The 57,671-nt window shown below is 59.0% G+C and carries 47 protein-coding genes and 1 pseudogene (2 of these 48 running past the window's edge); 22 read left to right on the forward strand and 26 right to left on the reverse strand.

What is annotated here, in order from left to right; all coding sequences use genetic code 11:
* Both GF1_RS12545 and acs read right to left on the reverse strand, forming a co-directional pair.
* Window positions 1-328: pseudogene (locus GF1_RS12545) on the reverse strand (Crp/Fnr family transcriptional regulator) (its annotated part extends 5 nt beyond the left edge of the window); the annotation flags it as partial.
* Window positions 329-438: 110 nt separating this feature from the next.
* Complete coding sequence (acs, locus tag GF1_RS12550) at window positions 439-2,424, reverse strand: acetate--CoA ligase (RefSeq protein ID WP_267926890.1); 1,986 nt, start codon at window positions 2,422-2,424, stop codon at window positions 439-441.
* A 244-nt stretch (window positions 2,425-2,668) separates the two neighbouring features.
* Here acs and GF1_RS12555 point away from each other — a divergent pair, with 244 nt between their 5' ends.
* The 7 genes from GF1_RS12555 to GF1_RS12585 all read left to right on the forward strand — a co-directional run bounded on the left by GF1_RS12555 (window position 2,669) and on the right by GF1_RS12585 (window position 12,461).
* Window positions 2,669-3,169, forward strand: a complete 501-nt coding sequence (locus tag GF1_RS12555) for a hypothetical protein (RefSeq protein ID WP_267926891.1) — start codon at window positions 2,669-2,671, stop codon at window positions 3,167-3,169.
* A 277-nt stretch (window positions 3,170-3,446) separates the two neighbouring features.
* A complete protein-coding gene (locus GF1_RS12560) occupies window positions 3,447-3,746 on the forward strand; it encodes an ArsR/SmtB family transcription factor (protein WP_267926892.1) in 300 nt (99 codons plus the stop codon).
* A gap of 253 nt (window positions 3,747-3,999) precedes the next feature.
* Window positions 4,000-6,618: an efflux RND transporter permease subunit gene (locus GF1_RS12565; RefSeq protein WP_267926893.1), complete on the forward strand. Its 2,619-nt coding sequence runs from the start codon at window positions 4,000-4,002 to the stop codon at window positions 6,616-6,618.
* Window positions 6,619-6,647: 29 nt separating this feature from the next.
* On the forward strand, window positions 6,648-7,439 hold the full coding sequence (locus tag GF1_RS12570) for an outer membrane lipoprotein-sorting protein (protein ID WP_267926894.1): 792 nt from the start codon (window positions 6,648-6,650) through the stop codon (window positions 7,437-7,439).
* Window positions 7,440-7,445: 6 nt separating this feature from the next.
* A complete protein-coding gene (locus GF1_RS12575; RefSeq protein WP_267926895.1) occupies window positions 7,446-8,735 on the forward strand; it encodes a hypothetical protein in 1,290 nt (429 codons plus the stop codon).
* 67 nt (window positions 8,736-8,802) lie between these two features.
* Window positions 8,803-9,018, forward strand: a complete 216-nt coding sequence (locus tag GF1_RS12580) for a YgaP family membrane protein (RefSeq protein ID WP_267926896.1) — start codon at window positions 8,803-8,805, stop codon at window positions 9,016-9,018.
* 176 nt (window positions 9,019-9,194) lie between these two features.
* Window positions 9,195-12,461 (forward strand): AfsR/SARP family transcriptional regulator, encoded by a 3,267-nt coding sequence (locus tag GF1_RS12585; protein WP_267926897.1) that lies wholly within the window; start codon window positions 9,195-9,197, stop codon window positions 12,459-12,461.
* A 62-nt stretch (window positions 12,462-12,523) separates the two neighbouring features.
* Here GF1_RS12585 and GF1_RS12590 read toward each other — a convergent pair whose 3' ends face one another.
* From GF1_RS12590 to GF1_RS12655, 14 genes are all read right to left on the reverse strand, one after another.
* Window positions 12,524-15,493, reverse strand: a complete 2,970-nt coding sequence (locus GF1_RS12590; protein WP_267926898.1) for a heavy metal translocating P-type ATPase — start codon at window positions 15,491-15,493, stop codon at window positions 12,524-12,526.
* A gap of 250 nt (window positions 15,494-15,743) precedes the next feature.
* Complete coding sequence (locus GF1_RS12595; RefSeq protein ID WP_267926899.1) at window positions 15,744-20,003, reverse strand: PEP/pyruvate-binding domain-containing protein; 4,260 nt, start codon at window positions 20,001-20,003, stop codon at window positions 15,744-15,746.
* A gap of 126 nt (window positions 20,004-20,129) precedes the next feature.
* A complete protein-coding gene (locus GF1_RS12600) occupies window positions 20,130-20,594 on the reverse strand; it encodes an Lcl domain-containing protein (protein WP_267926900.1) in 465 nt (154 codons plus the stop codon).
* Between the two features lie 83 nt (window positions 20,595-20,677).
* On the reverse strand, window positions 20,678-21,271 hold the full coding sequence (locus GF1_RS12605) for a TetR/AcrR family transcriptional regulator (protein WP_267926901.1): 594 nt from the start codon (window positions 21,269-21,271) through the stop codon (window positions 20,678-20,680).
* Between the two features lie 142 nt (window positions 21,272-21,413).
* Entirely contained in the window at window positions 21,414-21,602 is a 189-nt protein-coding gene (locus tag GF1_RS12610; protein ID WP_267926902.1) for a response regulator, read from the reverse strand.
* Window positions 21,599-24,298, reverse strand: coding sequence for a PAS domain-containing protein (locus tag GF1_RS12615; protein ID WP_267926903.1), 2,700 nt, complete (start codon window positions 24,296-24,298; stop codon window positions 21,599-21,601). The genes GF1_RS12610 and GF1_RS12615 overlap by 4 nt, the downstream gene beginning before the upstream one ends.
* Before the next feature lie 617 nt (window positions 24,299-24,915).
* Complete coding sequence (locus GF1_RS12620; protein ID WP_267926904.1) at window positions 24,916-25,809, reverse strand: PAS domain-containing protein; 894 nt, start codon at window positions 25,807-25,809, stop codon at window positions 24,916-24,918.
* A gap of 1,014 nt (window positions 25,810-26,823) precedes the next feature.
* Window positions 26,824-28,536: a DEAD/DEAH box helicase gene (locus GF1_RS12625; RefSeq protein WP_267926905.1), complete on the reverse strand. Its 1,713-nt coding sequence runs from the start codon at window positions 28,534-28,536 to the stop codon at window positions 26,824-26,826.
* A gap of 560 nt (window positions 28,537-29,096) precedes the next feature.
* Entirely contained in the window at window positions 29,097-29,849 is a 753-nt protein-coding gene (locus GF1_RS12630; protein ID WP_267926906.1) for a carbonic anhydrase, read from the reverse strand.
* 104 nt (window positions 29,850-29,953) lie between these two features.
* On the reverse strand, window positions 29,954-30,958 hold the full coding sequence (gene gap / locus GF1_RS12635; protein ID WP_267926907.1) for a type I glyceraldehyde-3-phosphate dehydrogenase: 1,005 nt from the start codon (window positions 30,956-30,958) through the stop codon (window positions 29,954-29,956).
* 217 nt (window positions 30,959-31,175) lie between these two features.
* Window positions 31,176-32,084, reverse strand: coding sequence for a hypothetical protein (locus tag GF1_RS12640; protein WP_267926908.1), 909 nt, complete (start codon window positions 32,082-32,084; stop codon window positions 31,176-31,178).
* A gap of 41 nt (window positions 32,085-32,125) precedes the next feature.
* Window positions 32,126-33,802 (reverse strand): glycogen synthase, encoded by a 1,677-nt coding sequence (locus tag GF1_RS12645; protein ID WP_267926909.1) that lies wholly within the window; start codon window positions 33,800-33,802, stop codon window positions 32,126-32,128.
* Window positions 33,803-33,822: 20 nt separating this feature from the next.
* Window positions 33,823-34,902, reverse strand: a complete 1,080-nt coding sequence (gene aroC / locus GF1_RS12650) for a chorismate synthase (RefSeq protein WP_267926910.1) — start codon at window positions 34,900-34,902, stop codon at window positions 33,823-33,825.
* A gap of 105 nt (window positions 34,903-35,007) precedes the next feature.
* On the reverse strand, window positions 35,008-35,631 hold the full coding sequence (locus tag GF1_RS12655) for a shikimate kinase (RefSeq protein ID WP_267926911.1): 624 nt from the start codon (window positions 35,629-35,631) through the stop codon (window positions 35,008-35,010).
* Between the two features lie 233 nt (window positions 35,632-35,864).
* Between GF1_RS12655 and GF1_RS12660 the strand changes: the two genes are divergently transcribed.
* From GF1_RS12660 to GF1_RS12700, 9 genes are all read left to right on the forward strand, one after another.
* Entirely contained in the window at window positions 35,865-36,827 is a 963-nt protein-coding gene (locus tag GF1_RS12660) for a DnaJ C-terminal domain-containing protein (RefSeq protein WP_267926912.1), read from the forward strand.
* Window positions 36,828-36,830: 3 nt separating this feature from the next.
* Window positions 36,831-37,133: a chaperone modulator CbpM gene (locus tag GF1_RS12665; RefSeq protein ID WP_267926913.1), complete on the forward strand. Its 303-nt coding sequence runs from the start codon at window positions 36,831-36,833 to the stop codon at window positions 37,131-37,133.
* A 14-nt stretch (window positions 37,134-37,147) separates the two neighbouring features.
* On the forward strand, window positions 37,148-38,494 hold the full coding sequence (locus GF1_RS12670; protein ID WP_267926914.1) for a DNA recombination protein RmuC: 1,347 nt from the start codon (window positions 37,148-37,150) through the stop codon (window positions 38,492-38,494).
* Window positions 38,495-38,529: 35 nt separating this feature from the next.
* Entirely contained in the window at window positions 38,530-38,976 is a 447-nt protein-coding gene (locus GF1_RS12675) for an RT0821/Lpp0805 family surface protein (RefSeq protein ID WP_267926915.1), read from the forward strand.
* A 20-nt stretch (window positions 38,977-38,996) separates the two neighbouring features.
* Entirely contained in the window at window positions 38,997-39,398 is a 402-nt protein-coding gene (locus GF1_RS12680; RefSeq protein ID WP_267926916.1) for a secondary thiamine-phosphate synthase enzyme YjbQ, read from the forward strand.
* A 1-nt stretch (window position 39,399) separates the two neighbouring features.
* A complete protein-coding gene (locus GF1_RS12685) occupies window positions 39,400-39,633 on the forward strand; it encodes a hypothetical protein (protein WP_267926917.1) in 234 nt (77 codons plus the stop codon).
* A gap of 110 nt (window positions 39,634-39,743) precedes the next feature.
* Window positions 39,744-41,516, forward strand: a complete 1,773-nt coding sequence (locus GF1_RS12690) for a UbiD family decarboxylase (protein WP_267926918.1) — start codon at window positions 39,744-39,746, stop codon at window positions 41,514-41,516.
* Window positions 41,517-41,571: 55 nt separating this feature from the next.
* Window positions 41,572-42,318, forward strand: coding sequence for a pseudouridine synthase (locus GF1_RS12695; protein ID WP_267926919.1), 747 nt, complete (start codon window positions 41,572-41,574; stop codon window positions 42,316-42,318).
* A gap of 208 nt (window positions 42,319-42,526) precedes the next feature.
* Window positions 42,527-42,814 carry an HU family DNA-binding protein gene (locus GF1_RS12700; RefSeq protein ID WP_267926920.1) on the forward strand — a complete coding sequence of 96 codons (288 nt, stop codon included), beginning with the start codon at window positions 42,527-42,529 and terminating at the stop codon, window positions 42,812-42,814.
* Between the two features lie 18 nt (window positions 42,815-42,832).
* On the opposite strand, the gene rimO is transcribed toward GF1_RS12700, so the two are convergent.
* From rimO to hemL, 7 genes are all read right to left on the reverse strand, one after another.
* Window positions 42,833-44,182 carry a 30S ribosomal protein S12 methylthiotransferase RimO gene (rimO, locus tag GF1_RS12705; protein ID WP_267926921.1) on the reverse strand — a complete coding sequence of 450 codons (1,350 nt, stop codon included), beginning with the start codon at window positions 44,180-44,182 and terminating at the stop codon, window positions 42,833-42,835.
* A gap of 13 nt (window positions 44,183-44,195) precedes the next feature.
* Entirely contained in the window at window positions 44,196-45,023 is an 828-nt protein-coding gene (locus tag GF1_RS12710; RefSeq protein ID WP_267926922.1) for a nucleoside phosphorylase, read from the reverse strand.
* Between the two features lie 233 nt (window positions 45,024-45,256).
* A complete protein-coding gene (atpE, locus tag GF1_RS12715) occupies window positions 45,257-45,517 on the reverse strand; it encodes an ATP synthase F0 subunit C (protein ID WP_267926923.1) in 261 nt (86 codons plus the stop codon).
* A 94-nt stretch (window positions 45,518-45,611) separates the two neighbouring features.
* Window positions 45,612-46,334 carry a F0F1 ATP synthase subunit A gene (gene atpB, locus GF1_RS12720; protein ID WP_267926924.1) on the reverse strand — a complete coding sequence of 241 codons (723 nt, stop codon included), beginning with the start codon at window positions 46,332-46,334 and terminating at the stop codon, window positions 45,612-45,614.
* Between the two features lie 3 nt (window positions 46,335-46,337).
* Complete coding sequence (locus GF1_RS12725; protein WP_267926925.1) at window positions 46,338-46,802, reverse strand: ATP synthase subunit I; 465 nt, start codon at window positions 46,800-46,802, stop codon at window positions 46,338-46,340.
* Window positions 46,799-47,032 carry an AtpZ/AtpI family protein gene (locus GF1_RS12730; RefSeq protein WP_267926926.1) on the reverse strand — a complete coding sequence of 78 codons (234 nt, stop codon included), beginning with the start codon at window positions 47,030-47,032 and terminating at the stop codon, window positions 46,799-46,801. Before GF1_RS12730 ends, GF1_RS12725 begins: the two co-directional genes overlap by 4 nt.
* Before the next feature lie 164 nt (window positions 47,033-47,196).
* The gene (gene hemL / locus GF1_RS12735; RefSeq protein WP_267926928.1) at window positions 47,197-48,489 is read right to left on the reverse strand and encodes a glutamate-1-semialdehyde 2,1-aminomutase; all 1,293 of its coding nucleotides are present in this window, start codon (window positions 48,487-48,489) and stop codon (window positions 47,197-47,199) included.
* Window positions 48,490-48,873: 384 nt separating this feature from the next.
* On the opposite strand from hemL, the gene trxA reads away from it, so the two are divergent.
* The 3 genes from trxA (at window position 48,874) to GF1_RS12750 (ending at window position 51,308) form a co-directional block, all read left to right on the forward strand.
* Window positions 48,874-49,203: a thioredoxin gene (trxA, locus tag GF1_RS12740; protein ID WP_267926929.1), complete on the forward strand. Its 330-nt coding sequence runs from the start codon at window positions 48,874-48,876 to the stop codon at window positions 49,201-49,203.
* Window positions 49,204-49,496: 293 nt separating this feature from the next.
* Window positions 49,497-50,429: a thioredoxin-disulfide reductase gene (trxB, locus tag GF1_RS12745; protein ID WP_267926930.1), complete on the forward strand. Its 933-nt coding sequence runs from the start codon at window positions 49,497-49,499 to the stop codon at window positions 50,427-50,429.
* Between the two features lie 54 nt (window positions 50,430-50,483).
* Window positions 50,484-51,308, forward strand: a complete 825-nt coding sequence (locus GF1_RS12750) for an outer membrane protein assembly factor BamD (protein ID WP_267926931.1) — start codon at window positions 50,484-50,486, stop codon at window positions 51,306-51,308.
* Window positions 51,309-51,429: 121 nt separating this feature from the next.
* Here GF1_RS12750 and GF1_RS12755 read toward each other — a convergent pair whose 3' ends face one another.
* From GF1_RS12755 to GF1_RS12765, 3 genes are all read right to left on the reverse strand, one after another.
* A complete protein-coding gene (locus GF1_RS12755) occupies window positions 51,430-51,867 on the reverse strand; it encodes an NIL domain-containing protein (protein WP_267926932.1) in 438 nt (145 codons plus the stop codon).
* A 65-nt stretch (window positions 51,868-51,932) separates the two neighbouring features.
* The gene (locus GF1_RS12760; RefSeq protein WP_267926933.1) at window positions 51,933-52,547 is read right to left on the reverse strand and encodes a P-loop nucleotide/nucleoside kinase family protein; all 615 of its coding nucleotides are present in this window, start codon (window positions 52,545-52,547) and stop codon (window positions 51,933-51,935) included.
* A complete protein-coding gene (locus GF1_RS12765) occupies window positions 52,519-53,529 on the reverse strand; it encodes a hypothetical protein (RefSeq protein WP_267926934.1) in 1,011 nt (336 codons plus the stop codon). Before GF1_RS12765 ends, GF1_RS12760 begins: the two co-directional genes overlap by 29 nt.
* A gap of 135 nt (window positions 53,530-53,664) precedes the next feature.
* On the opposite strand from GF1_RS12765, the gene larB reads away from it, so the two are divergent.
* From larB to GF1_RS12780, 3 genes are all read left to right on the forward strand, one after another.
* Entirely contained in the window at window positions 53,665-54,450 is a 786-nt protein-coding gene (larB, locus tag GF1_RS12770; protein WP_267926935.1) for a nickel pincer cofactor biosynthesis protein LarB, read from the forward strand.
* 423 nt (window positions 54,451-54,873) lie between these two features.
* Window positions 54,874-57,438 carry a protein translocase subunit SecD gene (gene secD, locus GF1_RS12775; RefSeq protein ID WP_267926936.1) on the forward strand — a complete coding sequence of 855 codons (2,565 nt, stop codon included), beginning with the start codon at window positions 54,874-54,876 and terminating at the stop codon, window positions 57,436-57,438.
* 3 nt (window positions 57,439-57,441) lie between these two features.
* Window positions 57,442-57,671, forward strand: partial view of a YkgJ family cysteine cluster protein gene (locus GF1_RS12780; RefSeq protein WP_267926937.1) — the start only. The gene runs 499 nt beyond the window's last position; the window shows 230 of its 729 coding nt (coding positions 1-230); it begins with the start codon at window positions 57,442-57,444; the stop codon falls past the right edge of the window.

A 57,671-nucleotide genomic window follows, 5' to 3' on the forward strand; every position in this document is an offset into this window, starting at 1 on the left:
CGATATGGAGGTTGGCCCGGGTGCCACGGATGATGCCCAGGGCACCGATGTAGGAACCCTCGCCCCGGTAATCCTTGAGGGTGACCTCCCCTTCGTCATCGGTGATAAAGGCCTTCACCCCGCCCTTCTGGATGAGATAGAGATGGGTAATTTCGGTTTCCCCGGCCGTAAGCAGCCGGGTTCCCTTGGGATAGAAGTCCACCCGGACATGACGGGCAATATCGCGCTGCGTAGCCTCGTCAAGCTCCTTGAAGGGCATGATCTTCTGAAAAAACTCAACCACCACGTCCGGTGCCACCGCGTGGACATCACTGGAAACTGGAGCCATGAACCTCTCCTGAAAACAGAACAGGCAGGGGACAGCCCCTGCCTGTGTCGTTAAGCCCTGTGCAGGGGGGCATGCCCCCCGGAACGTTTCGGTGGTGGAGCGTCATCGGCTCAACCAAGCTTTTTCTTTCCTTCCACCAGATGGTCGACAACCGATGGGTCGGCCAGGGTGGAGGTGTCACCGAAGTCGCCAAAATCGTTGGCCGCAATCTTGCGCAGGATCCGGCGCATGATCTTGCCTGACCGGGTCTTGGGCAGGCCGGGCGCCCACTGGATGACCTCGGGAGTGGCGATAGGACCGATCTCCTTGCGCACATGCTGCCGGAGTTCGGCCAGCAGTTCGTCGCTCTCCTGGGCCGCCGCGGTCAGGGTCACATAGGCGTAGATGGCCTGGCCCTTGACCGGGTGGGGCATACCGACAACGGCTGCCTCGGCCACGGCCGGATGGGAGACCAGGGCGGATTCGATCTCCGCGGTTCCCAGTCGGTGACCGGAAACATTGATGACGTCATCGAGTCGACCCATTATCCAGAAATAGCCTTCCTCGTCCTTGCGGGCACCGTCTTCGGGATCGTAAATATTCTCGAAACGGCTGAAATAGGTCTTCTTGAACCGCTCAGGATCACCGAACACGCCGCGCAGCATTCCGGGCCAGGGCTTGCGGATAACCAGATGGCCGCCCTCATTGGGAGCCGCTTCCTTACCTTCCTCGGTGTAAATGGCGGCATCCACACCGGGCAGAGGGAAGGTGGCCGAACCGGGCTTGAGCGGGGTGGCGTACGGCAGCGGCGAGATCAGGATTCCGCCGGTTTCAGTCTGCCACCAGGTATCAACGATGGGCAGTTTCGACTTGCCGATATTGACATAGTACCACATCCAGGCCTCGGGATTGATGGGCTCACCCACCGAGCCGAGGATCCGCAGGCTGGAGAGATCCCAGCGCTTGATGGGCTCCTCGCCTTCCCGCATCAGTGCCCGGATAACCGTGGGCGCGGTGTAGAAGATGTTGACCCGGAACTTCTCCACGATTTTCCAGAACCGGTCCGGACCGGGATAGGAGGGCACACCCTCGAACATGAGCGAGGTGGCACCCAGGCCGAGCGGTCCGTAGAGAATATAGGAATGACCGGTGATCCAGCCGATATCGGCCGTACACCAGTAGACATCGTTGTCCTTGAGATCAAAGACCCACTGGCAGGTGTGCATGGCGTAGGTCAGATAGCCGCCGGTGGTGTGGACAACACCCTTGGGCTTACCGGTGGAACCGGAGGTGTAGAGGATGAACAGGGTGTCCTCGGCATCCATGATCTCGGGCTCGCATTCAGAGGTGATATCATCGGCAGCGATCTCCTCGTGCCACCAGCTGTCCCGGCCTTCCTGCATGGAAACCTCGTTGCCGGCCCGCTGGACCACGATACAGCTCTCCACCGACGGTGCATCCTCAAGGGCCTGGTCGGCATTGGGCTTGAGCGGAATGGTCTTGCCGGCCCTGAGCACAGCATCAGCGGTGATTAGGACCTTGGCCTGGCAGTCCTGGATACGGCTCTGGAGTGCCACGGCGGAAAAACCGGCAAACACCACCGAATGCATGGCCCCGATACGGGCGCAGGCCAGAAGAGCGATGGCCAGTTCCGGAATCATGGGCAGGTAGATGGAGACCCGGTCCCCTTTCTTGACGCCTTTTTTCTTGAGGACATTGGCAAAGCGGCAGACCTCGGTGTGCAGCATCTGATAGGTGTAGACCTTGACATCTTCCTCGGGCTCACCCTGCCAGATGATGGCGGCCTTGTTACGACGCCCGTCGGTGAGGTGACGGTCGAGGCAGTTGTAGGAGACATTGAGTTTGCCGCCTTCAAACCACTTGATTTCCGGTTTGGTGAAATCCCACTCCAGAACCTTGTCCCATTTTCTGTCCCAGGTTACCAGCTCTTCGGCGCGCTCGGCCCAGAATCCTTCCGGATCATCCATGGACCGCTGATAGAGTTCCCGATACTGATCCATGGATTTAATCCACGCCTGATCCCGACCTTCTTCCGGGGGATCAAACACCCGGCCTTCGCTGAGCAAGCTGGTGATCTTGTCTTCACTACCACTCATAACGCTCTCCTTGTATGCTTGTTCCACGTTGTAGGACTGATAACCTTTTGCCCCAATGCGATAATTTCATTACCATTCGCCGTAATATTATCCTACCAATTTGTCAAGCGCTAAGTGGTCATAGTCGCATTGAAGCGACAGGCACGAAATGATTGCAGAGCGGTTCCCCATGCGGTATGGAAGAGGTCCGGGACTGGAAAAAGATCGGGTGCCGGCGACCATTCAAGAAAAAAAGGAATGAATTATGGCAGAGTTACTTGAAGAGCAGGTGCGAGAGGAACTGAGAAAGGGACAGAAAAAGGAAACCATCCTCGCCCGCCTGGCCACTCCGGAAAACCGGGATAATCTGATCTACATCCTCAACAACCTGCCCCTGGAATCCAGACGACTCCAGGGACGATGGCTCAACTACCTGCTGGTGATCCTGGTCCTGACCGTGACCGCGAAAAAGATCTACCTGATCGCCGTGTTGCTCCTGGCCGCGGTTAAACTCAACCAGTTCACTCCCCTGCTCCTCCTCGACCTCATCGTCCCGGCCATCAACTTCTACGTTATGCGCGAACTGCTCCGTTTCCACCGCCAGGGGTACCAGTTCATGACCGTACTCGGTGCCCTGGCCCTGCTGCGAGGCGAAAACCGTATTTTCCCGGACCTCTACCTCTACCTGGCCATCATAGCCCTGTCGCTCTTTCTCCTCTGGAAGATGTTTCCAGCCGGAGACAGGCTTCAGCCATCCGGTGAATAACACCCATGCGGACTCCCTCAGCCGACACAACGAAACATGAAAGCTGTTGTCCCTCTGGAAGGCGGGACGAGACTTTCATATAAAACCTACCGCTCCCGGGTCGGTCGTTGCCCGACCCCATCTCTTGGCTCCCGTCGTCCAGGGAAGAATCTGCGTCCGATGCCGCCGACCCGACCTTTCGGCAAGGAACAAAATCGGCCGAAACTCTTGACAACAGATCGTTAAGAGTTTAATTAAATTCTTTAATACTAAAGTAGCAGCCAACTCAGGAGGTATTATGGTTTATGGTCAGGTGGAAGACCTTTCCCGTCTTCTCAAATCCATATCCCATCCCATCCGGCTCAAGATCCTGTGCCTGCTCCAGGACCGGGAACTGACCGTGAGCGAGATCCGGGAGGCGGTGGAAACCACAGGGGCCAACATAACCCAGCATCTCAATATACTGCGTAACCAGGGCGTGATCTCGTACCGCAAGGACGCCAATTTCATCTACAACAAGATTTCGGACGAGCGGATCACCGAACTGATCAAGACCCTGCAGCAACTGTTCTGTGACAGCCAGGACAAGGAAACCTGAGGCAGGAGAAGAATTACGGAGAATCGAGACCAAGCCCGGCAGGAGCGGCAACACTCCATGCGTCCGGCAGGCAGGCTCCAGCCAGAAATCAAAAGAATAACCAGCATGGCTGGAGCATATTTCGGCACTGTCCAGCCACAACAGATAGCGAAGACTTCGAACCATGAAAATCACCCTGGCAACACCACGCTCTGGGGCGGTTTTCATTTAAACAACAAACATATAAATAACAAACAAGAGGCAGTAGCGATTCATGCATATCGGCAAACGGATGATACAGTTTTCCCTGGACAGACCCCGGGTGGTAACCGCCATCATGGTGCTCATGACCCTGGTACTCGGCGCCCTCATTGTCCGCGTTCATGTGGACACGGATCCGGAGAACATGCTCTCCAAGGACGAGTTTGTCCGTGTTTTCCATGACCGTACCAAAAAGGAGTTCAACCTCTATGACGTGGTCGTGCTCGGCATGGTCAATGAAAAGGATCCGGACGGCGTCTTCAATCCCGACAGCCTGAATAAGATCTATACCCTGAGCAAGTTTGCCGCGACCCTGGCCGATCCGAAAAATTCCCAGCGCCGGGTCGTGGCCCGGGACATCATTGCCCCGGACAACGTGGACAACATCGTCCAGGCAGGCCTTGGCCAAGTTCGCTTCGAATGGCTGATGCCCCAGCCGCCGGCCACCCGGGAAGAGGCCCGCAAAATCCGCGACGCCGCCCTGGACAACCCGCTCCTCAGGGGAACCCTGGTTTCAGAAGACGGCAAGGCCATCGCCATCTACCTGCCCATCACCCAGAAAGATTTCGCCCACAAGGTCCGCAAGGAGCTGCTGAAAAAAATCGCTGCGTTTGACCAGGGGGACGACCGGTTCTACATCACCGGGTTGCCGGTGGCCGAGGACACCTTTGGCAAGGAAATGTTTATCCAGATGGCCATTTCCGCGCCGCTGGCCATGGTGATGATCTTCCTGCTCATGTTTGTCTTCTTCCGCAAGCTGCAGCTCATCGTCTCGCCCATGATCATCGCCATGTGCACGGTGATTTCCACCATGGGGCTCCTGATCGGCACCGGTAACACCCTGCACATCATGAGCTCGATGATCCCGATCTTCATCATGCCCATTGCGGTGGTTGATTCCATCCATATCCTTTCTGAGTTCTTCGACGAATACCAGAACCAGAAGGACCGGCGCAGGACCATCGAACACGTGATGGACCACCTGTTCTCGCCCATGCTCTACACTTCGCTGACCTCGGCCGCAGGTTTCGCCTCCCTGGCCTTCACCCCCATACCGCCGGTCCAGGCCTTCGGCATCTTCGTCGCCATCGGCATCATGCTGGCCTGGCTCCTGACCATCCTCTTCATCCCGGCCTATGTGATGATGATGAAGGAGGAGAGCCTGGAGAACTTCGGGGTCACCGAACCGGTGGACCCGGCCAGCGACCGGTCGCTCATCAACCGTCACCTGCGCTGGATCGGTCGGATGGCCTCGGGCAAACCCTGGCTGGTCATCGGCTTCAATATCGCGGTCATGCTGGTGGGCGTGATCGGCATCACCATGATCCAGGTCAACGACAACCCGGTCAAATGGTTCAAGAAGACCCACGACATCCGGGTGGCCGACAAGGTGCTGAACTCCCATTTCGCCGGCACCTACGAAGCCTACCTGGTGCTCTCCGGCAAGGACCGGGAACTCTCTGTGGCCGACGCGGCCTCCTGGCTCACCACCCACCTCCGGCCTAAACTTGCCGGGATTCCGGACGTCGAGGGCCGGGCCCTGGAGCAGATAGCCCGGAGCGCGGAAGAGGTACAGACCGCCGCCGAACTGGCCGACCGCCTCAGCGACCTGTGGGAGGATGAACTGGACCGGGTGGCTGCGGACGACGACGCGGGCTATGACGCATGGTCCGCCGCCCTGGACAGCCTGGACGCCCTGCGCAACCGGGACCAGATATTCAAACGTCCGGATGTGCTCAACTATATTGCAGCACTCCAGCAGTACCTGGTGGACCAGGGCAATGTAGGCAAATCCAATTCCGTGACCGATGTAGTCAAAAAGGTCCACAAGGAGCTCTTCGAGGGGGATCCGGGCCATTACACTGTTCCCGACACGGTCAACGGCGTGGCCCAGGCCCTGATCTCGTTCCAGAACAGTCACAAGCCCGATGATCTCTGGCACCTGGTGACCCCGGACTACAAACGGGCCAACATCTGGATCCAGCTCCGTTCCGGAGACAACAAGGACATGGAAAAGGTGCTGGTGGACGTGGAGGACTACTTCAAAACCAATCCCCCGCCCCTGGAACTGGAACATAACTGGGCCGGTCTGACCTATATCAACGTGGTCTGGCAGGACAAGATGGTCACCGGCATGCTCAAGTCGTTCCTGTCGAGTTTCGCCGTGGTCTTCATCATGATGACCATCCTGTTCCGTTCCGCGGCCTGGGGGCTTTTGGCCATGATTCCCCTGACCTTTACCATCGGGGTCATCTACGGGGTCATCGGCCTTATCGGCAAGGATTATGACATGCCGGTGGCGGTGCTTTCGTCCCTGACCCTGGGACTGGCGGTGGACTTCGCCATTCACTTCCTCCAGCGGTCCAGGATGACCATGGCGCGGCTGCATGACTGGAAGAAGACGGTTCAGGAGATGTTCGAGGAACCGGCCCGGGCCATCACCCGGAACACCATCGTCATTTCCGTGGGCTTCACGCCGCTGCTGTTCGCGCCCCTGGTCCCGTACCAGACAGTGGGCATCTTCCTGGCCTCCATCATGTTCTATTCCGGCCTGGCCACCATGTGGATGCTGCCGGCCCTGCTCACCGTGCTGCAGGGATGGATTTTCCGCAAGGAACTCAAAAACTCCTGAAAAACAACTGATACCAAGAGGATTACGCCATGCAATACGCTCTCATGCTGCTCACCGCCTTCAGCCTGCTGCTACCCCCTGCCGGGGTACGGGCTGGCGACCTGACCGATGTGGAGGAAATCGTCAACCGGGCTAACCTGGCGGCCTATTATGCCGGCGACGACGGCCGGGCCGAGGTGACCATGACCATCACCGATTCCCAGGGCCGGGTGCGCAAGCGGCAATTTGTCATCCTGCGTAAAGACAAGCAGGACGGTGGAGAACAGTTTTTTTACGTCTACTTCAAAAAGCCAAGCGATGTGCGCAAGATGGTCTTCATGGTCCACAAGCACATCGGCCGCGATGATGACCGCTGGCTCTACCTGCCGGCCCTGGACCTGGTCAAGCGGATTGCCGCCTCGGACAAGCGGACCTCCTTTGTCGGTTCCAACTTCCTCTACGAGGATGTCTCGGGCCGGGGACTGGAGGAGGACGTCCACGAGCTGGTTGAAACAACAGACAGGTTCTACCTGGTAAAAAACACCCCGAAAGATCCGGACAGCGTGGAGTTTTCCGAGTACACGGTCTGGATCGATAAGCAGACCTTCATGCCGGTGAAAAGCGAATATCTGGATAAAAACGGACAGAAGTACCGGGTGGTGGAGGCCCTGGAACTCCGCGACATCCAGGGCTATCCCACAGTGATACGTTCACGGGCCGCCGACCTGGTCAATGGCAGCGAAACCGTGGCCGAGTTTGGCAGGATTAAATACAACATCGGCCTCAAGGACCGGATCTTCACCGAGCGCTACCTGCGCCGTCCGCCACGGGAGGTACGCTGACAGACCATGAAGTACAAGATCCCGATTCTGCTGTTCTCCCTGGTCCTGCTGGCCGGTGGAGCTAAAAACTGTACGGCCGCCGAGACAGCCGGCCTGGCCGAGAGGTTCTACGACCGTTTCGGTATCGAGACCAGGGGCTACCTGGAGGCCCTGGGCGGCCTGCGTACAGACAACGGGGCCGACGAGAAAGACGGCTCTGCCGGCGAGGTGCGGATGCAGCTCGAGCTGAGCGGGGAGATGGGACAAACCCTTTTCACCGTCAAGGGTGACCTGGCAGGCGACGCGGTCAGCGAGGAAATATCCCTGCAGCTGCGCGAGGCCAACATGCTCTTCTCCCCTGCGGACATCATGGATGTCAAGGTGGGCCGCCAGGTGCTAACCTGGGGTACCGGGGATCTGATCTTCATAAACGACATGTTCCCCAAGGACTGGCAGTCCTTTTTCATCGGCCGCGACGACGAATACCTCAAAAAGCCGTCCAATGCCCTGAAGACCAGCTTCTTTTTCGAAGCCTTCAACCTGGACCTGGTGCTCACCCCGCTCCTGGAAGGCTCGGAGTTCATCTCCGGCCAGCGGCTCTCCTACTACAACCCGCTGGCCGGACGGGTTGTCGGCCGGGACATGGTCATGGCAGTGGACGAACCGGAGAGCTGGTTCAGCCAGGGGGAAATCGCCGCCAGGCTGTCGAAACACGTATCCGGCGTCGAGCTGGCCCTGTATGGCTATTCGGGTTTCTGGCAGGAGCCGGAAGGTTTCGACCCGGCCAGAGGCGAGGCCATCTATCCGCGTCTCAACGTCTGGGGCGGCTCGGTGCGAGGGACGATTTTTGGCGGCATCGGCAACCTGGAGGCGGGCTACTACGACTCGGTCCATGACCAGGGCGGCCGCAATCCCCTGGTCCGGCCCTCGGAGTACCGCTTCCTGGCCGGGTTTGAGCGGGAACTGGCGCACGAGCTGACCGGCGGCTTCCAGTATTACCTGGAGGTTATCGACGGATACGACAACTACACCGAAAGCCTGCCGGCCGGAGCGCAGGCCCGTGACGAGCTCCGCCACCTGCTGACCATGCGCCTGACCCGGCTGCTCATGGACCAGAACCTGATACTATCCCTCTTTGTCTACTACTCGCCCTCGGACAACGACGGCTATGCCCGGCCAAAGGCCACCTACAAACTCACCGACCAGTGGCTGGTGGAAGGGGGACTGAACCTTTTCTGGGGCGAGCATGACTACACGTTCTGGGGCCAGTTTCGTGACAACTCCAATATTTACGCCAGGGTACGGTACAGTTTCTGACCAACGATCTGCAACTTGCAACCTTTAACTTTTAAAACTTTTAAATATAACTTCAAGGAGATACATCATGGTAGTCAACGACTGGGTTCACGTATTCGCCGGTTTTTTCATCCTCCTCAGCCTGGCGCTGGGTGTCGATGCAAGCCCGCTCTTTGTGAGCAAGTACTGGCTCTGGTTCACCGCTTTTGTAGGCGCCAACCTCTTCCAGTACGGCTTCACCAAGTTCTGTCCTCTGGCAATTATTCTTAAAAAACTCGGCATTCCGGAAAGCCGAAACTGCTAGTTCCGGCTTTTCTCTTCCTCTCTCTTTCCCCGGAAACCGCTGGGTTTCCGGGGTTTTTCTTTGACATTTCCCGCCTGTACCGCTATGTTTCGAGTTTTGGTCCCCCGTGCCTTATCCGATAATCCTCCCTTGATTTCCGCATGGCCGGGCCGTAACCATCAGCTCGCTTAGGCGTTATGCAACCACTCATTGGCCTGCGGCAGGCAATACCATCCAACAAGTTCTATCCTCCCCGCCTCGATGCGGCCAACAACCTGTTCCGTGACCAGCTGATCCAGGACATCGTCGAGCAGCAGGGACATTTTAAAAAAGTTCTCTTCATCGAGGCCCAGGCCGGACAGGGCAAATCCACCCTGGTGGCCCAGTTTCTCCAGCATGCCGACCTGCCCTTTGCCTGGTACCAGCTCGGTCCCGAGGATTCAGACCCTGTTCTCCTGCTGACCGCGCTGATTGCCGACATCAGCTGGCACCTGCCAGGCTTCAAATCCCCCCAGCTGATGAAGATCATCCGCCAGGGCGAAATCGGCCCCCTGGACATAAAAAGCTGTGTCAATATCCTGCTTGCCGACCTGGACCGATACCTGGCCGGGGAATTCTACCTGGTGTTCGATGACCTGCACCTGATCGAAAACTCACCCCTGTCCAGCACCCTGCTCGATCATCTCATCGACACCTCGCCACCCCATCTCCACTTCATCCTCATGAGCCGCCGACCACCGGTGCTGTCATCCAAGATCCTCCGCTACGGGACCGATGTCTTTTACCTGCGAAACGAAGACCTCAGTCTCTCTCCAGCCGAGGTGGAACAACTGATAACCAGTGTCCTGAAAAAGGAGATTTCCCGCCAGAAAGCCCTCCAGATCCATAATTTCACCGGCGGCTGGATCATGGGCATTCTGCTGGCCGCCCATCCCAGGCATGGTCTTTCCAGTATCCGAAACCGGAGCGACAAACCGAAAAATCCCTCCGCCGGCATGACCAGCGAGCAGATGATCCATTACTTCCGTGACGAGATCCTGGCCAACATCCCCGAAGACATCCACCTGCCCCTGCTCAAGCTCGCCTTTCTCGAAGAAATCCCGGTGGTGCTGGCCGCCCGGATCACCGGCAACCACGATATAGGCGATATCCTGACCCGGATGATGCACGACAATTTCTTTGTCCTGCCCCTGGACGACACCCGCCAGGTCTTCCGCCTGCACCACCTCTTCCAGGAATTTCTCCAGCACCAGGCCCGCAAGATCCTCGGCCAGGAGGAGATCAACAGGACCTACCACGAGGCTGCCAACTTCTACCTGGTTCAGAACCAGGTAGAAAAAGCCCTGAGCTGCTACCTGCGGGCCGGCGACTATCAGGCCATGGAGGAGATCATCAAACTGGAGGGATTGCACCTGCTGGCAAGAAACCGCACCGTCACCCTGCTGACCCTGATCAAGTCCATCCCCGAAAAACACCTGTTTGAGTACGGCTGGCTTACCTTGCTGGGCAGCCTGGTCTTTGCCGACTTTCATCCCAGGAAAATTCTACCCCTGCTGAAGGCGGCCCGGGACCGTTTTACCAGCCAGGAGGACGAGATCGGCGAACTGCTGACCCTTTCCCATCTGCTCTACTATCATTTCGTGGTCTCCGGACTCTACCGCACCGGCTCCGATCTCCTGGAGCGCACAGCCAGGCTTTTCATACGCCACCAGGACCATCTTCCTGTCCATGCCCGGATCATGGTGGCCCGGAACATCGCCGCAGGCTACTCTTTTTTCAACTCTGAGACGGAAAAGGCCAGGGAATACGCGATCATGGCCCGGAACCTGGCCATCCGTCACGACATCCGCAACTGTATCGTCTCCACTCGTTTTGTCTGCGGCTATACCGAGTCCCTCACCGGCAACATGAACCAGCAGCTCCGGGAGATCGAACTCACCTTTCCCATGCTCTACGATCCCCTGGTGGGTCGATCCAACAAGCTGACCCTGCTGGTCCTGCAGCTCAACTTTCTCACCAAGTACGGCCATTTCACCAGCTTTTGCAGCCTGCAGCAGCGTATCCGCCAGGACGTGGATGCGGGCATTGTCGAGCAGACAGTGACCGGCCCTTATTTCTACGTCTGGGGCGCGGCCAATTTCATTGCCCAGGGAAAGAACGACCGGGCCCTGGAACTGCTGCTCTCCGGGTTCGATTCCTCCAACGCAGCCCAGATCCCCCACATGCGCAGCCAGTTTCTCCAGTGGCTGGCCTATCTCCATGCCCTGCTCGGCAACCGGGCAGAGTCCTGTAAATGTGCCCTGGAATCCATGGAGCTGCGCCGGACAGCAGGGGGACCCTTCTACGAGGCCCTCAACCACATTGTCCTCGGGGCCGCCCATGCCCGGCTGGAGATGTTTGGCGAGGCAAAAGAGCTGCTTGAAAAGGGCCGACGCCTGGCCACCACCATTCCCTCGCCCTACCTGCGGGCCGTCTCGCTCATGCACCACGCCTGGATCCATCTCCAGGAAGAGCAGGAAGACAGCGCGGCAACACTGCTGCAGGAGGCCCTGGAACTCATGCACCGCCACGGCTACACCTGTTTCTGGACCTGGGAACCCAGGGCCATGAGGGAACTGCTGCAGTTCGCGGTCCGCCATGACCTGGAAGCGGAGTTCGCCGGCCACCTGGCCCGCGAGCGGCTCGACATCGCCTTTGACAGTCGGGGCAACACCATCCCCCTGCTCCATTTTTCCATACTTACCGCCCTGACCATCCGCCAGCAGGGCCGTGAACTCTATACGGCCCAGTCCTTCACCCCGGCCCAGCGCACCCTGCTGGGCATGCTGCTGGCCAGCCCGCACCGCCAGCTTGGCCAGGAACACATCCAGCTCGCCCTGTGGCCCGACAGCCCGCCGGACAAGGCCAGATCCAAGTTCGATACCCTGCTCATGCGGCTACGCCGGGCCCTGGGCTCTCGCCTCACCGTACCGGTGAAACATTACCTGAGTATGCAAAAAGGTATTCTCAGCCTGGAAAACTGCCGGGTGGACGCCGAGGAGTTCATGCAGCAGGCCTCCACCGGCCTGAGTCTTGTCTCCACGGAAAGCTGGTGGCAGGCCGGCAATGCCTTTGAGCAGGCGCTTGGCCACTGGCCGACCACCACGGACTGTTTCGCCGCCACCATGCCGGGCAGCTACCACGACGGCCTGGTCAACCTGCTGACCCGGATCGGCCGGACCTGGGCCAGCTCGCTCGACACCATGCATCGCAGCCAGGACGCCATCTCAGTCCTGACCAGGATCCTGGCCCACGACCCCATGGATGACCGGCTCATCGCCCTGCTCTACGGGCTCTATATCCGCAACAATGAAATGCTCAAAGCCAAGGAACTGCTCATTGACTACCGCCAGACCCTGCGCGATCTCGGGTACGACCAGGACCAGATCGACGACCTGCTCTTCGGTGTGGTTTCCAGAGGATAGGCCCCGGTGACCGCCCGGCACCACCGGTCACCGGATCCCGACCGGAAAGCGGACGGTATCTGTTACCTATCTGGCCTGAAAAAACGCAGCCGGTTGGCATTGGTGACCACGGTCACCGAGGAAAGGGCCATGGCGGCCGAGGCGAACATGGGCTGGAGCAGCCAGCCGGTGAAGGGATAGAAGACTCCGGCAGCCAGCGGAATGCCCACGACATTATAGATAAAGGCGCCAAAGAGGTTCTGCTTTATATTGCGGATGGTGGCGCGGGAGATGGAGATGGCGATCCAGACCTGGGCCAGGGAATCCCGAGCCAGGGTGATATCGGCATTGTCGATGGCCACATCCGTGCCCGAACCGATGGCGAACCCGGTATCGGCCCGGGCCAGTGCCGGGGCGTCATTGACCCCGTCCCCAACCATGCCCACCCGGTAGCCCTGCTCCTGGAGCGCCTCGACCACGGCCAGCTTATCGGCCGGCATCACCTCGCTGTGGACCTCGGAGATACCCAATTCCCGGGCCACGGCCTCGGCGGTGACCCGGTTATCGCCGGTACACATCACCACCGTAACCCCCTTTTTCTGCAACGCCTGGACGGCGCCCCGGGAATCCTCCCGCACAGGATCGCGCAGGATCAGCAGGCCGAGAACCCGCCGGCTTTCGGCCAGCCATATGGGGGTCCCCCCGGCCGCTGCCTCCCGGCGGGCTGTTTCCTCCAGGTCTCCAGGCAGGGGAAGGTCCTGATCGCGCATGAAGAGGTGGCTGCCGAGCAGACAGGTCCTTCCCTGGATCTCACCCTGCACTCCCCGACCGGCAACGGCTGAAAAGTTCGTAACCGGCGCATTCTGGTTCTCCTCCCCTTCTCCGGCCCGGATAATCGCCTCGGCCAGGGGATGTTCGGATCCCTTTTCCAGGCTGGCGGCCAAGGAAAGAATGGTTTCCCTGGCTACCCCCGGCACGGGGAAGACATCGGTGACCTCGGGCCGTCCCAGGGTCAGGGTCCCGGTCTTGTCCACCACCAGATGCGTCAGCGTGGCCGCGCTCTGCAACCCGTCGGAGTTGCGGATAAGTACGCCCAGCTCGGCGGCCCGGCTGGTTCCCACCATGATGGCAATGGGCGTGGCCAGACCGAGTGCACAGGGACAGGCAATGACCAGGACGGCGATACCGGTGGTCAGGGCATAGGCCAGCCTGGGATCGGGAGCCACGGCCAGCCAGACCAGGAAGGTGAGGATGGCAAGAACGATCACCACCGGCACGAACACCGATGACACCCGGTCCGCCAGCCGGCCGATGGGCGGTTTGGACATCTGCGCCCGCCGGACCATGGTGATGATATGGGCCAGTGTGGTCTCATCTCCCGGTCGGGTGACCCGCAGGACAAAGGAACCGGACCTGTTCATGGTCCCGCCGGTCACCGGATCGCCGACCCCTTTCTGGACCGGCAACGGCTCACCGGTAAGCATGGACTCGTCCACCGTGGACCGCCCCTCCACCAGCTCGCCGTCAATGGGTATCTTTTCACCGGGCCGCACCCGGATCAGATCTCCGGGACCAAGCAGGGATACGGGCACGATCTTTTCCCGTTCACCCCGCACCACGGCCGCATCTTTCGCCCGCAGCCCGACCAGCGAACGGATCGTCTCGCTGGTGGTGCGCTTGGCCCGGATCTCCAGGGCATGGCCGAACTGGAGAAAGGCGAGTATCATCACCGATGCGTCCAGGTAGAGATGACTCTCGCGGCCGGGGATGAAATCCGGATTGATGATGATAATCACCGAGGCAATCCAGGCGGCCGCCGTACCCAGGGCCACCAGGGTATCCATGTTGGCGCTCCGGTGGCGGGCCTGCTTCCAGGCCGAAACATAGTACCGGCGGCCACTGAAATACATGGTGGCCAGGCAGACCAGGGCCATTCCACCCCAGAACAACTGGTTATCGCGGACAGGGGGGAAAAGCCCGCTCATCTTGCCGGCCATGAGACCAAAGCCCACCAGGGCCGCCACCAGGGCCCGCTGCCATGAGCGGCTGATCTCGCGCCGGGTCTCCCGGGCCTCCCGGGCATAGGGGTCTTCCAGTTCCTCCTCGATCCGGGCCTGGATTCCATTATCCTCCAGCAGAATCAGGAGATCGGCCGGGTGGAGGGTGGTACGGATCCGGAGACCCTGTTCGCCGACCTCCACTTCGGCCCCGGGATCCCGGTCCAGGACCAGTTGCCGGGCCGCATCCCGGCGGGCGGGATCGGCCGGAAGAAGAAAAAAAGTGTCTGGGCCAGACCTGGCAGCCAGGGCCGCCTCATATCCCTGGTCCCGGATTGCCTGGACCACGGCGCCGGGATCACCACCGGTTACCCGGGCCCGCTTTTCCACCAGGTTGACGCTCACCCCGCTCACACCCGGGACCGAACGGGCCGCCGCCTCCACTTTGGCCACACAGGCGGCGCAGGTTATATCCCGAACCTCTATTTCATAGCTCCCATCATCGTCTGCCTTCCCGGTACCGGTGGCCAGGATGGCATCCCCCCCGGCCGGTTCGGCCGCGTAGCCGTGTTCACGGATGACCTGGAGCACCTCATCGAGGTTACCGCCTTGAACAAAAACCTTTTTCTCCACCAGATTGACCGCCACCTCCCGGACTCCGGGGACCGAGCGGACCGCCTGCTCCACCTTGGCCACGCAGGCGGCACAGGCCATATCCGAGACAAGAATCTCGTATTCCCGCGCCGCAGACCGGGCAGAACCGTTACCGGAAAGAGAAGACGGTCCAGACGCCGGTTCCCCCATTTCCTTCAGGGGATGGGCCTCGTAGCCGGCCGCGCTGACTGTCCGGGCCACCTCACCGGGATCACCGCCCAGGACCAGCAGGGAGCCTTTTTCCAGATCGACCTCGGCCCGACGGACGCCGGGCACGCTCTTTGCCGCTGTTTCCACGCTCTGCCGGCAGTGGCTGCAACTCATGCCTGCCACCGAAAACAGGTGCATGTCGGGTTCCCTGGTCTTTTCCATAATCTCCGTGGTCTCCTGGCTTTCTACCATGGTTTTTCCCCGAATCCGTGACGGAAAATTATCATTTCCCTGCTATCTATCTTGAGTCACTATTAAAAATAAAAATAATCAGAGGTGTTCCTTTTCACCCATAACAATGGAGCCGCCCTTCGGGAGCTGTACTTTCGCCGCATCCGCTGCGTCATCAACCCCTTGATAGAGCGTCACTCTAATCAATAGGCCTCTTCCTTGCGTATACGTATACGGCGAAATTCCAGCTTCACGGACTCAGGATATTTTCCTAAATCGGCAGGATATGGACCTCTTCCCGCACCGGATGCATTCCGTCGATCACCAGTCCCTGGCGACCGTCAATGGAAATGGGATCGCCGAAACTGATCCGGTGGTTACCGATCTCGCAGTACTCCCTGGACTCATAGACCTGGAGGTCCCGGCAGCCGACCACGCAGGTCTTTTCCAGCCGGGTGGCCACCACCGAGGCGTGAGAGGTCTGGCCGCCGCGTGAGGTGAGCAGCCCGTCGGCCAGGGAGATCTCCCGGATATCCTCGGGCACCGTATCCTGGCGGATGAGGATGAGCGGGGTTTCCGGGTCCCGGGCCCGAAGCTGCCGGATGTTGTCCTCGGTAAAAACCGCCCGCCCCGAGAGAGCTGATCCCGAAACCCCGATACCCTTGCCCAGCAAGGCCTTTTTCAGCGATTCCGTCTCCTCGAAGACCTTGAACCGTTCCTTTTTCTTGATGGTTATCATGTCCCGGGTCTGGAGGATGTAGAGATCATCGGGGGAGGGACTTTCAAAGGTGAATTCGATCTCCTGGGGGTTCCACTCCTTGGTGTAGACCAGGTCCCTGGCGATCTCCAGCAGCCGGGCGTAAATCTCGGGGAACCGCCGCTCCAGGGAATTTTCCACCGACCGGCCGTCCAGCTTGGCCTGTTCCACCGACACCGGGTAGCTCGTGACCAGGCCGGAGACGATGTCCTCGCCCTGGTCGCCGGGCGCATAGTCGCCCCACAGGGCCACCCGCCGCACCTTGCGATAGGGATGGGCGGTAAAGAGAACCCCCGAGCCCGCCTGGGGCCCCAGATTACCGTAGACCATGGCCTGGACGATCACCGCCGTGCCCCAGTCGTCGGACACATCCATGATCCGGCGGTAGTCCCGGGCCTTTTCCGTATTCCAGGACGCCAGGACCATCTCCACCGCCTCGATAAGCTGCAGCCAGGGATCATCGGGCACCTTGAAGCCGCTCCTGATCACCCGGTCGCGGTAGCAAAGAGCCAGCTCCCGCATCTGGTCGTCCGAGAACTCCCGTTTGAGGTGGACGCCGTATTTTTCCTTGTGACCGTTCATAATCTCCTGGAACACATCCCGGCCCATGCCCTGGGCCATGGCCCAGGACTGGAGAAAGCGGCGGAAATTATCCCAGATGAAATAGGCCTGGTCGGGATGGAGGCTGACAAACTCCTCCACCATGTCCTCGTTGAGGCCCACGTTATGGATGGTGGTCATCATCCCGGGCATGGACATGGCAGAACCGGAACGGACCGAGAGCAGCAGCGGCTGATCCGGATCACCGAAGGTTCTACCGGTGCGCTCCTCGAGCTCATTGATGGAGTCGCGCACCCTCCGCATGAATTCGTCCCGGGCCCGGCCAAACCGCTGAACCGCGGGCCAGCAGCGGAAGATCTCGGTGGTGATGATAAAGGCGGGCGGCACCGGCTTGTGATCATTGGCCAGTACCATCAGGTTAAACCCCTTGTTGCCGAGATGGATCAGGTTATGGGTCCGCAGGTTCTCGTTGTAGAGCGAGCTGATGGTTTTTTCCGGGTTATAAGTCATGAGCAGATCCAGGGACTGCTCGTCGAGGATATCCTTCTGGGCCTCCATGGTCTGGATGATCCGGAGAATGAAGTTGTCCAGGTGCTGGAGCCCGAAGGTGGAAGCGATCAGGTCACGGAAAAAGGACTCGGACAGCCGGTGAACGCTTGCGACCAGGTCTTCGTCGTCCCACAGAGAACGGTAGCGGGTCAGGAGGTTTTCCTTGCCTATCTGCGGGATGATGATCGAGAGGTTGTTCTGGTGTACATTGGTGTAGTAGGCGTAGATGATGTCCTTGACCCCCTCGGACAGACCGCGGACAATGTCCAGGTGCTGGGTGTAGGTGAACCGCTTGATACCGATGGAGGAGGAGAGGAGGCTTGCGTAGGTGTCGAGCCTCCGGCTGGTGATGCCGTCCACCTTGAGGGCCCGCAGGTAGAGGCGAAGGCAGCGAACGATACGGAAAAAGGTGGCCTGGGTGATGAATTCCAGGTTGATGGTCTGGGAGAGTTTTTCCAGGTAGATGTTGGCCAGGTTCTCCAGCCGGAAGGTCAACCCCAGGGCATCGAACTTGCGCTCGGAATAGCGGCCGTACACCGACGGGATGTCCACGGCGATATGGCGCTTGTAGTATATCTCCTCGCGCGGCTCGAACCGCTCCGGACTGAGGATGATCTCCTTGAGACGCTCCAGATGGGTGAGCAGGGCATCGAGACAGTGGTAGGCGTCGCAGTTGTCCAGGATCTCCAGCAGGTCCTCCATCTCGGGAAAACCTGACCGGGCCGCATGGCGCAGCTGGTTCCGCAGTTCCTGCATGCCCAGATTGTACTTCTGGTGCAGGAGCTTGAACATCCGGACCAGGAGTTCAAACCGGCGCCGCTCCACCGCTCCGATATCCTGCTGCTGTTCCAGCCAGGACCACCGCTTCTGATCCTGCCACTGGAGGAGATCCTGCATGGAGTCAAAACGCAGCTCCCGGCGGATTCGCAGGGTCAGCCGGTGCATGTCATCGACAAAGGGGCCGCTGGTTTCCACCTGGCTGAGCACCTCGTCGGGCAGAAACGGCCGCAGGACCTTTTTGTCCAGGGTGGACCAGAAGGTGAAGATGGCCTTGATGAAGTCGACGATGAGGTTGGAGGACTCCACATGGCTCTGCTTGCGGAGAAAATGAATCAGCCGGTCGCGCCGCTTGTGGACCTCGTCGAGCTCGGTGGAGACCTCGCGCAGCTCGCCCTCGGCCCCGATCTCGTTGAAAAAGACCGGCATCAGCTTGGTGAACTGCTTGGCCAGGTTGTAGATCGGGGAGATGGGGTGGTTGAGCAGCTCGGTGATATCGCGCTGGAAGAGGTCGGTATCCTTGACGCAGGTTCCGGAGAGCTTGATATTGATGATCAGGGCGGAAAACAGGGTGGAGCACCACTTGGGCTCCTGCATGATCAGGTTCAGCCAGACCCGGATATTGGCCAGGTGGGCCGGGTTGGTGATCGGCTGCCAGTCCTCGTCCACCCCCCGGACATTGGCATACTGGAACCCGAAACGGACCGCTTCCCACAAAAACGCCTCCACCAGGCGCGAGTTGCCGCGTTTGAACACCTCGCCGCCGATAACCTGGATACACTGGAGCGAAGTGTGCGGGTACTTGCGGACATTGGCCTTGAGCAGTTGAAAGGTGGTGACAAAAAACTGCTCTATTTCCTCAAACGACTGCTTCCGGATGAGCTGAACCAGAGAGCGGTTTATCTCGCGCAGGGTCTCCTCGTGGATCAGGTAGAGTCCGGCGGTATCCATGATCCGAAAGAGAAAGACCAGTTTCCGGTTCTCGATAAAGGCGCGTCCCTGCTCATCCCCGGGCAGTTCGCGGGCCAGACGCCCGGGAATGGCCCGGTAAAGCCGGACGATATCCATATGATTGGGCAGTTCGAGGATGGCCCGCAGGGCCGCCAGGGGATCCGGGTCGATATCGATCGCCTCCAGAGTGGCCAGGTGGCGGCGCATGGTATCGTGGGATATGGCCTCCAGCAGCGAGCCCGCCTCCCAGTTGTCGCAGAAGCTGCCGCACTGATTGATGAACCACGGCTGCGGATCCTCTTCGCTGAGCCAGTAGCGGTAGTTGAGCTGCAGCACCTTTTTCATCAGCCGGGCCATGGGCGCATAGTCGAAATCCACGCCCCCCTGGCCGGCGAACGAGACCAGGCGCAGGGCCATCTTTTTCATCGGATGATGTCCCTGGACCATGTACATCATCACCTCGGGGCTCAGGATCTGGTCCAGTTGTTCCAGCTTCTTGAAATAGCTGTTGAGCACCTCCTGGTAGCGAGCCAGGCCCGGCGGGTCCATGGCGGTGAGCAGCTTGTCGGTATAGGCGAGCATTGCCTCCATGATCTGCCCGGCCAGCTTGCCGTAGCGGCGACTGTCGGCCAGGGCCTCGAGAAAGATGGAGGTGAAGAGAGCAAAGGCCTGCGGTCCCTGCCCGTGTTTCTGGTAATGGACCAGATTCTTGAGCACAAAGGCACGCAGCTCCGGGATGATCAGGGTCCAGTTGCGGTAGGGATGGCTGATCTCGTAGAGCAGATTTTCCAGTTTACCCGATATCCCATGGTACCTGCGGACAATGTCGAGCAGGACCTGGTATTCCGGCCTGATGGTCACCTCGCCGGCGGTCTCGGCCAGGTTGGCCTTCAGGGCATCGGATTCTATGGGGTCGGGGACAAGCGGTGTATTCATGTGTCACCTGAGCGTGCATATAGAGGCAGGAAGATAGACAGACGACAGACCTTCTGAGTGTATCACACTTCCTGCCCCCGGGGCAATCGCATCTTCAGGTGCGCCACCGATCCGTGGCCGGACCGTTCAGGGCCTGATTGCCCGGACCCGGCCCTTTTTCTTCGGGATATAGCGTCGCTCCGGATCGCAGTTATCATCCAGCTCCCAGGTTCCAACCCGGCCGTCCTGATCCGGCTCATCGGACCAGTAAGTGCCGTCAACCTGGAAATCACAGTCACCGTTCTGGTGAAGGTCAAAAATCATGTAAAGTTCGTAGAGCTCTGTCACCGTGGGCAGGCGCCAGTCGGAGTAGCCCGCAGTCATGAGGCCGGCGACATGGGCCTGGGCCTGTTCCAGAGACCTGAAGGTCTTACTTGCCTCGACCTGCCACATTTTTCCGCTCCGGATATCGACGCAGGCGCCATTGCCCAAATCTTTGAGACGCTGCCCCGAGGGCAGGGACAAGCCGGTCACCTGCGGCGACGAAGGTGCGCTGCAGCCAGCCAGAGCGAACGAGAGTACCAGTCCGGCCAGGATCGTGTACAGTTTCATAAAAACATCTCCCAGGAAGTGCGTTGCGGAACCCCGGGTCAAGGATCCCTGTTGTACCGGAGCCCTGACCGGGCAGCGGCAGTCTATCTTTCAAGCCCCAGCAGGGCCCGAACCGCCAGGATACAGTCTTCCAGTCCGGACCGGTTCTTGTAGACCCGGGAAATCATGATACCACCCTCCATGATGGCCACCACGGCGGTGGCCAGGGCCGGGGGAGGTATGCGACTGGCAAGGAGACCGTCCTCGCAGGCCTGCCGGAGATTCTTTTCCAGCAGATCGCTCCAGGAGGAAAACACCTCGCGGATTATCCCGGCAAAGCGGGAGTTCGTGTCCGTCATCTCCAGGGCCGTATTGCCAAACAGGCAGCCACCGACGAAATTCGCCTCCTGCATCAGATCCATGATCACCCTGCAGGAGTTGACCACCCGGGACAGGGGATCTTCGCCCTGGAGGGATTCTTCCAGAATCTGGAAAAACTCGTCCCGGGCATCAAGGAGCACCGCCAGACCCAGGGCCTCCTTGCTGGGAAAGTGGTAATAGAGGTTCCCTTTCTTGACCCCCGTGGCCTCGATGATGGCATTGATGCTGGTGTTCTGGAAACCGTGGAGGGTGAAGAGTCTCCGACTCTGCCTGATGATATGTTCGCGAGTGACCTCGCCTTTTCGTTTCTCATTCATTTTTTTACCAACCGTTTGGTACAAAATAAGCCCAACAGGAATAAGAAGTCAAGAACTATTCCTGAAACCAGGGACGAACGGATGATCTGGCGTCCACAGCCGGCAGTCAGGCCCGGAGCAGGGGTATCCAGGGCCACCCGGGTCAGCGGGCCAGGACCCGACGCATTGCCCTGCCCAGCTCCTCCAGGGTATAGGGCTTGGCAATAAATTCGCACACGCCGAGCTCGAGAGCCCTGGTTACTTCACTGTCTTCAGCCAGGCCACTGGCGATCAGGGCTTTCTGTTCCGGATAGAGTTCCCGTACCTTTTCATAGGTCTGCCGACCGTTCATGCCCGGGACATCATCATGTCAAGCAGCAGGACATCGACCGGATGGTCCTGTATCCAGGCAATGGCCTCTTCTCCGGAAGAAGCCGTATGGACGGTGTACCCCAGTACGGAGAGCATTTTTCGGACCATGATCCGCTGTTCCTCGTCGTCATCCACCACCAGTACCGTTCCGCTGCCCCGGATGTTTTCCAGAGAATCTGGTCTCTCCGTGCCAGCGGGTCGGTCAGCCTCCTCCCGGTGCGCCGGGAGGTAGATGGTGAAAACCGTCCCCTTCCGGTCGCTGTTCACGGTGAGCAGACCACCATGCTCCTGGACCGTGTTCCAGACAATGGACAATCCCAGTCCGGTGCCGGAATGCCCCAGTTCCTTGGTCGAATAGAACGGCTCAAAGATATGCGGTAGATGCTCCGGCCTGATGCCCGGGCCGGTATCCCGGATCTCAAGAACCACAAACTCGTCGGCGGTGATCTCCTCGTCGGCCTGCGGTGGCCGGCCCGCATGGTTGTAGGTACGGATGGAAACGGTCCCGGGGCCATTCAGGGCCTCCATAGCATTGCCGACCAGGTTCATCAGGATTTTGAGGATATGGGTGGCCGAACAGCGACACGACCAGCAGTCCCGACCAAGCTCGACATTGACCGTCCCCTCGGGACACCGGGAACAGAGCTCGGCATACTCCGGCGAGGCAATGTACTCCTGCACAAGGCTGTTAATGGAGACGATCTCTTTTTCCAGGGCAATGCCCCGGGCCATGGTCAGCAGGTCGGCCACCACGTCAGCGGCGTGCTGGCCTGCCTGTTGAAGTTTTGTCAGCAGCTCCTGGACCTCGCAATCATCGGGAAGCTTGAGCCGCAGCAGTTCCGGATAATTGATCACCCCGGAAAGGATATTGTTCAGATCATGGGCCACCCCGCCGGCCAGCAGACCGATGGCCTCCAGTTTCTCGGCCCGGCGCAGTTTCTCTTCCGCCTCTTTCTGGGCGGTGACATCCCGGCCGATGAACAGGACCCCGGAAAAACTTCCTTCCTGGTCAGTCATGGTGGATATCTGGGCATCGAGGATATAATCCCCGTGCTGGAGCTGGAACTGGCAGGAGGCAAACTCGGACAGGCCGTCCATGACCTTTTCCAGCATGGAGGAGACCCCGCTTCCATGCCTTGAGAGAAGGGCCCTGATGGACTGACCGATAATCAGATCCGGCGGATAGCCAAGGAGGCGTTCCACCGCGGGATTGCAGTAGGTTATGGTCAGGGTGTCGTCCGTGGCGACAATGGCGGTGTTTCTCGACGCCTCGAGGATGGATTGCAGATAGAGAAGATTCTTCCGTGCCTGCTGTTCCACGATCTTTCGCTGATTGATGTTACGGGCCACATGGACCGCACCGATGAACCGGTTGTCATCGTCATACAGCGGCGACAGGGTTACGTCGAAATAACACCCCAGTCTTTCATACAACATCTCCTGGCTGCAGACCTTGTGATCTGCCTGCACTGTTGTGTAAGGACAGAATTCTGGTTTTTCCTCCTGGCCGCAGAACAGCTCGTAACAGTATCGTCCCAGAACTTCCTCCATGGCAAGCCCCATTGCTTCCGGCAGCCGCCTGTTGGCTCGGACAATACGGCACTCCCGGTCCAGAATGCTGATAAATTCAGGGACCGCATCAACGGTCCGCTCCCATTCTTTCTCAGCCCTGCAAGCTGCGGCCTCTGCCTTTTTACGGCTGACGATCTCCGCCACCAGGGAACTGCTGATCCTGCCAAAACGGAGATAGAGAACAAGCAGGACACAGGTGGCCAGGGAAAGAAGAATTACCGCCGAGCGGCGGAAAAAGGCAGCTCGCTGCTGAAGGAAGGGTGATATGTCCTGCAGGGCGACAATCCCGCCCACCGGAAGGCCCTGGTAGTTCCGGAACAGGAAATGGGCGTGGAGCAGATAGGTCGTACCATCGATAACAAGCTGCTGGTCCCCCCTGTCCAGGTGCAGGGTGGTCGGCAGCCGGCTGAAAATCTCGTGGTTGCGGACCTGAAGGGAGAATCCCCCAAACCGCTTGAGGCCGGAGACGACCGTGGAGGACGTGCTCTCCACCAGGTCGGAGCGAAAAAAAACAGACACCGGAGCATTGATCTTTTTGCTCAAAAGGTCAAGAAACTGGCAGGCCTTGATTTCATATTCCAGCGCCCCGATATAGGTGTCACGATAAAAAACCGGTTGGACAATGCGGTAGACCAGGCCCTGTGGGCCAAGTTCATAGCCCGCCTGCTGGGTTCCCTGATGGTTGACCGCCACCAGCACCGGTCTTTTCTCCCTCTGATCATCGCCAAACAGAGACGGATTGTCCATACGGAGAAACACCGTACCATCAGGCAGGTAGAAGTACATGCCCACGAAAAGACTGTTCTGGGCCCGCAGAGCGGTATAGCCGGGCAAGACCCTGCGGTAGAGCAGATCACGGTCACGGGCGGCAAAGGCGGCGATAATGCCCGGCGAGTTGGCCAGCAGCTGACTGATTTTTTCACCAAACGGTATAAAGGAGAGTTCCTCCACCGCATCAATCGCCTCATTGAACTTATTCTCGGTCACCTCCACCACCAGATCAAGAAGCCGGTCATAATGGTTCTTTCCCTGGTAGAGATAGATGGCTGAGAAAAAGAAGAAGGTCAGCCCGACAAAAAAAATTACCCTGTAGCGCTCACTCATTGGCAACCACAACAGTGATGATCATGACGCCCTCCTGAAAGCGGCCCGGGCAGAAGGGAACCATAACGAGCATCCCCTGGTTTTCTCCCCTTACATGGTAAATTTTTGCTCAGCGAACGCTGATCTTCAGCCTTCCTTGGAGCAGACTGACGGCGATCTCCTGAGTGTTGGCGGCCTGTTCCTCCATGGCTGCGGAAGCGCTGCCCTGGTCACTGGCCCATCCGGGTGGACCCCGGTCAAAGAAGAAAATACTTTCTGACAAGACAGTGACGTATCCATGGGCCGACTTCCTTGCCCGAACTGCCTCTGAACGAACTTGCCCGGATCGGGCAAAGAAACATCACAAGGAAAGACTGAGAGTGGTGCGGCAAGCGAACGGATGGTACCAAGGCTTCATCAGATCAAACCTCCTTCCTGTGGCGGGATCCCCTGTGCTCCTTTGCCTGCCATCCATCGACTGCCCCTTTGGGGCATACCGCCCCCCTGACATGCTCCAGGTTCAGGGTCCAACAAGCTTACAAAATGGTCAACAATGTTTAATTACGATGAAAATACGGCAACAAACACCGTAGTATGCATATTAACTATTGAATATCATGAAAATAAATATGATGGTTTCAGGAGGAAAAGGAAGAGAGCAGGTATGTCCTGAGGTTGATTTTTTTATTTCTAAGCCCCAGTTTCTTTCTCAGGCTGTAGCGATAGGACTCCACTGACCTTACCGAAATATTGAGCAAATCGGCAATCTCCTTGTTGGTTCGCCCCTGCATGACCAGGTCGGCCAGCTGGATTTCCCGTGGGGTAAGATTCAATGCCGGCGATTTCAGATCCTGTATAAAAGAGGAGCCAATGGTGTCGATATGCGTGGCGATGATATCGAGGCAATAATGATCCTTTTCCGATAACTTGCTGCGCAGAAGTTCAAGATAGGGCAGAATTCGTTCCTGGAGATTGGTGGCGATACGCTGCTCCATTACTTTCTGAACCGCCTCGTTACGCTCCAGGAGCACATCGATGGTTGTCTTGACCTTATTGATCAGTTCATTTTTTTCCTGGATTTCCTCATGGAGTCGCTGGCAGCAACGGGACTCGGCCCGCAGGGCTATTTCGGCCTGCCGTGCGCTGGTTACGTCCCGGCCGAGGATAATGAGACGCCGGCGGCGACCGTCAGGATGAAAAAGCGGCATACGGACCACCTCAAAAAATTTTTTCTCCCCATCTGGCATTGAAAAAATCTCTTCACTGAGATCCAGTTCCTCCTTCTGCCAGGCCCTTTCATCCGCCACTTCCCAGACCCGCAGGGTCTTGCGGCAGAAATCGTTTTCACCTGCCAGTTCGGTCGCTCTTTTACCACTGTACTCCACACTTTCCAGACCAAAGAGCCGCAGACAACTTGTGTTGGCAAGCAGCCAGCGCCCTTCCCCGTCCTTGAAACAGATGATATCTGGCGACAGGTTGATCAGAGCAAGAAACGGCTCATGATCACTGAATCTTCTCAGGCGCCCCTGCATGTGTTCCGTCCTTACCCCATCCTTGAGCAGAGGGGGGCGTGCTGCAAGGGTCCCGTTCTCGTTTCTCAGGAAAGAGGGCGATGGTTTCTGTTTTTTATCGCTCTTCACAACCACAAATTCAGAGTCACTCAAGGTCCGCGGATAGCCTGTGACCATGGCTGTCGGACAGTTAGTTTTTCAGGACAGAGGCCGTTTTCCCAGAAGGGAAACCCCATCCTGCAGGACAACATGGAAACAAACCGTGAGGAAGCAACGTGTCCAGGAGGAAAAACAGGTTCTCGGTGGAGTCAGAAACCCAAGCCAGGTACCTGACCCACAGTCACAGGCACCACGGCCAGTGGGATCGGAGGGAAGAGGAGGACCGTCAGGGCGGCTCAAGAGAGGTTCTTCGATACCCCGAGGCCGAGAAAAACGACGCACTGATTTCCATGGCAGACCCAGGAAGGGGGCCGACCGATAATTTTCCATCACCTATGTATATCGTACCACCCGGACCAGCAGTCCAGTTTCTGCACTGTCCGGGTGGATCTTCACCACAGCGGAAGACAGGCAACCGTCCGGCTTCCAAGGCGAACCGGAATCCTGCTTTCAGAAAACAGGCGGCCCATGCCCGACAACAACTTTCCCGCCCCTGGCGGCAAAGCCAGAAGGCGGAGCAGCTGGTGCCCTTCCTTGTGTCAGACCGCTCCTGATATCTTGGGCTCAACTACCGACTTTCGCGCATAAACGGCTGGGGGGATACGTGAGATTCTGCTTCCTGTTCTGTTGTCCTGTCCCCACGATAACATTTCTGAAATTCGCGAAAGACATTACTACTGTAGGGGAAAAAGTCAACACAGGTAAATCACGCCATAACTACGGTACAGGAAACCGTAGTCACACCCTGTGATCATCGGGAAGAATCTGAAGGGGAAGTTGCTTGGGAAACAGAAAAAAACTCCCTGTCTGGCCGGAGGAATCCGGACAGAAACAGGGAGAATACAGGATGGCAACAGAAACAGGCCTCGGGACTGTTCAGGAACTGACCACGCGACGGCGCCTGACGATGGTGCCCTGTTTTTTCCTGCCGGGCCGGGCCGGCCTGGTGGTGCGTCCACGGGAATCGGTACTGATGGTGACCTGGATCTTCTTCCCCTCGACGATCTGACCACTCAGGGTGGTAACGATAACATCGGCAAACCGACTGTCCGCCTCGACCATGGCACTGTCACCCCGAACTTTGATCCGGCCGATATCGATATTTCTGGTCTCCCGGTTGGCATTGAACATGCCGATGAGCCGCTGAGGGTTCATGCCATGCCTGGCCCCTATATTGATCTTGAACCCGGTAAAACGGGTACCGGTTCCCCGGCCCGTGGAGCGTTGGGTACCGGCTCGCTGCCCCTTTCCGGGACCAGTGGAGCCGAGCTTGTTCAGGTCCGGAGCCTTGCCATAGGTTTCCAGAACGTCCTTGAACTGCAGAGCCAGAAGGCGCCTGACCAGTTCCTCCCGGTCAAGGCCAGCGAGTTTTGCCGATATAGTGTCCAGGTAGGGAGCGAGATGGTCCGGGGTTTCCATATCGCGCAGAGTGTCCAGCAAGGCGTGGATCCGCTGGTCGCAGATGTCTCGTCCCGTCGGTACCTGCTGCTGTTCAAAAACACGTCCCAGCGATCGCTCCAGGTTCCTGATCCGGTTCCTTTCATGGCCCAGGACAAGGGCGATTGAAACCCCCTGCCGCCCGGCCCGACCGGTCCGGCCGCTGCGATGGTTGTAGGAGGCGGTGTCGGTGGGCAGATTGTAATGGATCACATGGTTCAGGTCGGCAATATCAACCCCCCGGGCCGCCACATCGGTGGCCACCAGAATACGCACGCTCCGGGCCCGGAACCGGCGCATCACCTCTTCCCTCTGGGACTGGGACAGGTCACCATGCAGGGCTTCGGCCCGCAGCCCGTCACCGACCAGCGCTTCGGCCGTGGTCCGGGTGTCGTTCTTGGTCCGGCAGAAAACGATGCCGTACATATCGGCCCGACTGGCGATGAGCCGCTGAAGGGCCGCATAGCGGTTATGGGAGGCGATGACGCAGAACTGATGGCGGATGGTGTCCACCCCGCCGTTACGGGGTCCGATGAGTATTTCCGAGGGCTCCTGCATGTAGCGACCAGCCACCTTGCGGACCACCGATGACATGGTGGCAGAGAAAAGCAGGGTCTGGCGAGCCACCGGTATGGCCTTGAGGATGGAGGTAATCTCGTCCAGAAAACCCATCTGCAGCATTTCATCCGCTTCGTCCAGGACCACCCGGCTGATCATGGCAAAGGAAACCGCGCCCCGGTCAAGCAGGTCCCGCAGCCGTCCGGGGGTGGCAACCACAATCTGAGCGCCGCGGCGCAGACCATCGCGCTGCTGGCCCATGGGCGCGCCACCGTAGACCGGTTGCACCTTTATGCCATTGAGCTTGCGGCCAAAACGGGACAGATCGGTGGCCACCTGCAGACAAAGTTCCCGGGTCGGACAGAGAACCAGGGCCTGGGGCTGGCGGTTCTGCACATCCACCAGCTGGACCAGGGGAATGCCAAAGGCGGCGGTCTTGCCGGTCCCGGTCTGGGCCAGACAGATGCGATCGGTGTCCCCGGTGAGCAGGGCCGGAATGACCTTTTCCTGGATCGGGGTGGGTGCGGTGTAGCCGAGTTCGGTAAGAACGGCAGCGATTTCCGGCAGGACACCGATTTCTGTAAACAGGTTCATGGATACTCCTTGTAAAAAAAGATTGCTGGTGGCATCCATGTCGGTCTCAAGACAGAAAACAGCCCCCTGTTGCCGCCCCGGTCCGTTCCGACGGAACACAGGTCACCGGCGAACCAGAAAGATATCCGGAAGACATCTTCAGGCCAGGTTTCTTCGGGTCCCGCGGGCGGCCGGCAGCAAGGCCAACGGCCGGAAACGATCTGATCCAGGGACAGGGTAGTCCTGCAACCGGGAATATATCACGGGATATGGTCTGTGTGGGAGAAGTAGAGATAAAACCCCGCTGATTCGTGCGGAATTTCCAATCAGATGATACTGCGCACAGGTTCGAGGCTGGTCGCCTCCCCCTGACGTTTGTGGATGCGATGCCGATGCAGGCTACTCTATACAAGCTGAGAATGCAAGCTCTCTTGCCACAGGGATCGCCCGACACTGGCCACGATCGGCCTGGGGAGGAGTCCTGAACTAAAAAAGCTCCCTGGCGGCCATGGCCGCCAGGGAGCCTTTTCAGCCCATGACCATCCCGAACAACAGGATGGCTCTGTGGTTCCTGCTGGTACTTACTTCAGTATCGGACGGGCCCCTACAGGCTGAACAGGACGATTGTTGGGGAAACCCATGGTCTCGGAGAACTGCTTGACCTGCTCCTCGGAGACAGAGACCGGGTTCTTCATCACCAGCCAGACAACTCCCTCGCTACAGGGCGGAGTGGTCAGAGATCCGTTGAAGCGGTAATAGTCCCGGTTGGCCGGCAGCAGGTCCTCCGCCTTTACCTGGGAGGCCATTCCTTCCTTGTCCCCGGGATGGTGCGGCATCTGTTTCCACAGCTTGGCCATGCCCTCGTTGGCCTCGCCCGGTTCATACATCACAGCGACAACGGCAAGGTTGCCCTTCTCATCGGCGTGGACGAAATGCCCTTCCATCGCAAAATACTTGCCATCGATGGTATTTTCGCTGGGCGCATGGAAATGGAACTGCTTGAGCTCAAAGGTCTTGCCGGCAACGGTAATGGTCGATCCGGCCGCGTAGTTGGCCTGGATCGCATGGCCGTTGTTGAGAATTTCCGTGGCCAGCCCACGGTAATCAAAGACAATGGGCTCCAGCTCGGCCTCGATGAAGCCGGTCAGGTCGATGGGAGACTGGTTGACTCCCTTGGCGCACATCTCATAGGCCGGGTTGAGCTCGCCCCAGTGTTCCGGGCCGGTCTCGCCGGAGTAGCCCCAATGGGCCCCGCCGTGTCCCGAAGCCATGGCCGGGCCGGCCATCAGCGTGAAAGTGGCTGCCAGTACGGTGTGTCGAAGCAATTTTTTCATTTTTTCCTCCTCCTTTTTCCTGAAAAATATTGCAGACCAAAGGGGAATGATTCCTGGGACCATTCCCCTTGCACTCCTGGCATATAACCACTTATTCCATTATATTACAATGGCTTATTTGCATCCATGTGCAGCACGAGATCCAGCATCCGGTTGGAATAACCCCACTCGTTGTCGTACCAGGCCATAATCTTCACCGTGGTACCCAGCACCCGGGTGCAGAGACCGTCGACAATGGAGGAATGGGGGTCTCCCTGGAAATCGATGGATACCAATGGTTCCTCGGTATAGCGCAGATAGCGGTTGGCAGCCTCCCGAAGGGCGGTGTTCACTTCCGCAACCGTGGTTTCCCGCTCCACCTCCATCACCGCATCCACCAGGGAGACATCGGGGGTGGGAACGCGGACGGCCAGCCCGTCGAATTTATTTTTCAGTTCCGGGATGACCAGGGCCACGGCGGCAGCGGCTCCGGTCCTGGTGGGAATCATGGACATTGCTGCAGCCCGGGCCCGACGCAGGTCATTGTGGGGAAAATCCAATAGCCGCTGGTCGCCGGTATAGGCATGGACCGTGGTCATCAGCCCCCGTTTGATACCAAAGCTATCCTGGATAACCCGGGCCACCGGGGCCAGACAGTTGGTGGTGCAGGAGGCATTGGAGACGATATGGTGCTCGGTGGGATCGTATTCATCCTCGTTGACCCCCATGACAATGGTCTTGACATCGCCCTTGGCCGGGGCGGAGATGATTACCTTGGAGGCCCCGGCATCGATATGGGCCTTGGCAGCCTCCATTTCCCGAAACAACCCGGTGCACTCCAGCACATACTCAGCACCGAGTTCGGACCAGGGAATATCGACCGGAGCGCGATGACTGGTGTAGCGGATCGCCCTGTCTCCCACCACGATATGGTTTTCGTCCGAGACCACCTCCTGGTCAAAGGTCCCCATAATGGAATCATACTTGAGCAGGTGGGCCAGGGTCCTGACATCGGTCAGGTCATTGATCCCCACCACCTCGATATCCCTGAACGACTCATCCGTATACAGTGCCCGAAAAATATTCCTGCCAATACGCCCAAACCCGTTGATTCCGATCTTTACAGCCATGATATCCTCCCTGGTTTTCTTATGAATTGAGCACCCAAAGCCCATCCGACGTACAGACAGAAGTTGTCCTGCAAAACAGGCAAAGACCCTGCTCCTGAAATTTCCTCCGGCCGTCGGACCGGAGGGAGACCTGCCTCCTCAAAGTAAGGTAGCGCCGCTTCGGGCAAAGTCAATCCCCTGTGGTGCCTGCGGCTGCAAAAACGTCCCGGTAACTGTCTCAAAGCCCGAGAAGCTGGTGATGGTCGCGGACAATGGCACGCAGCTGTACCACCCTGGCCAGGGCCTCGTCACAGGCCGGATCTTCCTCCAGGGCCCGCTGGTACATGGTCAGGGCCTGGCTGTACCACTGGCCGGCAAGATAGCTCCGGCCGGCGGCGCAGAATCCTTCCGCCGCATCGCCAAAAAACATGTCCGCCAGCAGCTGGCGGACCTCTTCACCCCACAGCCGCCGCACCATGTCTTCCCGCTCAACGAGCAGCCGTACCACCAGCATGTTGGAGGCCAGGGAGGGCATCATCATCCGGAGGATATAGTTGGCCTGGCCAAAGAGGAACCCTATCTGTTCCACCTGGCCGGCCACATCGGAGACGATCCGACCCACCAGCCGCTGGACGTCCACCACCGAGGCGAGATGAGCCGGCGGTACCGGCGAACAGCTGAGAATAAAGGCCCGCTGCCCCTCGGGCTGCTCCTGCATGCGGAAGGCCGCGGGTCCATACGAGTTGAGCAGGTAAATGTTTTCCTTGAGCTTCATGGCCTCGTGGAACACAGAGCCGACGAGCCAGTCCACCAGGCTGCCGGAGACATCCTGCTCCTCGGTCTCGGGCCATACCCGGTGACAGAGATCCTTCAACTGCCACAAGGGCCCTTTTTCCGACTCACTGCCCACCAGGCTGGTCAACCGCTCCCACATGTCCTTGCGGACCGCCTCGATCTCCTTGTCGCGCATGTCAGCACAGGAGGCCGCGTTGACACAGCTGGTCACATAGACCTGATAAATACCCTGAAATGAGGTGAAAACGTGGAAGAACTCGTCCACCACCTGGCGGACAAAATGATCACGGCGCTGCTCGAACCAGTCCCGGGACGGATTTTCAGTATGGATCTGCGAGGGAATATATTGCATGGTTCAGGCTGCCTCGAAGGCTGGGCTCAGGCCTGCCCCTGTCAATGGCGACAGGCCAGTTTCATGGACTCCACATACAGGGTCCGGTATTTTCGGATCACCTGGCTCCAGGTATGGCGGGCATGGATACGCTTGACCGCATTCTTCTGCATGGTACGGATTTTTTTCGGACTGACGCGGTACAGCTCCAGGGCCCGCTTCATGGTCCGGGCCAGGGCTGCGGAGGAGTGTTCACTGTAGGCAAAGCCGGTCTTGCCGTCCACCACCTTGACCAGCCCGCCCACGTGGTGGACAATGGGCAGATTGCCGAGAAGTTGGGCAATATAATCGGTCAGCCCGCAAGGCTCGTACAGGGACGGAATCAGGAAAAAATCCCCGGCCGCATAGATCTTGTTGGCCAGGTCGGGATCGTATCCTTCAAGAAAACAGATCCGTCCACCCAGGGCCCGGGAAGCGGTGTGACGGCGCAACTCCTCCTCCAGGGCCGGATCACCGCTACCAAGCAGCAGCAGCTGAAAATCCGGATCCTTTTCCATGAGCGGTCCCACAGCCGCCAGCAGTACGTCCACCCCTTTTTGCTCGGTCAGGCGGCCGATAAAGGTGCAAAGCGGCATATCAGGATCACGTTTGAGGGTTCCGTGCTGGACCACACGGCCATGTTTCCTGATCCGGGCCAGCCGCTCCAGGATATACTCCTTGCAGACCCGCTTGCCAGCCAGATCACCGGTGAGGGGATCAAAGCCTGCGGCCAGCCCGAGCTTTTCGGGATCACGGGGTGAAAAGGCTTCCGGGTCGATACCGTTGGTCACCCCGGCCAGGCGAACCCCGCGCTGGAGCAGCCGATGCCCGAGCCAGCCGGTCCTGGCGTCTTCACTGGTCTCCTGCAGCTCACGGGCATAGTTTTCGCTCACCGTATTGAGCACCGCGTACTCGGCCGCGGCCATGAAGGGATCAAAGCTGGAGCCGAGCCGGGAGGCAAGCACCACATGTTCGGGCAACCCGGTGATGGCCCGGGCAAAGGGCAGGTCATCCACTTCCTGATGGTAGCCCAGACCGGCATTGTGAATGGTCACCACCACACCGCTGTGGCGGAAAAAATGTCGGAACCCCTCGTTCTCGCGCATCATGGCGGCCAGGGTGGCGGCATGGCCGTCGTGGCAGTGAATCACGTCGGGCGCCTCGCCAAGCACAACCATCAGGGCCAGAGCGCTCTTCTGCAGGAGAATATTCATGGCAAAATAGTCATAATGCCCCATGCCCTGCTTCTTCCATCCGTCCTGTTCCTCTTCCTCCGCGGTATAGGTATAGACCCCGAGCTTTTCCCGGTAGCGCTCTGCCTCGACAAGGTAGACCTGGACGCCTTCGAGCTCCCGATGCAGGAAGGAGACGGTTTCCCGCCGCTCCTCGGCAGCATAGTTCATATCGACTTCCAGGAGGTTGCGAAAACCACCGCGGCAGGGCAGGAGGTCGCGCCGGGGCAGGTCCAGGGGCTTGAAGCCGAGGCGGCCCGGTTTCATGAACCCGTAGCGGGGAAGGATAACCCGCACCTGAAGCCCGGCCTCACCGACCAGGGTCCGGGCCAGCTGCCGGCACACATCCTTGACCCCGCCGGCGCCAGCCAGGCCGTCATATTCCCGGGTGACCATCCAGACGGTCCGAGGCCACACCTTGTCCCTGCTCCTGTACTTTTCTTTCTTTTCCTTATTGCTCTCTGTCATCGTCCTGCCCCATGATAGGGTCAGCCCCGCGCGGCCCTGAGAGCCAGCTGCCGGAGCAGGTGGTCGGCCAGGGTCAGCCGGACCATGGCCTCGCACACCGGTACGATCCGCGGGATGGCGGATATATCGTGCCGGCCGCCCACCTTGATGGTCACCGGCTCGTTGCCCCTCGTAACGGTCTGCTGTTCCTTGTGGATGGATGGAATGGGTTTGACCGCCACCCGGATGATGAGTGGCTCGCCGTTGGATATCCCGGCCAGGATGCCACCGGCGTTGTTGCCCAGGAAACCGGCCGGCGACAGGGGATCATTATTCTCCGAGCCAAGCATGTCCGCGACACGGAAACCGGCCCCTATCTCCACCCCCTTGACCGCGCCGATGGACATCAGGGCCCGGGCCAGCTCGCCGTCGAGCTTGTCAAAAACCGGCTCACCCAGCCCCGGCGGGCACAGCGCCCGGATCTCGACAATACCACCCAGGGTGTCGCCCTCGGCCCGTACCCGGGCGATTCGCTCCTCCATGCGGGCCGCAGCCTCGCTGTCCGGACAGAAGAGCCGGTTGTCGCCAATAACGGAGAGATCCCGCCTGTCCGCATATATACCACCCAGGGCCACGGTATAGGCGGTGACCTCGATGTCATGGCGTCGCAGCAGCTGGGCAGCCACCGCGCCGGCAGCCACCCGGGCCGCCGTTTCCCTGGCCGAGGCCCGTCCGCCACCCCGATGATCGCGGATCCCGTACTTGGCATCGTAGGTCATGTCGCCGTGCCCGGGCCGGTACACGTCCTGGAGGTGGCTGTAGGATTTGGAATGGGCATCCTTGTTGAAGATGACCAGCGAGATCGGCGTCCCGGTGGTCAGCTCCCGCTCACTCCTTTCCGGACGGAAGATGCCCGACATGATCTCTACCCGGTCCGGTTCCTTGCGCGGAGAGGTCGCCCCGCCCCTGCCCGGACGACGGCGGTCCAGTTCCCGCTGGATTATTTCAGCTGTCAGCTCGATACCCGGCGGACAGCCGTCGATCACCGCGCCCAGGGCGGTGCCGTGTGATTCACCCCAGGTGGTCACCCTGAACATCTGGCCAAAACTGTTTCCCGGCATAACTGTTGTTTCCCTGCTATGATTATATGAAAGCCTCGTCCCATCCTCCAGGGGGATAACAGCTTTCATGTTTCGTTGTGCAGGCCGAGGGAGCCTGCATGGGTGTTAGGAGCAGCGCGCAGACCTGCCCACGAGCTGTTCATGAATCAAAGTCACTATCGCCTCCGGTGTCAGACGGGCGCTGTCCACGGCCAGGTCGGAACCGGCGGCGTAGAGCGGGGTCCGCAGGGCGAGCTGCTCCTCTATCTCACGCTCCGGATCTTCGGAAGAAAGCGGTGGTCGCTGGACCGCGGAAACCGGATCGGCGGCCAACCGGCGACCGATGGTCGCCCCGTCAGCCTGGAGCCAGACGACAAAGCCTCCCTGGCGCAGCCGCTCCCAGGCATCCCGGTGAAGGATGGCCCCTCCGCCGGTGGCGACAACCACCCTCCGGACCCGGGCCAGCTCTTCCAGCAGCTCCCGTTCCGCGCGGCGAAAGGCCTCCCAGCCGTTTGCCTGAACAAAGGCGGCAATGGTGCTTCCCAGCCGCTCTTCCAGGACCTGATCCGTATCCAGAAAGGCATAGCCAAGCATCCGGGCCAACAGCCGGCCCACCGTGGTCTTGCCCGTTCCCCGGAAACCGGTGAGCACGATACGCCCGGGCCACCGGGAGGTCAGATCCGCCCGGGCCACTGACTCGGCCCCCGGTTGGTGGAGACCCGGCTCTTCCATGTTCTCTTCTATCTCCATGACACCATACACCTGTTTACCTGATGAACAACCGGTGCCAATGTACCATAAAAAACCATTCCCCGCCCGTTCAAGCGCACAGGATAAACTTCACTTTTTTTCTTTGCTTTTCAACCCACTGTACTTACAGTATCGGCCAGACAGGAACTACTGACCAATCTGATCTTTTGCACCTGAACCAGAGGTTATCATCGGGACAGCGGAAACAGAAGAAGAGCGACGCACGACATATCATGGAATATAAAGATTATTATGAAATTCTCGGTGTCTCCAGGGACGCGACCCAGGATGAGATAAAACGGGCCTATCGCAAGCTGGCCCGCAAGTATCATCCTGACGTGAGCAAGGAACCAGACGCTGAAAAAAAATTCAAGGACGTGGGCGAAGCCTACGAAGTCCTCAAGGACCCGGAAAAGCGGGCAGCCTATGACAAGTTCGGTGCCAACTGGCAGCATGGCCAGGATTTTGAGCCGCCGCCCAACTGGGATGCCGGCTTCGAGTTCAGCGGCTCCAGCTACACCGGTGGGGGTGGGGCCGAAGGGTTCAGTGATTTCTTCGAGGAACTTTTCGGCCGCAGCCGTTTCACCGGGCGCACCTCCAGTGGGGGCCGCCAGCGCAGCTTCCGGATGAAGGGCGAGGATCAGCACGCGAAAATCGTCATCCGGCTGGCCGACGCCTACAACGGCTCCAAACAGACCATCACCCTGCAGAAACCGGAGGTGGATGAAAACGGGCACGTGGTCACCAGACCGCACACTCTCCACGTCACCATCCCCAAGGGCATCATCGAAGGCCAGCGTATCCGTCTCGAGGGCCAGGGCATGCCCGGCATCGGTGGCGGGCCGCCGGGCGACCTCTATCTGGAGATCGCCTTTGCCGACGACCCGATCTTCCGGGCCGAAAAACGGGATATCCACATGACCCTGCCCATCACCCCGTGGGAGGCTGCCCTGGGCGCCACGGTCACTGTGCCGACCCTGGGGGGCAAGGTCCAGATGAAGATCCCGCCCGGATCCCAGAGCGGCAACAAGCTGCGCCTCAAGGGTAAGGGACTCTGCACCGCGACCAAGAAGGGCGACCAGATCGTCACCCTCAAGATCATGGTCCCGGTACCGGAAACCGATGAACAGAAGAAACTCTATAAGGAAATGGCCAAACTGATGCCGTTCAATCCCAGGGCAGAATTGGGGGTGTAGCATATGACTGAAGAATTGACCGTACTTACCGGAACACTTCTTGACGAGGACATACGCTGCAGCCTGGGGGACCTCTGCCGGATTTGCAATGTCAGCGCCGAGTTCATCCACGACATGATCGAGGAAGGGGTGATCACCCCCGTGGGACGCACTCCCCGGCAATGGCGTTTCGGCTGCACTGAAATCAGGCGGGTCCAGATAACGCTCCGTCTCCAGCGCGACCTGCGGATCAACCTGCCCGGTTGTGCCCTGGTTCTCGACCTGCTGGAAGAGCTTGAGGAACTGCGCCGTCTGCACCGGCGCTGAACCGTAGGCCGGTGGTGAACTGGAATCCGGGTTCCGGCCTGCTGCCGGTGCTGGTGCTCCTTCTCGGGACAGGACTTCTCATCTGTCTGGTTCTCCTTGACCGCAGACGGCGCCAGCTTCTGCGGTTCTCCATTCTCGAGGAGCAGGCCCACCGCGAGCAACAAAACCTCAGCCGGACCATCGACGAATTGCGCCGGGACAATGCTCGGCTGCAACGGGAAAACAGTGAACTGGGAGCGAAGGTGGCCTCCCTGACCACTGAGCTGATCCAGACCAGAAAACAGGCCCAGGCCCACCAGGACCTGCTGGAAGCGGCGAAAAAGCAGCTCCAGCAGGAATTCCAGCTCCTGGCGGACCGGATCTTCACCGAAAAGGGGAGCCAGCTCACCTCGCTGCACCAGCGGGAACTGACCAGTCTGCTGACCCCGGTCCGTCAGCAGCTGGACATCTTTCGCCAGAAGATCGAGGATGTCTATGAACGGGAATCCAGGGACCGGATTTCGCTTACCGCCGCAGTGGAGCAGCTGCGCCATCTCAACGAGCGCCTCAGCCAGGACGCGGTCAACCTGACCCGCGCCCTTAAGGGCCAGTCCAAGGCCCAGGGCCAGTGGGGCGAGATGATCCTCGAACGTCTCCTGGAGGAATCCGGCCTTAGACCGGGCCATGAATTCGACACCCAGGTCAGCCTGACCGGCGAGTCCGGCCGGCGGCAGCTGCCAGACGTTATCCTCCACCTGCCCGGCTCGCGGGATATCATCATCGACGCCAAGGTCTCGCTCACCGCCTATGAACGCTACGCCAGTGCGGACTCTCCCGCCCAGGCCGCCCCGCACCTTAAAGACCACCTCGCATCTGTCAAAAAGCATATCAGCTCCCTCTCCGCCAAGAAATACCAGCAGATAGAGGGAATCCGAACCCTGGATTTCGTCATCCTGTTCATCCCGGTGGAAGGCGCCTTCCAGGCTGCGGTTGCCAGTGACCCGGGACTGTTGACCGGGGCCATGCGCCGCAATATCATGCTGGCAAGCCCATCCACCCTCCTGGCCCTGCTGCGGACCATCCACCACATGTGGCGGGTGGAGGAGCAGCACCGCAACGGTTTACTCATTGCAAAACAGGCCGGGAATCTTTATGATAAATTTGTCGGTTTCGTAACCGCGTTTGAAGAGATCGGCCTGCGGCTGGAGCAGACAAGACAATCCTGGGAACTGGCCCGGAAACGGCTGACCAGCGGCCGGGGCAATCTGGTCCAGCGGACCGAGGCCCTGCGCGACCTGGGAGTCCAACCGGCCAGGAAACTGCCGGACGAGCTGATCCGGGAGTCCAATGCCGACCCGGGCAAGCCACCCGTCCGGGAATAACCGTTGTTCATCTTTCAATACCACAGGAGGTCTCCATGAAATACATTTCCATTCTCATGGTGCTTGGTGCCTTTTTCCTCGCATCCTGCGCCCAGCAGAACAAGGCCCAGGTAGGCGCCGGTGGCGGGGCCGTGGCCGGAGCCCTGGTCGGCCAGGCCATAGGTCACAACACCCAGGCCACACTTATCGGTGCCGCTGTCGGAACCATGCTCGGTTACATCATCGGTAACGAGATGGACAAGTACGACCGGGAACAGCTCAACCACGTGTACGAGCGCGGCGTCTCCAACCAGCCCACCGCCTGGGTCAACCCGGACACGGGCAACGAGTACCGGGTCGTGCCCAAACCGGCCTACACCGATCCCGAGACCCAGCGGGTATGCCGCCAGGCGGAAATCGAGGCGGTGATCGACGGCAAGCGGGAAAAGACCTACACCATTGCCTGCCGGGACGAAAACGGGCGCTGGCAGCTGCAGCGATAACTGACAGAAGAAGAACGATCATGACCATAGGAAGTTTCCCGGTCAGCACCAGCTCCCAAATGGAATTTGTCGATATCACCCGGGAGCTGCAGGAAGCTGTGAACAGGAGCGGTATAGAGGACGGAATCTGTCTGGTCTACAATCCGCATACCACCGCCGGCCTGACCATCAATGAGGGGGCGGATCCGGCGGTTCGCCACGACCTCATCGGTGTGTTGAGCCGGATGGTGCCGCTGGACTACCCCTACCGCCATCTGGAGGGCAACTCGCCCTCCCACATGATGGCCACCCTGACCGGTTCATCGGTGTCGGTGATCATTGACAGGGGCCGGTTGCAACTGGGCACCTGGCAGCGTATCTTTTTCTGTGAATTCGATGGTCCGCGCAACCGGAAGGTGCGCTGGAAGATTCTGGAAGGCTGACATGGAACCCCATGATATATGCTTTGGCCTCAACCGGCAAACCGACGAAGAGTCCCTGGCCGCGTTTCTCAGGCTCTTTTCCCAGCCCCGTCTGCTCGAGACCCTGATTCCACGCCTGAGCGAAGAGGAGATCCACCGGCTGGTGGAAACCCTGACCGGTCTCATGCGCACCCATCTCAAGGAAGCCGAGTACCACGAGCTTTTCCTGGGGGACAGCGAACATCACCACCATTGATCATCCACACCACCGCCTTTTCCCGGTCATCAATGGCCCCGCCACGATGCTCCAGCCAGCGGCTGGCCGGGTAAGCGGGCCCCTGGTGTCTTCCAGATAACGAGTTTTCCATGAAACCAATTCGAAACCTGCGTCAGTTCCTGGACATCCTCAAACGTGAATCCGAACTCCTGGTCATTGACACCGAGGTCGATCCCCACCTGGAGATTGCGGAAATCCATCGCCGGGTCATCGCCCGGGGCGGACCGGCCCTGCTGTTCACCAACGTGGTGAACTCGGCCTTTCCGGTGGTCACCAACCTTTTTGGCACCAGGCGGCGCCTGGAACTGGCCTTTGGTTCCCGGCCGCTGGAGTTTGTCCGGCAACTGGTGGAACTGGTGGAAAAACTGATGCCGCCCAGACTCTCCACCCTGTGGGAGGCCCGGCCGCTTTTCAACCAGGCCCTGAAGGTCGGGCTCAAGAACTGCCGCTCGGGTCCCATTCTCGAAAACTGCCAGGAGCCGGCCCGGCTGACCAGCCTGCCCATGCTGACCTCCTGGCATTCAGACGGCGGGGCCTTTGTCACCCTGCCGCTGGTCTACACCGAACATCCTGAAGGCCGGGGCCACAATCTGGGCATGTACCGGATCCAGCGCTACGACGACACCACCACCGGTATCCACTGGCAGATCCACAAGGGAGGCGGCTACCATTATTTTGAAGCCGAACAACGCAACCAGCCCCTGCCCATGACGCTTTTTATCGGCGGCCCGCCGGCGCTCATGCTGGCCGCCATCGCTCCGCTGCCCGAGGATATCCCGGAGCTGATGCTCGCCTCGCTCCTCCAGGGTGAGAAACTGCGCATGACCCCGGATCCCCGGGGTGGTCACCGACTGGTGGCTGAGGTGGAGTTTGCCGTCAAGGGCGTGGTGCCGCCGAAAACCCGTCGTCCCGAGGGACCCTTTGGCGACCATTACGGCTACAACTCCCTCCAGCACGACTATCCTGTCTTTCAGACCACCCACCTCTATCACCGCAACAACGCTATCTACCCGGCCACAGTAGTAGGGCGGCCCAGGCAGGAGGACTACTTCATCGGCGACTTCCTCCAGGACCTGCTCTCCCCCCTGTTTCCCCTGGTCATGAACGGGGTCCGTCAACTCAAGACCTTTGGCGAGACCGGATTCCACTGCCTGGCTGCGGCCCGGGTGGCCAACCGCTATCCGCGGGAGGCCTTTGCGGCCGGCCTTCGGGTCCTTGGCGAAGGCCAGCTCTCGCTGACCAAATTTCTCCTGGTTACGGATGGCGACCTGGACGTGGCTGATTTTCCGAAGCTCTGGACCCATATCCTGGAGCGGATCCAATGGGACCAGGACCTCTTTATCTTTGCCAATGTCTCCCAGGATACCCTGGACTACACCGGCCCGTCGGTCAACAAGGGCTCCAAGGCCATGATGATGGGCCTGGGGAAGGAAAAAAAGCGGGAACTGCAGCAGGATTTTTTCGGAACCCTGCCAGAGGGGTGCTCCCGGCCCAAGGTCTTCCTGCCCGGCACCCTGGTCGTCCAGGGGTTGTCCTACGAGGAGCGGCCCGAACTCGGCAGCCAGCTGGCTTCCTGGGAAGGAGCCCAGCAAATGGAGGTGATCGTTCTGGTGGATTCCACCGACGAGGCCACCTGCAGCCTGCAGGAGTTTCTCTGGACCTTCTTCACCCGCTTCGAACCGGCAGCCGACATCCATGGCGCCGGCCAGTCGGTACGCCGTTTCCACGTCGGCCTGAAATCACCGGTGGTCTTCGACTGTCGGATGAAACCCTGGTACACCGAAGTGCTGGAAGTGGATCCGGAAACCAAGGCCCGGGTCGATGCCAGGATCGGCTCCATGATTCCAGCCCGCTGGCGTTAGACGACCATGGCGCACCATCCTGAACACACATCCTGCCCGCAGACGACCAGGACCAGTGGCTGAAGAACGGTTACAGAAAATTCTCGCCCGGGCTGGAGTGGCCTCCCGACGGAAGGCCGAAGAGCTGATCCGACAGGGACGCATTCAGGTTGACGGAAAAACAGTCACCGAGCTGGGCCGGAAATTCGATCCGGCCCGGGTGTGGATCACCTTCGACGGGAGGCCGGTGGCAGAGGAAAAGCCGGTCTACATCCTGCTCAACAAACCCCGCGGTTATGTGACCACCCTCTCCGATCCCCAGGGCCGTCCCATTGTCACCGATCTCCTGCACGGTGTTTCCCAGCGGCTCTTTCCGGTGGGGAGGCTTGATCTGGATACCGAGGGGGCCCTGCTGCTCACCAATGACGGTCAGCTTGGCAACTATATCCTCCACCCCCGCTTTGAGGTGAACAAAACCTACGAGGCCACTGTCCGGGGGGTCCCTGGTCTGGAGAAACTGCGCCGCCTGGAACAGGGACTGCTCATCGATGGCCGAAAGACCTGGCCGGCCAGGGCAAGAATTCTTGCCCGGAAACAGGACAGGACCACCATCGAGATAATTATTCACGAGGGGCGAAAGCACCAGGTACGGAAAATGTTCCAGGCCATCGGTCATCCGGTGCTCCACCTCAGGCGGACAGCCTATGGCCGCCTTAAACTTGGCTCCCTGGCGGTGGGAAAATACCGATACCTGAGTACAAAAGACCTGAAAAAAATATTTTCCGGAAAAATTCCCTTTACAATCAAAAACCTACCTGCTTAAATTCCTATAGTTATAATCTGATAATCATGCGGGACAGGGGATTACTGCACCGGTACGAGAGACATGGGTTGCTGGTCGGAGCCCACACACCCTGCCAGCGGCGGGAAGAGACGTTCATACAACGGGACCAGATCCCTGGTAAAGATGACGGCCCGGCAGGCGGCCAGGACGAACCACTCATTGCACGAGATGCGAAAGGGAGTATACGATGAACAAGTCGGAGCTGATTGAGGCGCTCGCCGAAGAAATCAATCTGCCGATCCGTGAGGCAGCATCCATCACCAACACCATCATCGAGACGATGAGTGAGGCTCTGGCCCGGGGGGAATCCATTGAAATCAGGGGTTTTGGCAGCTTTGTGGTCAAGGAGTATGGCTCCTATACCGGCCGCAACCCCAAAACCGGCGAGAAGATCAAGGTCGCCCCGAAGAAACTGCCTTTTTTTAAAGTAGGCAAGGATCTCCGCGAAAAGGTCAACCAGAGCCGCAAAAAATAATCCGCCCTGTTTTGCGTATCACCGCTGGTCCCCGTCGACAATGATCCCGACCAGGTCATAGGTATGGGCCTCGGTGATGCGTACTGAGACAATGGATCCCGGCTCGGCCATGCCATCGGTAATATAGACGCAGCCATCGATATCCGGAGCCTGGAACCGCGTTCTTCCCTCCAGTAGCAGATCACTCTCCCGACTTACTCCCTCAAGCAGCACTGGTTCCGTCCGGCCCACATACTGGAGCTGACGCCGGGCACTGATCTCCGCCTGTACCGACATCACCCGGTTGTAGCGCTCCTCCTTGACCTCATCCTCCACCTTGTCCGGCAGCAGATAGGCCGCGCTCCCCTCTTCATCCTGGTACTGAAAGACCCCGACATGATCCAGCTGCCAGCGGGTAAGGCATTCAACCATCTGCTCCACATCCTCCTCGGTCTCGCCCGGAAAGCCGACCAGCAGGGTGGTGCGGATGGCACACTCGGGAACTATGGTGCGGATATTGTCGATCAGCGTCTCCAGATCCTCCCGGCTGTGGTGCCGGTTCATAGCCCTAAGGATGCGGTCGCTGACATGCTGAAACGGCACGTCGAGGTAAGGGACGATCCTGGGTGCATCGGCCATGAGTTCAAGCAGGGACCTGGAGATAGTCGAGGGATAGAGGTAGAGCAACCGCAGCCAGGGAATGGTGGTCCGGGCGAGCAGCTCGCCCAGGAGCGCTTCCAGATTCTGCCCGCCGGAAAGATCGTTGCCATAGGCGGTCAGGTCCTGGGCGATCAAGGTCAATTCCCGCACTCCGCCAGCTTCCAGGCGGACTGCCTCCTCGACCAGGTCCTCGATACTCCGACTGCGGAGACCACCACGTATGGAAGGGATCATGCAGTAAGTGCAGCGGTTGTCACATCCTTCGGTAATTTTGAGCCAGGCACGGAAGGCAGGGGTGGAAAGACGTCGCTCCACCCTGGCATCCATCAGATACTTCGGCGGGCTTTGCAACTGCATCCCCCTCTCCCGTTGCCCCTTGAAAAGTCCGCTGACCAGTTCCCCAATGCGCTGGAACCCATCGGTCCCCACGAAGAGGTCCACCTCGGGCAGCTCGCGCTCAAGTTCCTCTCCATACCGCTGGACCAGGCAGCCGGTCACCACCAGCCGTTTCTCCGGATCCTCTTTCCTGTACCTGGCCAGCTCAAGGATCTCGTCCACGGCCTCTTCAACGGCCGGGCGAATGAAGCCGCAGGTGTTGACCAGCAGGAGCTCGGCCCGGGCAGGATCCTCGACCACGGAAAATCCCTCTTTTTCAAGGAGCCCGAGCATCACCTCGGAATCGACCAGGTTCTTGGGACAGCCGAGGCTGACCAGATGCATTGTTTTCATACTGTGTACTGTTTTATGGTTTGGTTGGATTCATCGGTACCCCGTGGCCAAGTCCGGAGGCCAACAGGGCCAGCAGGCCGGCGGAGCGCTGTTTGAAATCTCTGGAGACAAAACCGGGCTTCCAGGGCTCCTGCCAGAGCAGATCAGAGACCAGAAAGACCGCGGCCAGCCGCACGCCACGGAAAGCTGCCACCCGGCAGAGGGCCGAGTACTCCATATCCACCACCTTGACACCACTGGCTCCATATCGGCGCACCTTGGCCCGGGTCTCCCGGTAGGGTGCATCGGTGGTCCAGCACCGGCCACCATGCCAGGATTCGTCGCTGCGGTCAAGCAGGGAGGTCAACTGGAGTCGCAGACCATGATCCGGCCCGGTCTCTCCGGAGAGTGGATAATGGACACTTGTACCCTCTTCGCTGAGATGGCCTGTGGGCACCACGATATCACCGACCCCGATCTCCCGGACCAGGGATCCGCACCAGCCATAGAGGATAATGTTCCTGGCTCCGAGACCGATGAGTTTTTCCAGACACAGCACCGCCATGGGTGCGCCGACCGCCGGTCCGGCCAGGAAGAGACCAGCTTCCTGGCCGGCGTAGAGCCGGGAATGGAAGAGAAAATGCCGCTTGAGACCAAATTTTGCGGCGAGTTGTTCCAGGGCCCGGGCATCGGTTGGATTGACAGCCAGAATGCCGGTGGGCGGCAGCTTTGGTTCCCCCTTGAGGCGTTCGGGATTCAGGACACATTCATCCGTCCCGGTCGCCGGCCCCACGCCGTTATCCACCTGCTGTCTCTCTTGTCTCAGGCCCATGGCGTTATCATACCATATTCTGATTACCATCAATCTTCAGCATTGAAGTCGGTGTCGGTCTCACTTGTTCCACGGGACGCCATAAACCCGTCCCTGGGGGCTTGACTGTGGCCATCCAGGCCACAGACACCCGTGCAACAAGTGAGGCCGACACCTTCATCCATCGGTGGCTGAATTTCAGTGGTAATCATATACCATATTGCAAAAAAAATGGGGCTGCAGCAAGCTGCAGCCCCACCGGGTCTTCTCTTGTTCCTGTCGGCTTACAGGCCGAGAGCCGCCTTGAACGGGTTGGCGTACAGCAGGATAAAGGAAATAACCAGACCGTAAATGGCGATGGACTCAACGAGAGCCATACCAAGGATCATGGTGGTGGTGATGGCACCTTTTGCTTCGGGGTTGCGGGCAACACCAAGACAGGCACCCTCAACACCGGAACCCATACCGATACCAGCGCCGAGACCGGCAAATCCGATGGCGTGGGCAGCGCCGATACATACCAGGGCGAGATGAATCTTATCCATTGTTCAATTCCTCCTTACTACGTTTAACAAAGATGGCCTTCTTCTCCGCGATGAACGGAACTGTAAAAAACTCTAAAAGCTTTCTTCTCGATAATTAATGGGCGTGTTCCATGGCCTGGGCACAGTAAAGAACCGACAGCAGGGTAAAGACCACGGCCTGGATCAGGGAGACCAGGACACCGAGGCACAGAATTGGCAGCGGTGCGAAATAGGCTCCGGCCAGCATGAACAGTACGGCCAGGAGAATCTCCTTGGCCAGGATGTTTCCGAAAAGACGCATGGAGAGTGAAAGCAGCCGGGCAAAGTTACTGATCACCTCGAGGATGAACATGAACGGGGCCATGACCGGCAAGGGGCCCATGAAGTGTTTGTAGTACTTGATTCCATGGTACCGGAATCCCAGGATATGGTGGGTGACCCAGACAATGAGGGTCATTCCCAGGGTGATGTTCAGATTGGAGGTCGGGGACATGAAACCAGGAATCAGCCCGATCATGTTGGCCACCACGATGTAGAGGAAGAACGTGGCCATCATGGGATAGAGCATCCGGGCGCCGTCACGGCCCAGGTTTTCCTCGAAGAAATCCATCAATCCGCCGATGAGCACTTCCCAGAAGTTCTGCCCCTTGCCGGGGATGATCTCCAGTTTGCCCATGGTCAGCCGGGGCACGATGATCCAGAACGCCATAACCAGCCAGGTATAGGTCATGTACGGCGCACACAATTTCTCCAGAAGGGTATGGCCTGTTACCGTATGCGGCACCGGTAATCCCAGGTACTGAAGGATAACGTTAATAAACAGAATTGGATGTTCCATAGCCTACGCTCCCTTAAAACTTTGTACGGAATATATCATCCTGCCCTTACTCAAGACGACGATGATGACGCTGAGCATGATGGTGGACAGACCAAGTACCAGGCCGATCATGTTGATGCTGAGCTTGGTGGCCAGCACGAACAGAAGCAGACCCAGCAGGATGAGACGGGCGTAAAACTTGAGAAAAAAACGGATTTTCTCAATGCGCTTGACCGCCCTCATATCACCACCGGCCATGGCTACCCGGTGGATCAGCTGCTCAATATCCTTTTTCAGCAGAAAGAAACTGCCATTGGCCAGAACCCCGCCAACCAGCACGGAACGGGCAAAGGGCCAACCGAACAGGTACCAGCCGCCGGCGACAAACACAATCAGCACCAGCCAGCTGAACACCTGTATGTAACGCAGCAGGAGAATCCCGGGCTCTACGGTCTTCCGGTCGGTCCCGGTTTCTTCGTGCTCACTCATTCTTTATCTTTCGGAATCTGCCGGGTCAGCTCCCAGAGATTCTTGAAACCGGCGGCGATCCCGAACCCCAGAAATATAAATGTCAGATACGGCGATGTTTTACCGTCAAATACCCTGTTATCAAGGTACCAGCCGATCCCGAGCCCGATGAATATGGAGAATACAAAGGTCAGACCGACATGACTGTACACAGCCAGCAGCCTGAACATCTCCCTTCGATCTTCCGACATACAGCCTCCTGTCCGGTGCCCCACGAGACACTGAAGAACACCCTTGCAGGATGGCAGCCCCTGCGCGGCGCATGACGAGAGTCTACCTGACTGTCAGCAACAGAACAGGACTCTCATATGGAAGATACAGGTAGCATGAGGCTCCTGCAAACGCAATGATTTTTTTACTGTTCTGCCAATTTTTTGAATGACCATTCAGTCACCTCCAGTGCTTTTTCCAAGTGAGACCGCTCATGTGCACCAGAGATAAATGCCGCTTCAAACTGCGACGGCGCCAGCCATACACCCCCGGCCAGCATCTGGCGGAAGTGGCGGCCATACATTTCGCTGTCCGCCTTCATGGCCGATTCAAAGTCAGTCACCGGGTCCGGGGTAAAGAAACAGGTCATCATGGAACCGATCCGGTTGAGAGTGGTCGGGACGGCGGCCCCGGCGGCGATCCCGGCCAGCTCGCCGGCAAACCAGTCGCTCTTTTCCTCCAGCTCCCGGTAGAAACCCTCCCGGCGAACCACCTTGAGCATGGCCAGTCCCGCTGCCATGGCCAGGGGATTGCCCGACAGAGTCCCGGCCTGGTACACCGGTCCGTCCGGCGCGATCTGGTCCATGATCTCCCTTTTGCCGCCATAGGCCCCCACCGGCAACCCGCCACCGATGATCTTGCCAAGGCAGGTCAGATCCGGCATGATGCCGAACCGCTCCTGGGCCCCGCCCAGGGCCAGCCGGAAGCCGGTGATCACCTCGTCGAAAATGAGGACGATCCCCAGCTCGGCGGTCAGCTCCCGCAGCTTCTTCAAAAAGGCCATCTCCGGCACCACCACCCCCATGTTGCCGGCCACAGGCTCGACGATGACACAGGCGATGTCCAGCTTCTCGTCCCGCAGGGTCTCTTCCAGGACCTCGACGTTGTTATAGGGAATGGAGAGGGTGTTCTTGACAATATCCTCCGGCACGCCGGGACTGCCGGGAATGCCAAGGGTGATAACCCCGGAACCGGCCTTGACCAGAAAGGAATCCGCGTGGCCGTGGTAACAGCCGTCGAACTTGACCACCACGTTCCGTCCGGTATAGCCCCGGGCAAGCCGGACCGCGCTCATGGTGGCCTCGGTGCCGGAATTCACGAACCGGACTTTTTCAAGCGACGGTACCGAGTCGCAGACCATCTCGGCCAGCTCCACCTCCAGCGGGGTCGGGGCGCCGAAACTGGTTCCGTCCACCGCGGTTTTCTCAATGGCCTCGATAACCTCGGGATGGGCGTGCCCCAGGATCATCGGTCCCCAGGAACCGACAAAATCGATGAATTCGTTGCCATCCACATCGACAACCACCGCTCCCTTTGCCTTCCGGACAAAGAGCGGATCACAGCCCACCGACTTACAGGCCCGAACCGGTGAATTAACCCCGCCGGGAATCACCTGGCGGGCCTTTTCAAAAAGCGAAGCGGAAAGATCAGTCTTCATAGAACCACCTGTCTCCTTATAATTTAGTGCCCGTCCAGCCCCCGCTCACCGGAGGCCTGGCCATGAAGCCCGCATATCTTCTGCAGGATGCGTCGTGCCCGGGACCATGCCGCCCTGCCGCCGGCAATTCCACGGTCCATGGCTGCATTATTTACCTGAAGAGATATAAATAATCAATCGGCTATTTCGCGGCCTGACAGCACGCAGAGCGGTCCTTGACACCCCCCGGAACCATGCTAATTTTTTCTTGTCACTGGTACCCATGCAAGGTAGAATGCTGCACTATATTGATAATTTATAGCAATCAAGTCATTAACCAACTGAAAAGACAAACCTTTCCTCGGTATTCACAGGTTGTCATAAAACCAAGAAGGAGAATCGATAATGGCAAGCGACAAGGTAGTGCATGTTTCTGATGGTGAATTTGACAGCAAGGTGCTGCAGAATGAACTGCCCACCCTGGTGGACTTTTGGGCCCCGTGGTGCGGTCCGTGCAAAGCCATCGGCCCGGTTATAGACGAACTCGCCGTGGAATATGCAGGCCAGGTGCAGATCGCCAAGATGAACGTAGACGACAATCCGGCCACGCCGGGAAAATATGGCATCCGGGCCATCCCCACCCTGATTCTGTTCAAAGGTGGCGAAGTGGTGGATCAGATAACCGGTGCTGTTGGCAAGGCCCAGCTCATCGACCTGCTGAGTAAAGCCAGCTGATCTACCCTCCACGACCGTCTCCCTGGCCGGCAGCCCGCAACATGGCAACCTGGTGGAACGGGTCGTGAGCCGGCCAGATGCAGATGCGGCTGACAATCTCCGCGGGACAGCAAGGCGGACCGGCCAAGGCCGATCCTGTCTTCCGCCGGCAGAGCCAGCCCCTTTCTTCACCAGGACCGGCATGACTGAAGCATTTTTCACCGCTGCCCAGTCACAACACCCCCGGAAACACACCCCGGCCGCTGCGCTCCGGGTTGATTTTCCACTAACGACTTAGTTCCGGATTATTTCCCATGCTACAGACCGATTACAAGCTCATCATTGTCGGTGGCGGTCCCGCCGGACTGACCGCCGGGCTCTACGCTGCCCGTGGGCGACTGGAGGCACTGCTGCTGGAGAAAGGCGCTGTGGGCGGCCAGGTACTGCTGACAGACTGGGTAGACAACTACCCCGGCTTTGTCGAAGGACTCAGTGGCTTTGACCTCATCGAGAAGATGACCGCCCATGCCGACCGGTTCGGGGTGGAAAAGAAACTGGGTACCGTCCAGTCCATGGATCTGCAGGACACGGTGAAGACCCTCCACCTCGACGACGGTTCGACCCTGACGACTCTGGCTGTCATTCTCTGCACCGGCGCCCGGCCCAACAAGCTGGGCGTTCCGGGAGAAAAGGAATTTGCCGGTCGCGGGGTGTCCTACTGCGCCACCTGCGACGGACCCTTTTATCGCAACCAGCAGATTGCCGTGGTGGGCGGCGGCAACACGGCGATCCAGGAGGCCATCCATCTGACCAAATTCGCCTCCCGGGTAACAGTCATCCATCGCCGCGACACACTGCGGGCCACCAAGATTCTCCAGGAAAAGGCCTTTGCCAACGATAAGATCGACTTTATCTGGAACACCACGGTGGAAGCCATTGAGGGCGGTGACAGCGGGGTCGAGCGTCTCCGTCTCGCCCATGCGGACGGATCCACCTCGTTTCTCGAGGTCAGCGGCATCTTCATCCTCATCGGGGTGGTGCCCAACAACGAAATGCTGCCCCAGGATCAGCTGCACCTGGATAAACAGGGCTTTGTCCTCACCGATACCGAGATGCTGACCAATCTCCCGGGAGTCTTCGCCGCCGGCGATATACGCAGCAAGAACTTCCGTCAGATCATCAATGCAGCAGGAGACGGGGCCACAGCCGAGCTTTCCGCCGAGCAGTACCTGGGCTCACTTAGATGAAACGTTTCCCTTCTAACCATTATTGCAGACTCTGTTAGCCACTGGAACCAATCAATGACATCAACTGCCCCACGTCCCATCCGATCCGCCAAAGTCCTCCTCTGCCTTCTCATTATTCTGTCCACCACCCTGCTGGCCGGCTGCGCGGACAACAACCTCAGCGATATGTTCAACTTTTTCGATACCGGTGAAGAGGAGCAGATAACGCCGGAAAGCCTGGCCATCCAGGGCATGGACGAGTTCAACCGCGGCCGCTACAGTTCAGCCCTCAAGACCTTTGAGCAGATCATGGACCGCTACCCTTTCAGTTCCCAGGCCCTGCTGGCCGAGCTGAAGGCTGCGGACTGCCACTACTACATGGGTGAATATGAAGAGGCCAAGCTGCTCTACAAGGAATTCGAGGAACGGCATCCCACCAACGAGGCCATCCCCTATGTTCTGTTCCAGATCGGCATGTGTGATTTCAAGCGCACCGACCGGATCGACCGGGATATCTCCGGGGCCCAGGACGCCATCCAGTCGTTTTCCCGGCTGCTGCGGGCCTATCCCGACTCACCCTACTCCAGAGAGGCAAGGGCCCGGATCAAGGCCGCCAGGGAGTTTCTGGTCAACCATGAATATTTTGTCGCCACCTTCTATGTCCGGACCAAGAAATATGACCAGGCCATCCACCGGCTGAAATACCTGCTGGCCACCTATCCGGATTCGGCCATCGCCCCCAAGGCCAGGAAACTGCTCCAGCGCCTGGAAGAGGGCAATCCGCCCAAAATGGGCATCGCCAAATGGCTGCCCGACTTCAACATGCCCGACTGGCTGCTCTACGGGGAAGATACGGATAAGAAAGAAAACAAGGACAATAAGGGTGTCTTGAAAAATTAGGATAATCGGTCGAGCTCACTAAACAGAGTAATCCCGGTCCTGCCGATGGCTTGTCCGGGCGAGGACAGGGAGACAGGAGTGAAAATCGCCGGCCTGGGGCAGGCTACAGGCCGGCAGAATCTCAGGCCCGCACCCCTTCCTCGGACAGCTGATCAAAAGAGACTTCCATGGCCCTGACCGGGCAGCCGGTCACACACTGCCCACAGCCGGTGCATTTTTCCGGATCAAAGAGCACCGCCATCTCCGGCCGTTGGATGTAGAGCGCTCCCACAGGACAAATGCCGGTGCAGGCTCCACACTGAAAACACCTCTCATCATCACGACGGATCTTGCCGGCCAGCCGTTCGGCCTGCACGCCAAGACTCTTCAGATAGGCCAGAGCATCGCGGACATTCTCCTTATTGCCCTTGAGCTCCAGGATCATGATCCCGTCCCGCTGGGGCCGGATGTCAGCCTTGAGAATATTGAACTCCACATCATAGCGTTTCACCAGTTGATAGATGATGGGCTGATCCGATGTTTCCTTGGGGTAGCGTAGAAAATAGATTCGTGTGTACATGAAAAAAATCCCTTTGTTTTCAGGTGTCAGATGTCAGGTGAATATGCTTCTTTGCTGCGTTCCTGTCAATCCTCCTCCCGGATAGTCTGCTCCAGGCGGGTGAGCAGGGTGGAGATATCCGCCTCTGTATCCAGCCGGAGAAGCTCGCCGGACACCAGTTCCCCGGGCATGGAAAAAAATTCCTTCTGCTTCAGGTAGATTTCCCAGCGGCCGTCGGACACGGCCTCAGGATCCCGGGCCCTAAGAGCCAGTCGGCGCGCCACCTCTTCATCACTGCAGTAACACAGGACAAACAAAACCTCGGCCCCGTGGCGCCGGGCCAGCTCCCGAACCCGGTCCCGCTCCGCCCGGCTCGAATAGGAGCCGTCAAGGACCACGCCGCCAGCGCCGGTCCCAAGGGCCTCATCGGCCCGGGCCAGCATGGCGTCATAGGTCCTGCGGGTAAATTCCGGGGTGTAGATTCCCTGCCCCAGGCCATCGGGCCGCCGCTCGGTGGGTTGCAGGCCGGCAAGTTCCTTGCGGACCCGATCGGTGTTCAGGTACAAAAAACCGTGCTGCGCGGCCCAGGCCCTGGCCAGGGTGGACTTCCCCGAGGCGATCAACCCGAAGAAGACGTATATTTTCTGCCGCTGCCCCATGACCGGAATCCCGTCAGGAGGCGTAGCGGGTGGCGAGCTCAAAATAGGCTGCGGCCGCGGCCAGGCTGGCCTTTTTTACCTCTTCGTCAACTGCCGGATCGCTGGCCGTGAACAGCCCTATCTTGCCCCGCACGTACGCGCGGTAACATTTATAGAAGCGCAGCATGTCCGTGACCCCCTTATCACCGGATGCCTCCTGGAAGCGGGAAATGAAATAATCCGAAAGGCCCTCCAGGGAGTGAAAGTCCAGGTCCATGGCCAGGAAGGCCACGTCACTGGCCACATCGCAGTAACGAAACCGCTGGTTGAATTCGATACAGTCGTAAATGTAAACCTTGTCGGCCAGGCAGATATTGGCGGAATAAAGATCGCCATGGCAGTCGCGGATCCGGCCCGCATCGATCCGGGCCTGAAAGAGTTCCTCCCGGCCCAGAATGGAACGGGCATAGGTCGAGATGGTCTCGAACTGCTCCCTGGTCAGGGCCCCGCCGCCGATGAAGCCTTCGGTCTGATCGAAATTCTCCAGGACGTTCACCGCCACCGCATCGGTACGGCCAAAGGTGTCGATAACCTCGCTGCGTTCGGCCTTGTCGTAAAAAGGGACCAGGACCTCGACGATCCGGTCCATCTCCCTTTCATTCAGCTCGCCGGTCCGGATGAGATTGCCCATCATCCGCTCCTCGGGCATCCGTTTCATTTTCACCCCGTACTCCACCACCTCGCCGGGACCATCCAGAGCAAAAGTATCCCTTTCCCAGGTCACGGTGACCAGGCCCAGATAGATATCGGGACAGAGACGGCGATTGAGGACCAGCTCCTGCTCGCAGCAGTACCTCCTCTTGTCCAGGGAGGAAAAATCAAGAAAACCAAAGTCCACCGGTTTTTTGAACTTATAGACAAAGTCGCCGGCCAGCACAACAAAGGAGATATGGGTCTGAATCAGCTCGATACCATCGACCTCATGGTCATAGATTTCGGACTGCTGCAGAGCCTGGATAAACGGGGGCAGGGTTTGCTTGCTCATGACTGATGATTGGCTCGGGTTCAAGGGAATGGTTGTCGACCAGGCAACAGGCCTGGCTCAGGACCGGCATCTTACCAGATCGGGCGGGCAGCGTAAATGGTTTACCTGGACCACCGGTCATGGTACATTTTCGTCATGCATGAAAATATCATCCGCACCATTCTCCGGGAAGTGGCCGCTGGCACCAGGGACCCTGAATCCGCCCTTGACCGGCTGCGCCACCTGCCGGTAGAGACCCTGCCCTCAGCCCGGATAGACACCCATCGCAGCCTGCGCACCGGTATCCCCGAAGCGGTCTTTGGCCAGGACAAAACCGTGGACCAGCTGGTCGAGATCCTCGGCGCCATGCTTGCCCGGGAGCAGGTGGTTCTCGCCACCCGGGTAAGCCCGGACAAGGCAGCGGCCGTCCAGGCCCGGTTGCCGCAGCTCAACTACCACGCTCCGGCCCGGATGCTGACCGGCAACAAAGAGCATATTCCCCGGGCCAGGACCAGGGGCGAGGTGGTGATCGTCACCGCCGGCACCTCGGATCTCCCGGTGGCCGAAGAGGCCAGGATATCGCTGGAATATTTCGGCCACCGGGTCCACACCCTCTTTGACACCGGTGTCGCCGGACTCCATCGCATCCTCGCTCACACGCAACGACTCGCCTCGGCCTCGGTGATCATCGTGGTGGCCGGCATGGAGGGCGCCCTGCCCACGGTGGTGGCCGGCATGGTGAGCGCGCCGGTCATCGGCGTGCCCAGTTCCATAGGCTACGGCACCGGAGCCGGAGGGTTCTCCGCCCTGCTCGGCATGCTCAACAGCTGCGCCCCTGGCCTGGCGGTGGTCAATATCGATAATGGCTTCGGTGCCGCCTGCATGGCCGCTGCCATCAATCATCGCAAAGAAAATAACACCCCTGCCCCGGAGGAACCCTGACAGGAGTAAGCCCACAGGCCAGTGAACGTACACGCTGAACGACCGGAGCTTCGCCCATGGCTCTGCGGGACCACAGCCAAGAGCAGCATTCGAGCGCCGCAACATTCTCCGTCTAGCCCCCCTGCCACCAATACAGCCTGGTAGTTTTCGTCCATGTTCACCCTCAATGAGCACGAACAGGAGCACGTTATTTCATGGCAAAGGTACGCTGCGCTCACCCGGTCCCGGGGGCAGGATTTGCCGACAAAAAATAAATCATGAAAAAATACCGACCTGCCATTGCAGGAAACCGGTTGCCGACGTATAATCGGATGTTTTTTCCACAACATATTACCGCAACCGCTGCGGGACCGGGGGCCCTCCCAGAAAAAACAACACCAAGTGGCCCCTGCAAACCTAGACTTGTAGCATACGGACAACCCCATGAACACGACCTTGAAACTCAAAATCGGCCTGCTCGTTTCGCTGATCCTTTTTTCCATCATAGTCCTGGTGCCTTCCTTCTATCCCAGCACCCCGGACTGGTGGAAAAAGTACCTGGCGCCCACCGGTCTCAAGCTCGGCCTTGACCTGCAGGGCGGCATGCACCTGGTCCTGCGGGTGGACCTGGAGAAAGCCCTGGAAAACTCCCTTGACCTGGCGGCATCGGATCTCAAGGAAGGACTGGCGGAAAAGGGCATCACCGCCGTACGGATGGATTCCGGAGATCCACACAAGGTCGTCTTCACCCTGCCCAACACCGGCGCCGTGGATACGGTCCGCAAGATCATCGAGGAGGATTTTCCCAACCTCGATGTCCAGGTGGCGGCCGAAGAGGGCTCCTTTCCCCGCATCACCCTGCAGTTGAAAAAGGATGAAGTGGAGTTCATCCGCAAAAACGCCGTGGCCCAGTCCCTGGAGATCATCCGCAACCGGATCGACCAGTTCGGTGTCGCCGAGCCGGTGATCATCCGCCAGGGGGAAAACGAAATCGTGGTCCAGCTGCCCGGCGTAAAAGATCCCAAGCGGGCCATGGGCCTCATCGGCCAGACGGCCCAGCTTGAATTCAAACTGGTGGCCGATGACGCCGGGGTCGACCTCCCCCGCCTCATCGATGAGGTGAAACAGGCCGGACTGTGGAAAGAGGGGGAAAGCCGCAAAAAACTTAACCTGGCCCTCCAGGGCCGGATTCCTCCGGATACCGAGGTCTATTTTCAGCGAATCGTTGACCCGCAGACCGGTCGGGAAAGGAAGGTTCCGATTCTCCTGAAAAGCCAGGTCCTGATGACCGGTGAAATGGTCAAGAACGCCCAGGTCCGCATCGGCGGTTCGTTCAACGAACCCTATGTCAGCCTGGATCTCACCGGCCGCGGGGGTAAAATCTTTGCCAACATCACGGAAAAAAATGTCGGTAAACGGTTGGCCATTGTCCTGGACGGCGTGGTCCGTTCAGCGCCGGTTATCCGGGAAAAGATCCTCGGCGGCAGCGCCCAGATCTCAGGCGACTTCACCCATGAGGAGGCCACCGACCTGGCCATTGTTCTCAGGGTCGGTGCCCTGCCGGCCCCGGTAGAAATCATCCAGAACCTCACCGTCGGCGCCAGCCTCGGCCATGACTCCATCAACAAGGGACTGATGTCGGGCCTGTTTGGCGCCCTCATGGTCCTGACATTCATGGTGATCTATTACCGGCTCTCCGGCGTGATCGCCGACTTCGCCCTGACCCTCAACATCCTCTTTCTCTTTGTCGGCCTGGCCATGCTCGGGGCCACTCTGACCCTGCCGGGTATTGCAGGTATCATTCTGTCCATCGGCATGGCGGTCGATGCCAACGTCCTTATTTTCGAACGGATGCGCGAGGAATGGGAACTGGGCAAATCGGTAAAGTCGGGCATCGACGGTGGCTTCAACAAGGCTTTCTGGAGTATTGTCGACTCCCAGGTCACCACCCTGATCACCGCTCTGGCCCTATTTTTGTTTGGCACCGGCCCCATCAAGGGCTTCGCCGTCACCCTGTCGCTGGGTATCATCTTCAACCTCTTCGCGGTCCTTTTCTGTACCCGGTTGATCTACGATGTGCTCTATGCCACCCGCAGGCTGAAGAAGCTGAGCTTCATGCGTTTTATCAAGAAGCCTGATTTCGACTTCATGCGGGTCAAGAAAATCGCCTTTGTGCTCTCGGCGATTCTGGTCATCATGGGCCTCTTTTCCTTTGTCGAGATCCTCCGCGGCCAGGCCAACCTCGGGGTAGACTTTGCCGGTGGCTCCCTGCTCCAGTACAAGGCGGAAAAACCGTTTCAGCTTGACGAAGTCCGCGCCGCGTTCAAGAAACACGGTTTCACCAATATCGACCTGCAGCAGGTCACCGGCGAGAACCGGCTCATCATCAAGATCAAGAAATCCGAGGACACGGTGGGCCATCTCGGTGACCAGATCACCCAGATTCTGACCACCGAGGAAGGGGACAAGACCTTTGTTCTCGAGAGCCAGTCCGAAATTGGTTCCTCCATCTCAACGGTGCTCCGCAACAAGGCCATCGAGGCCATTGCCATATCGCTTGTCGGCGTGCTCCTCTACCTGGCCATCCGCTTCGACTTCAGCTTCGGCCTGGCAGCGGCGGCAGCCACTTTCCACGATGTCCTGGTGGTGCTCGGCATCTGCTGGCTGATGGACAAGGAGATAACGCTGCTGCTGGTCACCGCGCTCCTGACCCTGGCCGGATACTCCTTGAACGACTCGGTGGTTGTCTTTGACCGGATCCGGGAGAACATGGCCAAACTCCAGGGCACGGATTTCGGAACCATCATCAACCGCAGCATCAACGAGGTCCTTGGCCGGACCATCGTCACCTCCCTGACCACGGTCCTGGTTCTGGCCTCGCTCTTTTTCTTCGGCGGCTCGGCGATCCATGACTTCGCCTTTGCCCTGCTCACCGGTGTCATCGTCGGAACCTATTCCTCGATTTTCATCGCCAGCCCGCTGCTGACCATAAAATCACGCGAACACTGAGCCGTGGCAGATACCAGTCCCTTTCAATCCATTGCGCAGGCAGAGCGTTTCCGCTTTGCCTGCCATCCCGGGGTTCCCTGTTTCACCGAATGCTGTCGGCAGCTCGACCTGGCCCTGACCCCCTATGACGTGCTGCGGCTGAAAAACAACCGCAACCTGCATTCGGGCCGCTTTCTCGAACAGTTTGTCCTCATCGAGTGGGAAGAGGGCATGGTCTTTCCCCTGTGCTACCT

This window comes from Desulfolithobacter dissulfuricans (genome assembly GCF_025998535.1).
GTDB lineage: Bacteria > Desulfobacterota > Desulfobulbia > Desulfobulbales > Desulfobulbaceae > Desulfolithobacter > Desulfolithobacter dissulfuricans.

Excerpts from the sequence above, each read along its gene's own strand:
- GF1_RS12755 (WP_267926932.1), bottom strand. The coding sequence starts at position 51,867 with ATGTACACACGAATCTATTTTCTACGCTACCCCAAGGAAACATCGGAT.
- GF1_RS12615 (WP_267926903.1), bottom strand. The coding sequence starts at position 24,298 with ATGAGTGAGCGCTACAGGGTAATTTTTTTTGTCGGGCTGACCTTCTTC.
- GF1_RS12575 (WP_267926895.1), top strand. The coding sequence starts at position 7,446 with ATGAAGTACAAGATCCCGATTCTGCTGTTCTCCCTGGTCCTGCTGGCC.
- GF1_RS12655 (WP_267926911.1), bottom strand. The coding sequence starts at position 35,631 with ATGGAGATAGAAGAGAACATGGAAGAGCCGGGTCTCCACCAACCGGGG.
- aroC (WP_267926910.1), bottom strand. The coding sequence starts at position 34,902 with ATGCCGGGAAACAGTTTTGGCCAGATGTTCAGGGTGACCACCTGGGGT.
- GF1_RS12765 (WP_267926934.1), bottom strand. The coding sequence starts at position 53,529 with ATGAGCAAGCAAACCCTGCCCCCGTTTATCCAGGCTCTGCAGCAGTCC.
- GF1_RS12700 (WP_267926920.1), top strand. The coding sequence starts at position 42,527 with ATGAACAAGTCGGAGCTGATTGAGGCGCTCGCCGAAGAAATCAATCTG.
- GF1_RS12725 (WP_267926925.1), bottom strand. The coding sequence starts at position 46,802 with ATGAGTGAGCACGAAGAAACCGGGACCGACCGGAAGACCGTAGAGCCC.
- GF1_RS12680 (WP_267926916.1), top strand. The coding sequence starts at position 38,997 with ATGACCATAGGAAGTTTCCCGGTCAGCACCAGCTCCCAAATGGAATTT.
- GF1_RS12675 (WP_267926915.1), top strand. The coding sequence starts at position 38,530 with ATGAAATACATTTCCATTCTCATGGTGCTTGGTGCCTTTTTCCTCGCA.
- GF1_RS12730 (WP_267926926.1), bottom strand. The coding sequence starts at position 47,032 with ATGTCGGAAGATCGAAGGGAGATGTTCAGGCTGCTGGCTGTGTACAGT.
- GF1_RS12555 (WP_267926891.1), top strand. The coding sequence starts at position 2,669 with ATGGCAGAGTTACTTGAAGAGCAGGTGCGAGAGGAACTGAGAAAGGGA.
- GF1_RS12585 (WP_267926897.1), top strand. The coding sequence starts at position 9,195 with ATGCAACCACTCATTGGCCTGCGGCAGGCAATACCATCCAACAAGTTC.
- GF1_RS12590 (WP_267926898.1), bottom strand. The coding sequence starts at position 15,493 with ATGGTAGAAAGCCAGGAGACCACGGAGATTATGGAAAAGACCAGGGAA.
- gap (WP_267926907.1), bottom strand. The coding sequence starts at position 30,958 with ATGGCTGTAAAGATCGGAATCAACGGGTTTGGGCGTATTGGCAGGAAT.
- GF1_RS12560 (WP_267926892.1), top strand. The coding sequence starts at position 3,447 with ATGGTTTATGGTCAGGTGGAAGACCTTTCCCGTCTTCTCAAATCCATA.
- GF1_RS12640 (WP_267926908.1), bottom strand. The coding sequence starts at position 32,084 with ATGCAATATATTCCCTCGCAGATCCATACTGAAAATCCGTCCCGGGAC.
- GF1_RS12750 (WP_267926931.1), top strand. The coding sequence starts at position 50,484 with ATGACATCAACTGCCCCACGTCCCATCCGATCCGCCAAAGTCCTCCTC.
- GF1_RS12690 (WP_267926918.1), top strand. The coding sequence starts at position 39,744 with ATGAAACCAATTCGAAACCTGCGTCAGTTCCTGGACATCCTCAAACGT.
- atpE (WP_267926923.1), bottom strand. The coding sequence starts at position 45,517 with ATGGATAAGATTCATCTCGCCCTGGTATGTATCGGCGCTGCCCACGCC.
- acs (WP_267926890.1), bottom strand. The coding sequence starts at position 2,424 with ATGAGTGGTAGTGAAGACAAGATCACCAGCTTGCTCAGCGAAGGCCGG.
- rimO (WP_267926921.1), bottom strand. The coding sequence starts at position 44,182 with ATGAAAACAATGCATCTGGTCAGCCTCGGCTGTCCCAAGAACCTGGTC.
- trxB (WP_267926930.1), top strand. The coding sequence starts at position 49,497 with ATGCTACAGACCGATTACAAGCTCATCATTGTCGGTGGCGGTCCCGCC.
- GF1_RS12620 (WP_267926904.1), bottom strand. The coding sequence starts at position 25,809 with ATGCAGGGGCGCCTGAGAAGATTCAGTGATCATGAGCCGTTTCTTGCT.
- GF1_RS12710 (WP_267926922.1), bottom strand. The coding sequence starts at position 45,023 with ATGGTAATCAGAATATGGTATGATAACGCCATGGGCCTGAGACAAGAG.
- GF1_RS12610 (WP_267926902.1), bottom strand. The coding sequence starts at position 21,602 with ATGAACGGTCGGCAGACCTATGAAAAGGTACGGGAACTCTATCCGGAA.
- GF1_RS12595 (WP_267926899.1), bottom strand. The coding sequence starts at position 20,003 with ATGAATACACCGCTTGTCCCCGACCCCATAGAATCCGATGCCCTGAAG.
- GF1_RS12625 (WP_267926905.1), bottom strand. The coding sequence starts at position 28,536 with ATGAACCTGTTTACAGAAATCGGTGTCCTGCCGGAAATCGCTGCCGTT.
- GF1_RS12605 (WP_267926901.1), bottom strand. The coding sequence starts at position 21,271 with ATGAATGAGAAACGAAAAGGCGAGGTCACTCGCGAACATATCATCAGG.
- secD (WP_267926936.1), top strand. The coding sequence starts at position 54,874 with ATGAACACGACCTTGAAACTCAAAATCGGCCTGCTCGTTTCGCTGATC.
- hemL (WP_267926928.1), bottom strand. The coding sequence starts at position 48,489 with ATGAAGACTGATCTTTCCGCTTCGCTTTTTGAAAAGGCCCGCCAGGTG.
- GF1_RS12660 (WP_267926912.1), top strand. The coding sequence starts at position 35,865 with ATGGAATATAAAGATTATTATGAAATTCTCGGTGTCTCCAGGGACGCG.
- GF1_RS12570 (WP_267926894.1), top strand. The coding sequence starts at position 6,648 with ATGCAATACGCTCTCATGCTGCTCACCGCCTTCAGCCTGCTGCTACCC.
- GF1_RS12565 (WP_267926893.1), top strand. The coding sequence starts at position 4,000 with ATGCATATCGGCAAACGGATGATACAGTTTTCCCTGGACAGACCCCGG.
- GF1_RS12645 (WP_267926909.1), bottom strand. The coding sequence starts at position 33,802 with ATGACAGAGAGCAATAAGGAAAAGAAAGAAAAGTACAGGAGCAGGGAC.
- GF1_RS12580 (WP_267926896.1), top strand. The coding sequence starts at position 8,803 with ATGGTAGTCAACGACTGGGTTCACGTATTCGCCGGTTTTTTCATCCTC.
- GF1_RS12685 (WP_267926917.1), top strand. The coding sequence starts at position 39,400 with ATGGAACCCCATGATATATGCTTTGGCCTCAACCGGCAAACCGACGAA.
- atpB (WP_267926924.1), bottom strand. The coding sequence starts at position 46,334 with ATGGAACATCCAATTCTGTTTATTAACGTTATCCTTCAGTACCTGGGA.
- larB (WP_267926935.1), top strand. The coding sequence starts at position 53,665 with ATGCATGAAAATATCATCCGCACCATTCTCCGGGAAGTGGCCGCTGGC.
- GF1_RS12600 (WP_267926900.1), bottom strand. The coding sequence starts at position 20,594 with ATGAAACTGTACACGATCCTGGCCGGACTGGTACTCTCGTTCGCTCTG.
- trxA (WP_267926929.1), top strand. The coding sequence starts at position 48,874 with ATGGCAAGCGACAAGGTAGTGCATGTTTCTGATGGTGAATTTGACAGC.
- GF1_RS12630 (WP_267926906.1), bottom strand. The coding sequence starts at position 29,849 with ATGAAAAAATTGCTTCGACACACCGTACTGGCAGCCACTTTCACGCTG.
- GF1_RS12665 (WP_267926913.1), top strand. The coding sequence starts at position 36,831 with ATGACTGAAGAATTGACCGTACTTACCGGAACACTTCTTGACGAGGAC.